This is a genomic window from Streptomyces sp. NPDC001858, assembly GCF_053594615.1.
The window spans coordinates 55624-112388 of sequence record NZ_JBSFEV010000008.1 but is presented as its reverse complement, the minus strand read 5'-3'; the positions used below and the strand labels follow the sequence as shown (position 1 = coordinate 112388).

Sequence of the window (56765 nt, the reverse complement as noted above, 5' to 3'; positions counted from 1 at the left end):
TCCCGACAGGCCCGTCATGTCCACTGGTTGAACCCGGAGCCGCGTCCGCAGTGGGGCACGGGCGACTCGGCGGCGCCCGAGTACGCCGAGCTGGTCGCGATGCACGAGTGCCGCAACGCTCACCAACTCGGCGTGCTGGTAGGAAAGTTGCTGCCGGTCTGAGCCTGCATCGACCGCCTGCCCTACGCCTTGGCGTATTCCTTCGCCATCCCGCCGGCGAAGTCGTAGACCACGCACTGCTCGTCGCCCACGACCCAGGCGTCATGTCCGGGCGAAACCACGAAGACGTCGCCGGGGCCCAGTTCGGACTCGCCGCCGTCGTCCATCCTGACGTGCATGCGTCCCTGGATGACATAGCCGTTGTGGTGGACCTCGCAGCTCGTGGTGCCCGCGATCGGCGCGACCGACTCCGACCAGCGCCAGCCGGGCTCGAACGTCGCCACGGCGAAGTCGAGTCCGCTCATGTGGACGGCTTCGAGGTGTCCCCGGGGAAAGTCCCGCCGCTCGTCCGGCTTGTCGAGCGTCTTCACTTCCAGCATGACGCTCCTCCCTTCCGGCCGCACTTCACCGCGGCCGGGGGCCCGGTCCCCCGGCGGCCCTGTACCTCACCGGTGGAGGCCGCACCCCGCATCTCCATCGTCCGCCCGGTCGACGGGGGCCGCCAATCGGGGTCCGGCAGCTCAGCCGGCGTCGCCGCACAGCTCGGCGAAGCGGGCGGTGTCGATGTTGCCGCCCGAGACGATCACGCCGACCCGCCGGGGCGGGCCGTCGAGCCGACCGGCCAGCAGAGCGGCGAGCGGAGTGGCCCCGCTCGGCTCCACGACGATCTTCAGGCGTTCGAAGGCGAACCGCATGGCCGCGCGGATCTCGTCGTCGGAGACCAGGACGATCTCGTCGACGAGTCGCCGGTTGACCGAGAAGGTCAGCTCGCCGGGTGTGTGCAGGGCCTGACCGTCGGCGATGGTGCGCGGCACCGGGATCTCGATCCGCCGGCCCGCCTCCAGCGACCGCTTGGTGTCGTCCCCGGCCTCCGGTTCGACGCCGACCACGCGGATGCCGGGCCGTAGTCCCTTGACCGCGGTGGCGCTGCCGGCGATCAGCCCGCCGCCGCCGACCGGCGTCAGCAGGGCGTCCAACTCCCCGGCTTCCTCCAGGAGTTCGAGTGCGGCGGTGCCCTGGCCGGCCATGACGTGCGGGTGCTCGTAGGGCGGGATCACGGTCAGTCCGCGCTCGGCCGCGAGGGCCTCGGTGATCGCCACCCGGTCGCCGGTGTAGCGGTCGTAGGTCACGATCTCGGCGCCGTAGCCTTCCGTCGCCGCACGCTTGGAGCGGGGCGCGTCCTCGGGCATGACGATCACCGCGGTGGCGCCGAGTTCCCGCGCGGCCAGGGCGACGGCCTGGGCGTGGTTGCCGGAGGAGTAGGCGGCAATGCCCCGGGCGAGCTGCGCGGGGGTCAGCCGGGAGGCCGCGTTGTAGGCGCCGCGGAACTTGAAGGCGCCGACGCGCTGGAAGTTCTCGCACTTCAGGAGCACCTCGGCGCCGACGATCCGGTCGAGGGTACGGGAGCGGAGCACGGGGGTGCGGTGGGCGACGCCCTTGAGCCGGGCGGCCGCGTCGCGCACGTCGTCCAGGGTGATCGGCAGCGCGGGTGTGGTCGTCACGGGTGGGCCCCCTGGTGGGTGTCGTCGGTGCCGTCGGCTGTGGTGCCGTTCGTCGTCGTGCCGTTTTCCGTCGTGCCGGCTGTGGCTGTGGCTCTGGCCTGGGAAAGGTAGCTGTAGGCGGAGGCGCGGGAGATGCCGAGCCGGGCGGCGACCTGCTCGATGGCGCGGCGCACGGCGAACACCCCGCGTTCGTCCAGGCTCCGGAAGAGCGCCAGGCGCCGTGAGCGGTCGAGGCCGGCCCAGGTCTGGTCCTGGCGCAGCAGCTGGGTGTCGAGCAGGGCGTCGACGACGGAGTCGATGTCGTCGTCGAAGGTGGTCACGGGTGCGTCGGCCCGTGCTCCCGCCGTCCCCGCGAGTGCGGCCAGCAGTCCCTGCACCCGGTCCACCTCGCCCACGTCCACGTTGACGCACAGAGCGCCGAACACGGCGTCCGTGGAGTCGCGCAGCAGCATCGTGGACGACTTCACCAGCTTTCCGGCACCGGTGCGCAGGACGTAGTTCAGCTCGTCGACGGCGGCTTCGCCGCGGGCGAGGGCCCGCATGCCGATCTCGCTCATCGCCCCGCCGACCGTCCGCCCGGTCACCGCTCCGGCGACGGCGACGACGGATCCCTCCGGCCGCCGGTAGTCGTGCAGCACCACCTCGCACACCGGCCCGAAGGTCGCCGCGATGCCGCCGACGACGGGGGTGAGCGCCCGCAGGATCGCATCCCGCTCGGATTCCTGGGATTCCATGACTTCATTAGACCATACGTCCAGCTGCTGGACCAGCAGTCCAGAACAAGGGGGCGCATTGACGCCTTCAGGGGAACCGGCGATCAAGGGGTGGTGTCGCCAATTGCCGTTTCCCTAGGATGGGTTGTCGGCCGAGCCGGTCCGAGGCACGGCAGGGAACTGGGGGAAGAGATGCAGCCTGGCAAACCGCTGTCCACGTCGATCGACGCCGGGGTCCCGACAGCCGCGCGCATGTACGACCACTATCTCGGCGGCAAGGACAACTATGCGGCCGACCGCGCCGCCTGCGAGGAACTCGACAAGGTCGTCCCGAGCACGCGCGTCCTCGCGCTGAACAACCGGCGCTTCCTGCAGCGGGTCGTGAGGACCCTCGCTCAGGAGCACGGGATCCGGCAGTTCCTCGACCACGGCTCCGGCCTGCCCACCCAGGACAACGTGCACCAGGTCGCCCAGCGCATCGACCCGAGCACGCACGTCGTCTACGTCGACAACGACCCGATGGTGCTGGTGCACGGCCGGGCGCTGCTGGAGCAGGACGAGCGGACCACCGTCATCCACGCCGACATGCGCGAAACGGACGCCATCTTCGAGCACGAGGACACCCGGCGCCTCATCGACTTCTCGCAGCCGGTGGCCGTGCTGTTCAACTCGGTCTTCCACTGCATCCCCGACAGCGACACCGACGGCCCGCAGGCCGTGGTCCGCCGGGTGTCCGAACGCCTGGCCCCCGGCAGCTGTCTGGTGATGTGTCAGCTGGTCAGCGAGGACCCCGCGGTCCGCGAGTTCGTCACCGACTTCATGGACAAGGCCACTCAGGGCCACTGGGGCCGGGTCCGCCAGGAGAAGGACGTCGCCGCGCTGTTCGAGGGCGCCGAGATCCTCGACCCGGGTCTGGTGGAGGTCTCCACCTGGCGCCCCGACACCGAGGTGGCGCCCCGCCAACTCACCCAGGAGTGGATCGAGTTCGGCGGCGTGGGTCTGCTGGGTTGAATACCGGACGGGCAGTCTGCCGTCAGGCGTAGCGCTGCCGGGCGACCGTCTCCAACAGGGCGACGGAGTCACGTGGGTTGAGGGCCTCGTCGGCGAGCCGGTCGAGTGCGACCCGATACTCCTCCGTCTCGTCCCGGTCCTCCAGGAAAGTGGCGCTCCTGATCTGCTCCAGATAGACGACGTCGGGCAGATCGGAGCCGCCGAAGCGCAGATAGGTGACCGGTATGGCCGGCGCCGAGGCGTGCGTGACGTCCAACGGGACCACCTGGACGGTGACATGGGGCAGCGCGGCCAGCTCCACGAGGTGGGCGAGCTGCTCGCGCATCACCTCACGGCTGCCCAGCACCCGCAGCAGCACCGACTCGTCGAGGATCGCCCAGACCCGCGGCGCGTCGGCTCGCCGCAGCAACTCGGTGCGCCTGGTGCGCAGTTCGACCCGGCGCTCTACCTCCCGCGGCGTCGCCGTGGGCAGTCCGCGCTCCACGACGGCGCGCGCGTACGCGGCGGTCTGCAACAGGCCCGGCACGTACTGGATCTCGAAGGTACGGATCGCGGTGGCCGCCTCCTGGAGACCGACCAGCCGGTCGAACCATTCGGGCATCAGCCGTTTGTCGTAGCGCTGCCACCAGCCCGGCTCACCCGCCTGCCGCAGCAACCGCAGCAGCACGGAGGCCTCGTGGTCGTCGGTCTCGTACAGCGTCAGCAGCGCGCGGACGTCCGCCTCGACGGGTGGCCTGCGGCCCTTGCCCGCCTCGATGCGCGACAGCTTCGCCGCGCTGAACCCGATGGCACGCGCCGCCTGGTCCTGGGAGAGGCCGAAGTCCTCCCGGATACCCGCCAGCTGAACTCCGACCAGCATTTTCAGCAAGGTCGGGGCGGGCTCCGCGCGGTTCAGATACGGTTCGAGGCGGGAGACGCGAGGCGACTCGAAAGACATCCTGACTCCCCGTGGACCGGCAGACGACAGACGGCAGTATCGCATCCGTAGCCCTCCGGCCGCACGCGGCAAGGCGATCGAGCTCCCGGCGGACGCCCGTAGGATCCCTCTCGGATCTTCACGCGCCCTCTTCACAACCCTCACGCGACCTTCACACGAGGTGGTCGAAATCCCCGTCCTTCGCCCCGGCCACGAACGCGGCCATCTCGGCCGGCGTGTACACCAGCGCCGGCCCGTCGGGGTCACGGGAGTTACGCAGCGCGACGCCTCCCCCGTCCAGGGCCGCGACCTCCACACAGTTGCCCTCGGCGTTGCTGTGACTGCTCTTGATCCAGCGGACGCCCAGCGAGCTCGCCCGCACTCCGTTCGACACTGAAGGCACCGCACCCTCCTTGCTCGTACGCGCAATTTCCCGTGAAATTGCACGGGGACACCGTCAGCGTGGATACTATCCATGTCGTCAACCGCACTTCCGGCGCCCCGTCCTGACGTCGCCTCAGGGAGCTGCCCCGTGTCATCACCTGCGCAGATCCGGAGCCACCAGTCCGCTTCGGTGCACGACTCGCCCAGAACGGCCGTGCTGCACCTCACCGGCAGCCGGGAGGGATTCACCCGGGCACGGGACTTCACCCACCGCACGCTCGACTGCTGGTCCCTGGGCCACTGCGGCGACGACGCGGTCGTCGTCGTCACCGAACTGGCCGCCAACGCGGTCCTGCACGCACTCCCGCATCCGTCGGTGGACGAGCTCCACGCACGGCTCAGACTCACGCTGCGCCGCTCGCACCTGGTGTGCGCCGTCACCGACCCCAGCGACAGCCTGCCCGTCTACCCGCACCACGCGGACGACCTGCTGGAACACGGCCGCGGACTCCAGATCGTCGAGGCCCTCTCGGAGCACTGGGGCTGGACCCGCCGCTCCCCCGTGGGCAAGACCGTCTGGGCCATGCTGCCGATCCACCGCCGACCCTGATCCCCCACACCTGATATCTGAGATGACAGCCACGAAGAGAACCGCACCGTTAGCAGCCCTGGGACACGTGCCGTGGCCCGAGATCAAGGACTCCACCGGATCCGCCGCGGCCATCCCCTCCCTGCTCACCACGGTCGCCCGCGGCGACGCCGACAGCGCCGGCTCGGCGCTCGGCCAACTGCGCCGACGCATCTGCCAGTTCGGCTTCATCGTCGACGAGGCGACGGCGGCGACGGTGCCCTTCCTCTGGGAGCTCGTGCGGCGCCCCGAGGTGACCTGTCGCCCGCAGATACTGCGGCTGCTCAAGAGCATCGCCGACACCCGGCAGTGGGAGACCACCGCCGTCGCCTACCCCAAGCTGCTGAGCCATCCCCACAACTACGTGGGCTGGGAACGGGCGGCCCGCGACGCCGTCCACGCCCAGCGCGACGTACTGCCCCAGTTGCTGGCCGAGCGGGACACCGAGATCGTGCGGGCCACGACCGAACTCGTGGCGACACTCACCCGCTGAAGCGCGCCCCCGCACCGGGGCGCTAGGTTGACCGCATGAGCAACCTTGACCGCGCCCCCGTGCCCAGCGTGTGCGGCGGCCGTGGGTTCGTCGTCGCCGAACCCGTCCGCGAGCTGCTGAGCCCCCGGCATGTGAAGCTCGGCGAGTCGACCGAGGTACGCCGACTGCTGCCGAACCTCGGCCGGCGGATGATCGGCGCCTGGGCCTTCGTCGACCACTACGGCCCCGACGACATCGCCGACGAACCCGGCATGCAGGTCCCGCCGCATCCGCACATGGGCCTGCAGACCGTCAGCTGGCTGCACGAGGGCGAGGTGCTGCACCGCGACTCGACCGGCAGCCTGCAGACCATCCGGCCCAGGGAGCTGGGGCTGATGACCTCGGGGCGGGCGATCAGCCACTCCGAGGAGAGCCCCAAGGCGCACGCCCGGTACCTGCACGGCGCCCAGCTCTGGGTCGCGCTGCCGGACGCCCACCGGCACACCGACCCGCATTTCGAGCACCACGCCGAACTGCCCACGGTCACCGCCCCCGGCCTCACCGCCACGGTGATCCTCGGCGACCTCGACGGCGCGACCTCGCCCGGCACGGCGTACACCCCCATCGTGGGCGCCGACCTGACGCTCGCCCGCGGCGCGGACCTGCGGCTGCCGCTGCTGACCGACTTCGAGTACGGCGTGCTGTCGATGTCCGGCGAGGTCGAGGTGGACGGCGTCCCCGTCCTCCCCGGCTCGATGCTCTACCTCGGCTGCGGCCGCACCGAACTGCCCCTGCGAGCCGAGTCCGACGCGTCGGTGATGCTGCTCGGCGGCGAGCCGTTCGACGAGGAGCTGATCATGTTCTGGAACTTCGTCGGCCGGTCCCAAGATGAGATCGTACAGGCTCGCGAAGACTGGATGAAGGGCGACCGTTTCGGCGAGGTACAGGGCTACGACGGCGCCCCCCTCCCCGCACCGGAACTGCCGCCGGTCCCGCTGAAGCCGCGTGGAAGGGTACGCTGACCTGGGAAAAGTCTAGGCTCCGGGCCGGAGGGTTCGGGACCACATCAGGGCCCGTCCTACTGCAGTGATCTCTGAGGACGCGCGTACCTGGATGAAACCGCTCAGGTGCCTCCGAGCGTGTCCGCGTCTCCAGGATGCGGGCATCTGCGTGCAGCTTTGGCAGGACGAATGCTGACTCAATGCTGACTTCTCTGACGGTTCGTCAGGAGGATGGCGAAGGGATCGGCCCGCAACCACGAGCCCGTATCCGGGCCGATCGACTGCATGGCGCTATCGGCTGATGCTGTCCTGGGGAGTGACCAACTCCCCAGGAACAGTCACCCCGGTCTCAGCAGTCGCGTGATGGTGGGAACCCAACAGTTTCCGACGCTGCGGGACGAACGGTCATCCCCGATGCCCCACGCATCCGGTGCGGTGATTCAGGGTCGTGACCCTCGGACGCGGGGGCGGCGCTGCGGCCGACAGCGTGGCGTGGGCGCGGTGGATGCATTCGGTGACGGCCGGCTTGTCCAGGCAGCCGCCGACGTTGTGGGGGCGCGGGGTGCCGTTGTTCACTCGGACGTCGGTGACCCGTTCGGCCGGGTCGGTGAGCCCCTTGCCGCGGGGCACCACGTCCAACAGGGCGTAGAGATTCGTCCACCGAACGCCCGTCGGCACGGTGAGCGGGCCGTCGGTCGTGTGGACCCCCTTGCGGACGGCCAGCCATCGCAGCGCTGAGCCGGAGGTCACCAGCGTGGTCACCTGCGGACTGCCGTCCGCCTTCGCGGGAACCTCGTCCCGGCTGAGCATGTCGTAGAAGCTCACGCTGCCCAGTGAATGGGCGATGACCATGGTCGCGCCGGTGTCCGTCTGGGCTTGCCGTACGGTCGCGCGCACGGTGGCGGCCGTATCGGGCTCGCGCGGGTAGGTATGGGCCTCACGGACGATCCACAGCAGCTGGCCGGTCACGCCTTTGCCTTCCACCCGGTCCACCACCTGGGCGCGCCGCTGGATACATCGGGTGAGGACGTTCGCCGAGGGTTCGCCCCGAGACGGATGCCGACCCGTTTTCAGTCTCCTGTGCCACGGCCTCCGGCGCGTAGGCGGCCAGGGCGTCCAGGGCGTCCAGGACGAAGGCTCCTCCTCCTCGCCGACCGGCTTCTCGTCCGCGTCGCCCGGGCAAAGGCGCACAAAGCGACTGAGGGTCTTCGGGAAGCCGCCCCGGTAGGCGGGGACCGTCACACCGGCAAGGGACGCGGAGGCGAGGCACGACCGCCACTCCTCACTCAACTCCTGTGCCGTCGCACCGGAATCCTGCCGGATTCCGTGCACCCCACGATGCGCAGTACACCCAATATGGTTCACTCCCGGCTGTCGGCCCTTCCCGCTCCGGCACGCTGGTAGCCCGGAAGCATGCGGTATCCGGACGGGGGCGGGCTGATCTCCGAGCAGCGCAAGCGCCGTGAAGAAGTACGGGGCGTCCGGCGGGCGGGGAGGCTTGCGTTCCCCGGGGCCCCCGGGCTACGACTGCCGGCTCGGCCCTGACCTGCAGGCCGAGCTCGCCGTCTGGGTGGAAGAAGGGCCGTCCGCACATGGGTGAAAGGACGACCAGATGTGAACCGCCGCAAGGGTGCGCACGCTGATCGGGCGGAAGTTCCACCTCTCCTATAGCTTTTCCCCTGGGCCCCGGCTGCACCGCATGGACGGCAGCGAGCAGACGCCCGCCCGGTCCGCCGAGACTCTGCTGTGCAGGCGGCTCAAAGCACTGCAGTACCAACACAGCACCCCCGGCGTCTTCCTTGCCGGGATAGGACTCGCCCGCGACAGACCCGGCTGCCCCTCAAACGCCGAAGCCAGTACGCGAACAGAAGACATCTCCTGTGAGACCCGGCAGCCGCCGTGAGCGCTGAAACGTCCCGATGTCAGTGGTGCCGTTTATCGTACTCATCAGGCGAAGCTGCGGAACAAACCGTGGGCTTCAGGGCGACGCGGGCGCCGACAGTCCGAAAGCGGGCAACACGTGACACAGAGAAGCAGCAGCCGACTGGAGTCGGACGACCTCATCCAGGACCGTGAAGTCGACAACGCCCAGGGTGACCGGCTGGCTCACAGTCACATCGCCGACCAGCTCCATGATGTGGTGCTGTCGGTCCCCACCCCGACCAACATCGCCGTGTGGGGACCCTGGGGCTCCGGCAAGTCGGGCGTTGCCAATCTCCTCCAGAGTCGGCTGGCGAAGCAACGGGACGTGAGCTTCGTACGGTTCGACGCCTTCAAGTACGCCGAAAACCCGCTGCGCAGGAACTTCATCATCGCGGTCGCCACCGCCCTCGGCATCAAGGACCAACGCTTTCACGACGAGTTGTACAACGGGCGAGTCGCCGTGAAGCTTCAGTTCGAGCACGGTGCGGTATGGCGCCTGCTGAAGACCTTCGGCCAGATGTTCGCCACCGTTGTCGCCTTCTTCGCCTTCGCCATGGCGCTTCTGGCCTGGGTACGCGGAGGCGCCTTCCGACCCGGGTTCGCCGACGTGGCATCCGACGCTCTGAAGGCGGGCATCGCGCCTGCGGCGCTGCTGACCTCTCTGGCCGTCCTGGTGTCACGCACGCTCACGCGCGAGCACAAGACAGAAGCCGCCGACAGCGACGAGCAGTTCGAGAAACTCTTCGCCGACCTCGTCACACATGCCGGCACGAAGCGCTTGGTCGTATTCGTGGACGAACTGGACCGCTGCATTCCCTCCGACGTCGTAGCGACCCTCAACGCTCTGCGCACGTTTCTGGGCGTTAACGGTTGCGTCTTCGTCGTGGCGGCCGACCAGCAGGTCCTGGAGGAGGCACTCACCCGCGCCCTGGAACAGGCCACGCCCGCCGACGTCCTCAACCCGTACTACAGCAGTGGAAGCGGCTACTTGGACAAGGTGTTCCAGTACCAGATCAGTCTCCCGCCTCTGTTGGTGCCCAAGGTGACCCGCTTCGCCGCTGAACTGGTACGCGAGCGGGGCGGTGTGTGGGCGACGTTGGACGTCAACCTCACGGTGAGTGTCCTCGTGCCCTCGCATATCCGCAGCCCTCGCCGGGTGAAGACACTGCTCAACACGTTCGTGCTGACGTACCGGCTGGCTCAGCGACGCGCCGCGGAAGGGCTGCTGGAGACCAATCCGGCGACGCGGGCACAGGAGATCGCCAAACTGGCCTGCCTGCGGGTGGAGTTCCCCCTGTTCGCGAGGGATCTACTGCTCGACCCCCGGCTGTGCGAGTACGTACTGGCACTGGACGCCAATCCCGAGGCCGAACTGGGGACCCGTGTACGGCCAGAAGTCAGGGAAGCCGCCGGCCGGTACGCGAACCTCGAAGCTGCCGTCGACCAGCACCTCAGCGAGCCCGAGGACCCCGACGAGGACGAAGGCGAGGAGGAGAAGGCTGCCGACGTCCGAAAGAGCCACGGCCAGCAGCTCGTGGCCTACCTCAAGCGGACACGGAAGGTACCGGGCCCGGGCCGTGACCTGATCTTCATGGAGACCAGCGGCAGCGTCTTCGGGCTGCCGGCCTCGCTGGCCGAGGCGCTGGAGCAGCAGGCCCAGAACGCGGAGTTGGACGCGGTGGTGGCGTCGGTCAATGAGCTGCCCCCTGGCGAGCGCCCGGCCGCGCTGGCCCTGTTGACTCAGCAGGCCCGAGACGCCATCGGCCTGGAAGAGGAGAACGTCGCACACGCCGTGCTGGCTGTCTGCGGCAACACCGACATTCCGTTGGACGGCACGGCGGACACAGCGGTCGAGATCCTCACACCGATCCTGACGAATTCCGCGCACGAGCTGCCTGTAGAAGTGCTGGCCGGATGCTGGCGACTGGCGCTGGCCAGCGATCGTCCGGCAACACTTGAGATGCGCGCGATCGTCCTACGACACCGTGCGCTCAGACAAAGCCCCTCCACGGCCGCCATGGTGGTGCGCCATGTCGAACAGGCTCTCGCCGCGGCTCCAGTCCTCGTGCAACAGATTGTGTCTCAGCATCTGCTGCTGGCCGAGGAAGAGGACATGGCGGACATGCTCGCCGAACTGCCTGCTCCGGAAGCCGCAGCGCTGATGACGCACATCGGCGCCTATGCCACGAAGGAGCTGCGGGCACTGATCGAGAAGCGCCAGGAATGGGTCGCAGGGCAAGGCAGCCCGGAGGCCGCTGCGGCGAACCCTCCACAGCAGGAACCGAGATCCCCGGACGAGGCGTTGCAGAGGCTGGAGGAGCTCCTGGAGCATTGGTGCAAGACGTGCCCCAAAGCAGCACACGTCGTGGTGGGACTGCTGCTGGCGTTGGACAGCAGTCAGGGCCGGGACATCGTGGAGCAACACGCGACAGCGATCCCCACCGTACGGGAAACGCCTTTGGCGCAGGCCGTGCTGTCGGGCGCCGGCCGCCGTGTCACCACCAGTTGGCCGGCGTGGCTGGACCTGCTGGATCCCCGGTCGTCCATCGACGACATGGCCGACGAGTTCGACAGCCTGCTGAAGAAACTGTGGGTGCTGACCAGCAAGCCTGACGACGCTCTGGCACCCACCGTGGTCGGTCGCGTCGCGGGCAGTTTCATGCGGCTCTTCGACCATCGGCCCCCGGATGAGTATCCGCACGTCACTCCTTTCGTTCTGCGATCGCTCTCCCGGCCATCGACCGATGAGGAGGCCACCGAGCAGATGCGGCTGCTCGGGGCACTTCTCCCGCTGGAGAACAGCGGCCTGCTGAGACGTACGGCATTTGTCCACCACCAGACGGAAGTGCTCACCGAAGTGCTCACCGACGGGGACAGCCTCGTCGTCGCGCAGGGCAGCACGCTCCTGACATACATCGAGTCGGTCTTGATCGACTGCCTGCGTGATCTGGACTCCCCCGTGACGGCCCCGCTGCCTCCCGAGAAGGCCCGCGCACTGGTGGGTGCACTCGACGATGCCGGCTGGCTCCCAGGACGTGAGCACACTCGTCTGCGGATCCAGGCGCACCAGCTGCTGATGACCGGCGGAGTCGACAGGGACGGTCTTGAAGCACTGCCGTCGGCCGCGGCCATGGCCGAACATGCCCGTAGCCACTCGAGCTCTGCCGGTGGGACTCTGGCCGCGTGGATCGCGCTGGAAGAGCCTTCGGTATCTGACCTGCTCGCTGCCCTGTCGTCAAGCCTGCGGCACCCGTCCGCGCTTCAGACCGACACGGTGCTGCTTCAGGCAGTGGCCTCACGGCTGGCGACTCTGCCCCCGCAGGAACAGGCCGGCTTCTGGAAGGACCTGCTGGGAGGCCCCAGCATCCACCTGCCGGAACAGACCCTGACGGCGGCCGGATGGCCGTTGCTCCCGGACGCCCTCGCCGCCGAGCTGCTGGTAGACAGATACGCCCACACGTCCAAAAATCCCGATCGCCGTGCCGTACTTGTCTTGTGGAAGGCCGCGAACATCACGCAGCTGACGGCCCGTCACGACCTAGTCCAGGCAATCCTCCTCCATATGCTCGACGCCAACCAGGGGGCCGCCGACCTCGCCCTGTCCTATCTGCCGCAGCTGATGGAATCCGTCCCCAAGGGAATGAAGAAGAACGTGCGCACGGCCGTCGAAGCCAGCGGCAAGAAGTGGAGCGGCCTCGCGCAGAGGGGCGTCAAGGCGCTCAAGGGCGTCGGCTACTCCACCGAGCGCACGGGCCTGTTGAAGCTGAGCGAACGCATCAGCCGCAGCAACGACGACTGAGGCATCGGCGGGTACTGGCCGGGCGGGCTTCGGTCGCCCGCCCGACACATCCCACAAGCAACCGGGTCCCCAGTGCGACGTCACCACGCGACAACTCCGGTTCAGGGCCTGCCCTGAGGACCGTGAGGTCCTGATGGATATCGGTGCTGTTCGCCGGCTTCGACTTCGCCGTCAGAGTCCACCCGATGGCCATGGAGCAGGTACGGAACCTCGTCAGGGTGCCCGCGCACCTGTGCGCGGCGCCACGCGGCGTCGAAGCCGAGCGGGGTCCGACTGTGGAACATCAACCGGCAGGCTTGCCAGCTCGTGTGGGGGGACAGCAGAAGGCGGAGAAGGATCAGGCGGGTCTCCCTGCCCGGCCTCACGCGGGCCGCTCCCGTTCGGTCCCGCCCTTTTCCGCAGGAAGCTGCTCCGCAAGCTCCTTCTCTCCGTACTCCAGGAACAGCAGACGCAGGGTGTGCAGGAGGTCGTTGCCGTCCTGAGCTGTCAGGTTGCCCAGGAAGGTGTGCAGCAGTTGAGCGACGACCACCCACTTCGCCTCGGGATGCCACTGCTGGACGTCCCGGACGATCTGGTCGGCGTCGACACCCGGGGGCAGGAAGCCGTGGTGTGCGGTCTGTTCCAGCATCAGGTAGAGCCGTGCCGTGGCCGGGGTGCGGAGAATCTCGTCCTGCATGAACCGGATCCGTGCCGTTGTCTGGCGGCGTGCGAGCTCCGCCAGCGTCTCTTCTCGGCGCAGCTGGGCCATGCGTTCGGCGCTGGTTCGGGTGTGTTCGTCGACGTGTAAGGAGACGCGCGCTTGCAGGATCTCGATGCCCTCGATGAGTCGCGGGAGGCGGCTTCTCAATTCATGGTTGATGTCCTGTTCCGTGGCCTCGGCCCGCAGGACGCTGCGGTCTGCGGCAAGTCTCTCCGCTATGCCTCGTACCGCCCGTCCGACGTCCTCGTAGGCAGTCGTTGTGCACGGCTCACTTTCGTGCCGCCGCCATTCGATGCGGATGACGGCGTTGAACGCGAGGCCGTGTTCGTCGCTGTCGAGGACATCCCGGAACTCCCGGATCCAGGCAGCCTGGGTGGCGTCCATACCGTTGGAGGGGTTTTTGCGCATCAGCGGACTCATACGGTCTCCGGGGCACGGCCTGCCGTCCGGGGGTGGTATTTGGCGACGGCCCTGCTCCGGTCATGGGAGAGGAGATCGGTGAGTTCGTGCCGCAGACGCACGCGGCCGGGCTCGGCGTCGGGTGCGGGGAAGGGCTGCCACGCATACAGCAGGTCATGCAGCCGGTGACGCAGTGAGCGGGCGAGGCCCGGATCCGATGCGCTGAGAGCTCCTCGGAGCACGCTGAACACCAGGGGCCGGAGCTGTGGCTGGTGGTGGGCCGTGTCCATCCACAGGTTGAGTGTGTTCGCGGGGTCTTCCCCGTTGTCGCCCGATGACAGCAGCGCGCTCCAGCCGATGGACAGGTCTTCGACAGAGGCCTGGAACATACCGTCCTCGCTCGCGCCCGGGAGCAGCACCGGTACGCCCGCACCATCGCTGTCTTCACCGGAGGCCAGGGTTGCCAGAGCGGCGAAGCAACGGCGGCCCGAGACAAGGCGCTCGGAGCCGGGCGCACACCACCGGGTGATCGAGGCGAACAGATTCTCGCGAGCGCTGGGGTCGGACCAGATGGTGCGGACCGCGGCACGCAGTGAATCCTGAACCTCGGGGTCCGCCGACCCAGCCGCGTGTCCCAGGCGTATCAGCGCCTTTCCCGTGTAACGGCGGCCGAACTCGCCGGCGCACACGTCGACTGTCAGTTTTCGCAGCGCCGGGTTGTCCTTGCTCTTCGACCAGCGCAGCAGCAGTTCGTGAATGAACCGCCCCATCGTCGGATGGAGTGCGGCGGCGGAGACCAGGTCGGTCGCCGCGTTCCACAGGTCATCGTCCTCACGCCAGGCCGAGACGATCCCCTCGAGCGGGTCCGCCTTCCGGTGGTGGGTGGCCCAGCGCACGGCGAAGGCGCCGACACGGTTCGCCAGCAGCAGTCGTTCGTCTTTCGTGAACGACTCCAGGAACTCATTGGTCTTGGTCTTGGGGGCATCCGCCATCCAGGTCAGGAAGGTCGGGCGGGCCATGGGCCGGTCGATCCAGAAGTAGCTGAGGACGGCGTCGTCCCACCCGGGTCTGCCGAAGTCGATCGTGTCGTCCGTGGGATCGAGTTCGGCTTCGATCTCCGCCACCAGCTCGACGACGCCCGGTTCCTCCTGCCCCTCCAGGGTGACGGGGTGTTTGAAGCGGCGGCAGAGCTCGGCGGTCTGTACGTACACGTGGGCGACGGTCGCGTTCCTGAACAGCGAGGCAACCAGCAGGAAGTTCCGCTCGAAGCTCGTCCTGCCGGGCTTCTTGTGCCACGTGAGGAGTTCCTCGCGCCATGCGGTGCGTGCCCTGACGACGTTCAGCACCTTGGCGTGGAACCCGTCCGGGTCCGCTTCGGACTTCTCCACAGGGGTCTTGGCTTGCTCCGCCTTGAGGATGAGACCGACGATCTGGAGGGTGACGGAGGGCGACTGGCCTTCCAAAAGGTCGCAGATACGCTCGTCGGCGAGCCAGCGCGCGACATCGAAGTCCGGTGCCTCGGCGGCAAGCCACGCCTCGGCCACCTTCACCGGCTCCGGAACACCCAGTTCGGGGACGACTCCTGGCGGGGCGTCTCCTCTGATCCGCTGCCACTGCTCCGGCGTGGTCAGCACGATCATCCGCGAGGAAGACCTCCGCAGAACCCGCTGGATGTCGTAGAGCATCGCGCCGAAATCGTCGCTGACGGCGAAGGCCTCTTCGTCGGCGGGCAGATCCAGCAAGTACCCCGCGTTCTTCTCGCGTGGCAGGTGTCGCAGTGGGAAGCGCCCGGTGCTCCCCAGGCTCAGGGGCCCGACCCTGGCTCCCGTGCGCTGGTACAGATCGGCCAGGAGGGCGTGGGCGGTGAAGGTCCGTCCTGCCCCGGGCTTTCGAGGCAGAACCAGCACCGCTCCCGGTGCCTCGAACGTCTCGTACGCTTTGGTGTAACCGTCGGGTTCGGCGAACACCGCGCGGACGGTCTCCAGGTAGCGGCTGGGGAGTTCCGAGTGCTCCAACAACTGGCCCAGGACCGCGGTGAGTTTTACCGCCGTCATCTCACCGAAGTTGAACAGGGCCTCCTGCCGCAGGTCGGCGACCGCGGCCCCGAGCACCCGCTGGGCCTCTCGAACCCTGGGATCGTCGTCCGCGTCTCCCGACGTCCCGGAACCTGGCTTGCCCACGTCCACGCCGGGCGCCTCGGCCATGGTTTCCTGTGCCGGCCGCCCGTCCCAGGCATCACCCCGACAGGAAACATCCTGCTGCGCTCCGTCATCGGCCTCAGCCCGGGCGGGTCCCGCCCCGGGCTGCTCGTTCCACGGCGGAGCCTGCCCAACAGCGGGCCTATCGCCATTGGGCACAGGCCGACCAGCGCCGATGCGTTCGAAACGATCTTCAGGCATGGCAGAGTCCACTTACGCCCCCGTCAGTAATCGTGCAGTTCGCGGTCTTCCACGCTGCTTCTACAGAAGGTCTTCGATCTCGACGCTGGTCATCTCCGCGCCGGGATGCACGACCTCCGCCGTGTGCTCGACGTCGACGTTCGCCGTGCTGGACACGCGGCGCGCCTTCAGCGCTCGCGAGACACCGTGAACGTCTGCCGCCCTGCTGACGATGCGTATCCCGCTCGCGGGCCGGTCCTCGCCGATGAAGGTGATGCGCCGGCCGTACACCTCTTCGAGGAGGGCGCGGAGCCTGCCGAGCGAGCGCCGCAGCCGTTCGTCCTGGCCATCGACGAGGTGTTCGTGCTGGGCGTACAGCCCGAGCACCTCCATCAGGGATTCGAGTCGCTCGGCCCGCTCCTCGGTCAGGTTGCGCGGCTCGAAGTCCAACGCGTGGCCGGGGTCTCCGACGACCACCTCGGGAACCTCCTCCGGCGGACGAGGTTCGGGTGAACTCCTGCTCGCCGCACGGCGGTCGAGGACGGTCTCAGCGCGTCGGTAGAGGAACGCAATGGCCTGCGTAAGAGCCGAGGCAGCCAGCACCGGAAAACCCAACACGTCAGTCACTGCAGTCCCCCTTGTGGCCTCTTCTCATACCGAACATCACGGCATGAAGGTGCATACGCACACGATGCAGCATGATCGGATGACAAACTGCGCTATCGGCAAGAGATGACCTGAAAGGTGTACTCAGCGTGAAACCCGGAGCCAACTATTCGACGCATCCCCGTAAGCGCCAGTCACCTGCCCTCTGAACTGGCCCTTCACTCCGTACAAGACACCCTGGAGGCTCGCCCCGACCCCAGCCAGATGCGACCGAAACGGGACCGTTCACAGGCCTCTGTTCGCAGGTGAACGGGGTTCCGTGCTACGTCTCTCCGTGCGCGCGAACCCGGATGGTGTATATGGCCCGGCGTGGTGGTTCTGAAGGTGCCAGCGAAATCGCCGTCGGGCTGCGAGAACGGGCCCTCGGACAACGGAGCGCTCGACCGGCCGGCCGAAAAGCACTGGGTACCCCTCCCCCCTCCGCGCACCAGCCGTTACGCGACCGATTCCCACGCCCAGGGACGTGATCCGCGACGTCCACGGACGCAGTCCACGCGGTAGCGCGCCTGGCTCAGCACACGGCGGTTCTGATCGGCCGTCTGCAGGGCAAAGGTCGTCAGTCTCAGCTCACGGATGCCACGCAGTGTCGGATACCCCGGCCAACGCATCACGTCGTATCCGTACAGTTCGCAGTACCTTCGATACTCCTCCTGCGGCAGCTTGCCGAAGGTGTCGCATGCGACCGCTCCCCTTACTGCCGTTTCCCCCCACTGCTGTCCCACCTCTGCCCAGCTGTTCCGGAATATCTCCGGACCAGATCCGGGATAAGCCGTCCCCATCCAGCACCGTTGGCTCCTCCCAACGGTTCATGGAGTTCTTGATGAGCTGATTGGCATGATCCCGCGTTCCGGCAAGGAACTTCGCGTAGTAGCGGAACAGGACCTGGATGCTCTGCCCCGCCCTGCGCGCGCACTCAGCCGGATCCACGCCCGAGGCTAGCCAGAACGAGATCCCGGCATGCCGTAGGTCGTACGGCCGCTTCGCGAGGTTCAGCGCGTGTTCGTCCACCGTGAATACAGCCTCCCTCGCGCGCCCCCAGGTGATCGTGTAGGCGGAGCAATCGATGTAGTTGCCCGCCGCGTTCTGGAAGATCCTGCCGTCGGCGGTGACACCGAAGAGGGCAACGTGATCGAGGAGCATCCGCACCAGCACCGGTGGAATCGGCACCGGACGAGTTGCCGTCGCTGCCCGACGCTTCAGTGAGTGCGCCTCGTGGGGAGTGCCGTCGTCCGTCCATTCCTTTCCCGAAGCGACGATGCCGCCCTTGAGGTTCAGCAGTCCCCAGCCGGTCCGGGGAAGACGGCACTGCGACTTCCTGAGGTTGATCGCCTCCGCCGGACGCATGCCGGCGAAGTACATGCAGCCGAAGAAGGCATACAGATGAGGGCCACGCCCTGGAAGCCGACGTACTGCCTCAAGCAACCGCCTGACTTGGATGGGATTTGGCACGCAGTCGGGGTCGACTTCGTCATCCACCTCGGGAGCTGTCCACCGTAGGCCAATGAGCGGATTGTGGGTGAAGTAGCCGCGCTCTATCGCGTCTCCGAAGACCTCGTTGAGCGCGGCTCTCTTGCGCTTCGTCGTCTTGGGTGCGGCGACGGTCCCGTCAAGTTTCCGGCACAGTGCATCGAGCCCACGACGCAACACCACTGGGTCGTCGAGTTCCGCGACAGGAAGAGAGTTGCGCTCCAACCAGTCCAGCGCAGCCCGCCATTCCTCACGGGGCTCCTTCACCCAGGCCTTCTTGTTGAACCCCCACGAGTAAACCGCCCTGCGCAGCACTCGAGCATCGCGGTAGACAGCCCCCTGGTCCACGAAGGCGACGGTGATCGTGGCGAGCGCCTCGGCGATGGTGCGCCGAGTGTTTCCGGGGGTGCGGTCCCAGCGCGCGTCCATGTACTCCCGGGCCACGGCATACCAGGTGGTCCGCTGCCGTAGCTCGCGCAGCTCGGATGCAGGCAGTCCCGTCTTGGGATCGAACGGCTCACCGTCGCGTGCGGCTGTGATGAGCTTTGCCTTGCGGCTCTCCGCAAGACCCTTGGTCAGGAACGATTCGGACTTCTCGCGACCGTTGACCGTCCACCGCACATCAAACGCCTTGGCACGGCCCGTTCGCTCCCGTATCTCCCAGAACCTGACCTTGTAGCTCAATACCATGCAGGCGTTTCCCTTTCGCACGCTTCCCACCAGGCGTCCAAGTCGGCGCGGCGGCAGCGTAGTTCGCCATTCGGAAGCTTGATCATTCTCGGCGCCTGGCCGCGGGCTCGCAGCCGGTAGAACGCCGATGGACTCATACGGATCTCCGCCAAGACCTCAGTTAGTTTGAGAGCGGGTGGACGGGGCAATGGGCATTCCTTGGGTCCGAGACAAGTGCCGCATTCATCCGATTCATCACCCGGGCCTCGGACAACCGAGGCAAGGTGACCGGCGAACCTTTGAAGGCAATGACTCCCACCGCGAGGGGCAGCCGAATGCGGGCACCTTCAACGGTCCGCAGAATCGCCGGTTTGGCCAACCGGCGATCGTCGTCTATGTTCCGCTCACAACCGGCGGCAGTCCTCCCCGTCCAACGGCCAAGACCTCCAGCGGCGTGCCCGTCGCGCTTTCGGTATCCCTCCGCTTCCCTCACGCACCCAGTCATCGTGCGGTGTAGTACGTTGACATAGCCTTGGACTGGATTCCAGTCTTCCAAAAGGCTTTGCCGTCTGCCGTGAGCAAATGCCCGTTGTCATCCAGTCGAGGCGCTTGACGGCGAACCCAGTCGTTTCGGCTTCTCTGACAGTGAGCCTTTCCCAGTAACGGATCATGACGTTGTGATCGTTCAGATGGCGCGGTCGTATTCGAGCTGGAGCAGTACGAGGGCTGCGGCGGCGATCTTCGTGATGCGGCTGGGGTCGAGGCTGACCCTGCGCAGGGCCTTGAAGGTGGTCTTGAGCAGGGAGTTGGCCTGCTCGCAGACGCCGTGGATGCCGCGGATGACCTTGTTGTAGGTCTGCTGGGCCTCGGTCAGTTCGCCTCCGGCGGGCTTCTTGTGGGGGTGACGGAAGCCGTCGCCGGCGTTCTCGTAGCCGAGGTCGACCAGCGTCGGCATGTCCAGCTCGGCCGCGACGCGGTTGAGTGCCTCGACCAGGCCCTGGTGGCGGGCACAGGTGGTGTCGTGCTCCCGGCCCGGAAACGGACCGGCGCGCCGCTCTGCGCCCGTAACACCTTGACCCGCAGATGAGATCTAGCTCCTGGGCGACCGGGGGCAGGGCAAGCACCCGGCTCGGTAGAGTCGCTCTACCCGAGCTGGAGGTAGTTGTATGGCCAACGATGTTGTGATCGCGCAGACGACCAGCGACAACGAGGACCAGGCGAAGGCGCTGGCCTGGGGCGCTGTCGAAGGCAAACTGGCAGCGGGCGTCCACATCGATGCTCCGGTCACCGCTTTCTACTGGTGGAATAATCAGGTTGAAACGGCGCAGGAGTGGCGAATCTCGTACATGACTACGACGGACCGCCTCCCGGCACTGGAAGCGTGGCTGCACGAGAAGCACCCGTACGACATCCCCCAGTGGATCACTCTGCCAGTGACCGGTGGGTCGGAGGCGTATTTGTCCTGGGTTGTTGAGGAGACGGCACAGGGCTGAGGAGCGACGGGACTACGACGGCGTTCGCGTGCTGAGTTTGGCCCTGTACCGGCGCAAGGAGTTCAGGAGGCGAACTGCCGCAGGTAGACGGCAAGATCCCGTTCTCTGTCGGGAAGCGACGCTGCGATAGTCGATGCGCGCTCCTTGCCCATCGTGTTGGGCTTGGCTTGTGCCGCTGCCGTGAACTGGCGTGACACGTAGACCCCTTGATCGACGTTACCTCCACACAGCAGGGCCGAAGCGAGTTCACCGAGAACCACGACGCCTCCGTCCGGGAGCTCGTCTCCGAGGCGGTCGACTGCGGTGTCTGCTGCAGCGGTGAGTTCAGGACGCCCCAACTGCGCATACACAGAGAGGGCCAACGAGTCCATGCGGTACGGGGTCACGAACCGGACCCACGCCTGCTCGCTGGTGTGATCTGCGAAGTCGTAGGCGAAGCGCGCTCGCTCCAACGCCCGGAGCGCCCCCATTTCGTCGCCGGCCGCCGCAGCCTCCTCCGCGTGCCTGCCGAGGACCCAGGCGGCAGCAGTAGCGTTGCCGGGGCCTCGCACGTCGCTGGCCGCTTGGGCGAGGAACTCCAACTTCGCCTTCGGTGTTGAGGTGCCGTAGCTGCTGTAGGTCAGGGCCAGGGCTCGGAGCGGAGGGTGCCCTGCGGTCGTGGCGCACTGCGACGTGACCTTGTAGTAGGCGTCGGCTTTGTCGTGCTCACCCAGGTCCCAGGCCACCCAACCGGCGAGGGCGGCGGTTTCTCCGGCGGCAATCGTGAGAGCCCGCTCGTGCTCGCCGGCACGAGGCAGAGCCGCGGTGATCGCGTCAAGATGCGACTCGACTGTGCTTTGTAGCCGCCGGGCGCTGAGATTGAGTTCCTGGACGTGCAGTTCAGCGGTCCGGTCGATGAGCGCGACGGCGGAGGGCGAATCGATCTTGGCCCCCTTGCTGATGGCGAAGGCGAGGCGCCCCCAGGGCTCGGCGGCCGTGCTCACGCCGACAGCGGCTCCACCCAGCAGCGTGCGACGCTTCACGGCGTCCTCGTCCTCCTCTGCATCGGCATGCCCCTTCCTCTTCCGAGCGCGGGCAGCCTTGGCCTCCCGCTGTAGCTCCTCGAAGGGCACACCGCAGGCCGCGGCGATGTGGGCGATTGTGTGATTGGTAGGGATGTTCTCGAAGTTCTCATAGCGGCTGATCTCTCGGCGCGTCATGGTGTCCCGGCCGGAGACAGCGTTGATCGCGTCTGCCTGCTCCTCCTGCGTCCTGCCCGCGTCCTGCCGGAGTCGGAGGAGCAGGTCGGCGAACGGATCTGGCATGAGTGCGACCTCTGTCGGTGGGCGGAATCCCATCATGGCCTCAATTCCCCATCCAGATTTCCCCCTTGACAGATTTTTCCCCCTCTGGATTCCCCTGGTCGACGGCGTCGTCACGCGGTGCGATAGCCCTCATGACCAGGCTCCAAGAGGAGGCCCCGCCCGGCGGGGCCGTCCGTAGCTTTGCCGCCACAACTGGTGTGTCATGCGCGAGGTCGGTTCGCGAAGACCGACCAAACACATCGGCGAGGGCAGGCATACCGGCGGCATCCCATGGCTGTCAGGCGGCCTTTCTCCCTGATCTCGAGAAGGTTGGGGAGATGCGGCAGACAACCAGGGCGTTCCTGCGGCGGTGCCGTGTTTCGGAGCCGGTGGCGGGCGTCGTCGCACTTGCCGTCTCGGAGCTGATCACCAACTCCGTGGTTCACGGTGAGGGGGAAGTCGTGCTCCGGATCTCGGTGGCCGTCGACGTGGTGCGCGTCTCGGTCACCGATCACAATCCGGCCCCAGCTGTACTCAAGGAAGCCGGACCCGACGGCGAGTCCGGTCGCGGGATCCGGCTTGTCGATGCGATCTCAGACGCGTGGGAGAGCAGCGGCAAGGAGACGTGGTGTGAGTTCCGGTACGCGAGGGCTGTGGCTTGAGCCTGACTGCCAACTGGTTCCCGACCATTCGAATGACGAGTCGGGCAGCTCAGCCTTTGCCCCTACAAGGGACGCTGCGAGGGCCGTTCGCTTGCTTTCGCCCAGTAGTTCGGTTCGAGCATCTCGCCAGGCCATGCGGGCTGACGGATCGGACCTTGAGGCCCCATCTGTTCGAAGTACGGTGCCAGGTCGATCACGGGCGTCCCGTCGACGGCGTCGAGATCGGTGACCAGGAGGTCCCTGCCTTCGACCTTGAGCAACCGCGGGTAGCTGATCGCCAGTTGGTTGGGGCGCCGATGGTTGCGGTGGACGAACGTACCGGTCGCTGGCCAGTTCTGGTTTCCCCTTGGACTGCGTGCGTGGAGCTGGACGTCTTCGGGCCGGGCGAGATGGAAGCGCCAGGTCACGGTGAGGTGAGAGAACTCCTCGATTCCTTGCAGCGTTTCGAGGGGGTACGCGTTGTCGAGCCTGATGATCGATTCGACCCCGCCTTGGTAGTCGTCCTGCACGCGGGTGTGGCCGCCGACGACCGTTGCGATCGACTTGACCTCGTAGGTCGACATCAGCGCTCGTTCCTCTCCCTGGACGTAGCGTGTGCGGCGGCCTCCGGTCGGCACCGCGCATCTGTTCTGTGGTCAGCCTATGGCGCGCAGCATGCCGCGCGCGCGACGGTCCAGTTCGGCGATGTGGCGACCGCCGCGTTGCCGGACGGGCGAGAGATCGCTCTGCATGCGGACGATGACGTCGCGGGCGCGGCCGGACTGGACGCCGGCCATGGCGTCGAGGGCTTGGTTCCAGGTGGCGCACGCCTCGTCGAGGCGTCCCTGCTGGACCTGGACGGCGCCCAGGTAGCCGAGGGTCACGCTGTGGGTGCGGGCGTACTGCTGGCGGCGGCGGGTGGCGACGCTGCGCTGGAAGTGGATCTCCGCGTCCAGCGGCTGACCCATGTCGCGCAGGGCGCAGGCGGTCTCGTGGGCCAGGGAGGCTTCCTGGAAGAAGCCCACGCGGCTTGGGGCGCCGTTGTTCCCGGCGCGGGAGAGGTCCCGCTCTGCGCGGCTGATGGCCGCGAGGGTGCCGACGCGGTCGCCGTCCGCCGCGAGGGCTCGGGCGTGCACGATTGCGAGCAGAGCCTTCTCGCGATGGCTGGCCTGGCCGTAGCGGTCGCGGGACATCGAGGCGTCCGCCAGGGCGAGCGCTCGGCGAGGATGTCCGAGGTCCACCGCTTGATGCGCGAGGGCGCGCAGGATGTGGCCGCCGAGCGGCCCGTCGCCCGCTTCGACTGCGATGCGGGCGGCAAGGGTGAGGTAGCGCTGGGCGGTTCGGTGCTCGGAGGCGTCGAAGGCCATCCAGCCGGCGAGGTAGGTCATCTCCGCCACGGCCGAGTATGTGTCGCGGCGGAGCTGCTCCGTGCGGAACCTGCTGCCGAGCAGTGGCACAGCTTCGTCGCGAAGGTGGCCGGCGAGCGCCGAGCGGCCGGAGGCTCCACCGCGCTGCTGGTCGCGCGCGGAGTAGAACGTCGTCAGGTTACGGACATCGTCGATATCGGCCTGCGTCACCAGCCTAGGGGAAACTGCTGGGCGCTTCGCCGCCTCGGCCGGAGCTGCTGCCCACCACGAGGCGGCGGGCAAGACGAGGCCGGCGGCCGAGTACGCGGTGTTAGCCAACATCTTGCGTCGGTGCATATCGAGGTCGTCGCTTCCCAACTCGGCCAGCACGGTCAGAGGGTCGACGCTCCAGTCGGAACCGCTGTCGGTTTGGCCTGCGGCTTCACCGTCCAGCCCAAGGTCGGCCAGGGTGAGGCGGCGGCCGAGCCTGCGGGACAGCGTCTCGCGAAGGATATGAGGCGCCTGACCGCTCGGCTGCGTGCCCTGCACCCACATGGCGATGTGCGAGCGGGAGATGGCCTCCAGCTCACGCACCCCGCTCTCCGCGGCTACCCGGGCGACCGCTGCGGCTGCTTGTGGCTGGGACCAGCCTGCTTCGCGCAGGAGCGCGGCGAGGGCGACGTTTCGTTCACGGGCCATGGGCTGCCCCTCGGTTCCGAAATGATCTTTGACGCCTTTGACGGCCTCGGGGACCGCGCAGGCATACCCCTCAGACGGGATTCACGGTTCGCTCAACGTAGCTGCCAGATCACTCACTTCGCACGCCAGCCGTCGGTGCGAACCGGCGATTTTGGCTCACTTTGGCTTGATCCGAACAGGAGTTGTGTCATGCGCCTTTCGCTGGTCCCTCGCGGAGGAAACATCCAGGGCGGGAGCGGAGGGCGAGGGTCCGTCACCGTGGAGCGGGCGCCGCAGCGTGATCACGTGGTGGCCGCGTCGGAGACGATCTCGCTCGTGCTGGGCGAGGATGCGCCGCTGCCCGAGAGTGCTGCTGATGTGGAGTACCTCGTTCGCCTTCTGCGCGGTCACGTTGCCCAGTTGGGAGCACGGACCGCTTCGGGTACCCCTGTCCTGCTGCGCGCGCAGCGGCTCTGCTCTGACAGCCTCCCCGAGGGCTACATGCCAAGCCGCGTGTACCTGGTCAAGCTCGCCGAAGCCACCCAGGAACTGATCGCACACGTGGAACGCGTCGGTCCCGGCCCGATTGGCGAGAAGCCCAGGCTGCGTTGGCGGAAGCCGAAGATCAACGTGCTGCGCGGGGCGGTCTTCGCCGTCGCCCTCGCCTGTCTGGTCTTCGCCGCTTCGGCGCCGCGCACATGACGGTGACCGGGGCCGCCGTCATCGGGCTGGTCCTCGGGCCGATGACATGGCTGGTTCTCCGCGGCGAGCGCGCGGCCGGCTCTGCTGCAGCCGACGAGGACTCCCCGCCGCCCCGGAACGTCCCTCCCTCACCCCGGTGACCACCGGTGTCCCTCCTTCCACCGTTCCCGGCCGCTGCAGCGGCCCCGATACCACCCCGGACCTGCGGGGCTAACGGAGATCCACACGATGAAACGTCTTCCGCGCATCGAGCAGTACGGCCTGATCGGCGATATGCAGACCAGCGCCCACGTCTGCTATGACGGTTCGATCGACTGGCTGTGTCTGCCCCGCTTCGACTCGGCGGCCCCGTTCGCCGCCCTGCTCGGTTCGGAGAAGCACGGTGCGTGGCGCATTGCCCCGGCCGCTGCGTACCGGGAGGGAGCCGGGGCGACTGCCGTACGGCGCTACGTCGGCCAGTCCCTCGTGCTGAAGACGGTGTGGACGACGCCTTCGGGCAGCGTGACCGTCACCGACTTCATGCCGCCGCGGGACGGAGCACCGCAGGTGATCCGGATCGTGGAGGGCACGGTCGGCCAAGTCTCCATGGTGTCCACGCTGCGCGCCCGCCCCGGCTACGGGCGCATCAGTCCGTGGGTCCACGAGGTGGGCGGGCGCATGGTGGCCGAGGGCGGCGAGGACGCGCTGTGGCTGGACACGGCCACCGAGCAGCGTGAGAAGGACGGGGCGATCGTCAGCTCCTTCACGATCGCCGCCGGCGGGAGCGTGGCTTTCGTGCTGAGCTGGGGATCGTCCCACGGTGCCGCGCCCGAGATCCCGGAGCCCGAGGCGGCGCTGGAGGCGACCCTGGCGTTCTGGGAGAGCTGGACGAGCCAGTGCACCTACAACGGGCCGTTCCGCGACGCCGTCGTCCGATCGCTCATCACGCTGAAAGCGATGACGTACGCGCCCAGCGGGGGAATCGTCGCCGCGCCGACCACGTCGCTGCCCGAGGAACTCGGTGGCGGACGGAACTGGGACTACCGCTACACGTGGCTGCGCGATGCCTCCACCACCCTGGCCGCGCTGCTCGGGTCGGGGTTCCGGCAGGAGGCGGACGCCTTCCGCCGGTGGCTGCTGCGGGCCGTGGCCGGCGACCCGGAGAACCTGCAGATCATGTACGGCATCACCGGTCAACGGGACCTGCCGGAGCGGGAGCTGGGGTGGCTGCCCGGCTATGAGAACTCCGCTCCGGTCCGGATCGGCAACGGGGCGGCCGACCAGCTGCAGCTCGATGTCTACGGCTACGTGATCGAGACCCTCTACCTCGCGCACGAGAGCGGGGTCGCCCCATGCGGGGACACCGCGGTCCTCCAGCAGCGGCTCGTCGGGCATCTGGCCGAGCGGTGGCAGATGCCCGACGAAGGAATCTGGGAAGTCCGCGGGGAGCGGCGGCACTTCGTCCACTCCAAGATCATGACCTGGGTGGCCGTCGACCGCACCATCCGGCTGGTCGAGGCCGGCGCTCTGGACGCCGACCTGTTCGCTCTGATCGAGCTGCGCGAGGCCATCCACCACGACGTGTGCACGCGGGGCTTCGACGCGGCCCGCAACACCTTCACCCAGTCCTACGGATCGCAGGAGGTCGATGCCGCCCTCCTGCTGATCCCCCGGGTGGGCTTCCTGCCTGCGGACGATCCCCGCGTGCTCGGGACGGTGAAGGCGGTGCGCCGACAGCTGTCCACCCCGGAGGGCTTCGTGCGCCGGTACCGGACCGCCGGCGAGCGCACTGGGCTCGACGGCCTGGCCGGTGACGAGGGAGCCTTCCTGCTCTGCTCGTTCTGGATGGTCGACGCTCTCGCCCTGACCGGCCGCCTGGACGAAGCGCACGCCCTGTTCGGCCGGCTCCTGGCCCTGCGCACCGACCTCGGCCTGCTCGCCGAGGAATACGACCCCGTCAGCGGACGGCAACTGGGCAACTTTCCGCAGGCGTACAGCCACATCGGGGTCATCGGGTCCGCGCTCCTGCTGCAGCAGCTCGGCGCGGGTGCGTCGGCGGCCGATGCGGACGTCCTCATGGCGGCGGGTGCCTGATGAACACCCTCGCCATCACCACGATCGTCCTGCTCGCCCTCGCGGCCGTCGTCGCCGCAGCGGCGGCCTGGGCCACCCACCGCCGCTGGATGGCAGCACGACAGCAGGCGCATCTCCTGGCCCGTGAACAGCAGGCCACCGAGCAGGCCCTGCACCGACTGGCCCACGAGGTGCTGCCGCAGATCCACAAGGCGGGCGGCCGGGTCGCTGCGCCTGTCCTCTCGCCGGAACTGGTCGGCACCGCGGTCGGCGAGCGGCTCGACCACGTGGCCAAGGCGACGGCCGGCCTCGTCCAGGCCGTGGTCCGTGACATCCAGTTCGCGGCAGACCAGGAGATGGAGCAGGTCAAGACGCGCGGGGCGGAGGAGCTGCGCCGTTCGCACACCGACGCGCAGGAAGAGATCGCCCGCGTGCAGGCGAACGCCGTGCGGTCGACCGAGGCCGCGGTGCGCAGCGTGTCCTCGGCGCTGGTGGGTATGGCCGCCAGGACCAGCCACAGGGTCAGCGAGGGTGTCCGCACGCACCAGGACGACGACGCCTACGAGACGCTGACCGGGATCGACCGCACCGTACAGCAGACGCTGCTGGTCGCTCAGGGCTGGACCGTCCTGGCCGGCGGCAAGCTGACCCGGCACTGGAACACCACGACCCTGACCGACGCGGTGCGGGCCGCGATGGGCTACGTCGAGGACTACCAGCGCGTGGCACCGCAGGAACTGACCGTTGCGGTCAAGACCCGTGTCGTCGGACCCGTGGTGCACACCCTCGCTCTCCTGCTGGACAACGCGCTGCGTTTCTCCCCGCCGCTGTCCCGCGTCCATGTCTCCTTCGAGCAGGGCCACCACGGGGTCACCGTCATCGTGGACGACAGCGGCCTGCAGATGACGCCGGAGCAGCTCGACGAGGCGCGGGACATCCTCACCTGCCAACGCACCGACGACATCACGCAGCTCGGCGCCCTCCCCAAGACGGGGTTCCGGGTCGCCGCCGCTCTCGCGCACGCCTACGGATTCCGGGTCGACGTGCAGGCGCCCAACGCGCTGCTGGGCACCCGCGCGCTCCTCACCCTTCCCCAAGACCTCCTCACCACCGTGGCCGAGGCTGCGCACGTCCCCTCGCGGGCGGCGCAAGGTGTCCTGCAGGGCGCGCTCGCGCCCGTCCCGGAGAGCCGTCTGGCACTCGCCACGGCCGTGTCAAGGCCGCAACCCGCCCCCGTCCCGGCATCCCCGCTGGCCGAGCCCCTCGGCGCACAAGCCGCTCCCGGCACGACGGCCAGCGGGCTGACGAGGCGCCACCGGCGCGGTGCTCCCCTCTCCGCTCCCGCCCGCCGCCCGGTCAACGCGGAGCCGGGACGCGCGAGCGTGATCGCCTCCTGGGCCCGCGGCACCCAGGCGGCACGCGCCGAACAGAACGCCGCCCTCCCCCCGACCGACGACGAGCAAGGACACGAGGCATGAGCGAGAAGAACATCGGCTGGCTCCTGGAGCGCCTGGAGGAGACCGACGGCGTGGAGTACGCCGTGCTGGTCGCAGCCGACGGCATGAGCCCGGACTACACGCCCCGCCTCCCGCGCGAGCAGGCGGAGAAAATCGCGGCCATCACCTCGACGCTGTGGGCGGCGTCGCGGGCCTACGACCACGAGACGGACGGCGGGGGCGTGCGCCAGCTCGTCATGGAGTCGGTCGGCCACATCTCCCTGCTCATCCCGGCCGGGGAAAACACAATGCTCGCCGTCCGCACCAGCAGCCCCCACGCCGACATCGGTGTGATCAGCGAGGCCGCCCTGCGGCTGGCCACGAGCGTCGGCGAGCAGCTGGGGGTCAAAACCCGGGTGGCCAGCGGAGCGGAAGCACCGTCGGCATGAGCAGGCCGCGGCAGGATCCCGACCTGGTCAGGCCCTATGTCCGCACGGGCGGACGTACCCGCCCCAGCACGGATGTGCGCCTGGAGAGCGTGGTCTTCGCCGCAACCGGCACCCTTCCCGCACTCAACGCGGACGCACGCCGGCTGCTCACTCTGTTCGCCAGCGCGCAGGGCGGAGGTCTGGCCGTCGCCGAGATCGCCTCCGCACTCGCCCTGCCGCCCTCGACCACCCGCATCCTCGTCGCCGACCTCATCGGACTCGGACTGATGACCCTCGCGCAGAGTCACGACGCCGAACGCCCTCCCCTCACACTCATCGAAAGGGTCCTTCATGGCCTCCGCGCTCACGCCTGACCGGTTCGTCGCACCGACGGTGACGGCTACCGCGAAGATCGTGGTCGCCGGAGCCTTCGGCGTGGGCAAGACCACCTTCGTCGGCAGCGTCTCCGAAGTGCCCCCCGTGCACATGGAAGAGACCATCACCCGGGCCAGCGCCCTGGTCGACGACCTGGCCCGCACGCCGGAGAAGTCCACCACCACCGTCGGCGTCGACTTCGGACGCAAGCACCTCGGCGACGACCTGGTGCTGTACCTGTTCGGCACCCCGGGCCAGGCCCGGTTCAGGTTCCTGTGGGAGGAGCTGATCGCCGGCGCCCTCGGCGCCCTGGTCCTCGTCGACCCCCGCGACCTGGACGCCTCCCACGAGATCCTCGGCCTGCTCGAAGACAACTGCGTTCCGTACGCGGTCGCGGTCAACCAGTTCGACGGCGCACCCCGCTACCCGCTCCACGAGATCCACGAGGCGCTCGCCCTGGAGGGACACACCCCGCTGACCATGTGCGACGCCCGCGAGCGAGCGTCCTGCATGCAGGCCCTGATCCAGCTCACCGAATACCTCGCCCGTCTGGAGCCCTGACCGTGAGCACCGCGACCCACCGCATCCCCCTGTACGAGCCGGACTTCGCCCAAGACCCGCACACCTCCTACCAGCGCATGCGCGAGCAGTTCGGGCCCCTGGTCCCGGTGGATCTGGCCCCCGGCGTGCCCGCCACGCTGGTCGTCGGCTACGAGGAGGCCCGCCGCATTCTCGGCGACCCGCAGCGCTTCCCCGCCGACCCACGCCGGTGGCAGACCACCGTCCCGGACACCTGCCCCATCCGCCCGATGATGGAGTGGCGCCCCAACGCCCTGCGCTCCGCCGGCGCCGAGCACGCCCGCTACCGGGCCGCGAACACCTCCGCGCTCCAGGCCGTCGACCAGCACGCGCTGCGCGACCACGTCGAGAAGGTCGCCGACCAGACCATCACCGCCTTCAAGGCCGGCGGCAAGGCCGACCTGCTGTCCCAGTACGCCTGGCCGCTCGCCTTCCAGACGCTCAACCACCTGCTCGGCTGCCCCGACGAAGTCGGCCAAAGGATCGCGGACGGCATGTCCAAGATCTTCGACGGGGTCAACGCCTCCATCGGCAACCAGATCCTCGCCCAGGCCGTCACCGACCTCGTCGCCCTGCGCCGCGCGCATCCCGGCGACGACGTGACCAGCCGGCTCCTCGTCCACGTCGCCCAGCTCAACGACACCGAGCTGGGCCAGCAGCTCATCACCCTTTACGGCGCCGGCATCGAACCGCTGACCAACCTGATCACCAACACGCTCCTGGAGATGCTCACCAACCCCGACTTCTCCGGGGACCTGCACGCCGGAGACGCCTCCGTCCGCGACGCCCTGGACACGGTCCTCTACCGCGACCCTCCGCTCGCGAACTTCTCCATGAGCTACCCGCCCCGGCCGTCGGACGTCGGCGGCTACCTGCTCCCGGCCGACGAGCCGGTGGTCATCAGCTACGCCGCCTGCAACAACGACCCCGGCCTGGGAGCCCGCACGCCGCTGGGTAACCGCGCCCATCTTGCCTGGGGCGCCGGCCCTCACAGCTGCCCTGCCAGCTCACACGCCTACCTCATCGCCGAAGCCGCCATCCTCCACATCCTCGACGCCCTGCCCGAGATGGACCTCGACGCCCGCCGCGAGGACCTCGCCTGGCGCCCCGGCCCCTTCCACCGTTCCCTGGTGACCCTGCCGGTCACCTTCCCCACCAGCTGAAAGAGACCCTGACGTGTCCGAGCAGCAGATACTCGTCCTCGACCCCACCGGCAGCGACCCGGACGCCGAACACCAGGCACTGCGCGAGCGCGGCCCTGCCACGCTGGTGGACATCCTCGGCGTGCGCGCCTGGTCCGTCTCCGACCCGGCCCTCCTCAAGCGGCTGCTCACCAGCAAGGACGTATCCAAGGACGGCCGCGCCCACTGGCCGGCCTTCGCCGAGACCGTCCCCAGCTGGCCTCTCGCGCTGTGGGTTGCGGTGGAGAACATGTTCACCGCCTACGGCACGGACCACAGCCGCCTGCGCCGCATGGTCGCCCCCGCCCTCTCTGCCCGCCGCACCGCCGCCCTCCAAGCAGACATCGAGACCCTGGTCACCGGCATCCTCGACGACCTCGACACGCTCCCGGCCGACGAGAGCGTCGACCTGCGCGAACACCTCGCCTACCCGCTGCCGATCGCCGTCATCGGACAGCTCATGGGCGTCCCCGCCGACCAGCGCGCCGAGTTGCGCACCGTGGTCGACAACGTGTTCGCCACCCACCTCACCGCTGAGGAACAGGCCGCCAACACGACCGCCCTCTACGGCCTGCTGGACGCCCTCATCGACACCAAGCGCACCGAGCCCGGTGAGGACATGACCTCGCTGCTGATCGCCACCCGCGACGAAGAGGGCGACGGCTCCGCCCTCAGCGACGCCGAGCTGCGCGACACGCTCCTGCTGATGATCAGCGCCGGGTACGAGACCACCGTCAACGTCATCGACCAGGCCGTCACCACTCTGCTGTCCGACCCGCAGCAGCTCGCCCACGTCCGGTACGGACGGTGCACCTGGCAGGACATCGTGGAGGAGACCCTGCGGCACGAGCCCGCGGTCAAGCACCTGCCCCTGCGCTACGCCCTCACCGACATCCCGCTCCCCGACGGGCAGACCATCCGGTCCGGAGACGCCATCCTCGCCTCCTACGCCGCCGCCAACCGACACCCCGCCCTGCACCAGGACGGCGACCGGTTCGACGCCACCCGCCCCAGCAAGGAGCATCTCGCCTTCGGGCACGGCGTCCACTTCTGCCTCGGTGCCCCGCTGGCCCGTCTCGAAGTCTCCACGGCCCTGCGCCTGTTCTTCGAACGCTTCCCCGACGCCCAACTCGCCACCGAACACCACACGCTGCAGCGCCTGCCGAGCCTGATCAGCAACGGACACACCACCGTCCCCGTCCGCCTGCGCCCGACCAGCTGACCGACCTCAACGAGGAAACCTGCCATGACCACCCTCGCCCCAACACAGCGCCTCACCCCGTCCGAACTGCGGCTCGCCCAACACGTGGTGGAGGGCCTGAGCGCTCGCGAGATCGCAGCCGCAACCCAGCTCAAGCCGGGCACCGTCCACTCCACGCTGCGCACCGTGCGCTGGAAGATGCGCTGCCCCGAACGCTGCTCCCTCACCGTCGTCGCGCACCACCTCCTCAACGCCGGGGAGATCACCGCCCCTGCGGCGGAGCGGCCCGTTCCCGACATCAGCGCCGAGCAGATCAGTCTGCTCAAGGCCGTCACCGAACACAGCCTGCCCCGCGACATCGCGCGCGCCGCCGACCTCGCACCGGCCGACCTACGCGCCACGCTCGACGAGCTCCTCACCGACACAGGAGCGAAGGACACCACCCGGTTGGTGGTCCTGGCACACAGCTGGAAGCTGCTGCCGGCCGAGCAGGCCCCCGCGACGTCCCGCGGAGCATGCAAGTGACCCGGCCCACGACCCGATCTCAGCCGGGCGGGAAGCCGACCCGGATGACCCCGCCGCAATGTCCTCGCCGCGCGGTGGTGTCGGCGTTTCGGCCATTTGCGGCCCGGAGCCGTTCCCTGCCAGACCAGGGGTCCCGGATCCGCAGGTCCCCTCGCCCTGGGAATTGCGGGCTGCCCAGCACGACCGAATGACGTGTGTTCGATATCGCAGCCGTGTCGTTAGACCTCGCGACTCTGCCGCAGCGACCGTCCCAGGGGGAACGATGACCTCGGCCATTACGCAGGATCAGCCACCACAACCACCGGAGGGAACCTCTCAGGATGACCAACTGCAGGAGGCCAGTGTTCGAGAGGAGGAATTTCTCTATCGCGACGAGTCGCGGCTCCAAGCCGGATCTCTGCTGACCTTCCGCACCATGGCGCGGCGCCTTCCCTCGCTCGTACGGCGCTCTGTGCAGATGGCCTGGCGGGTGGACCGCGGCGCGACCATCGGACTGCTGGTGTGCCAGATCGGTACGGGCGTTCTCGCGGCTCTTGGCCTTCTGGCCGTCACGGGCACGATCACCGCGCTGATCTCTTCGGGCGATATCACCGAGCGGCTGTGGGACGCCGCTCCGCAGCTGGCCGTCATCGCCGCCGCCACGGGCCTGCGCGCGCTGCTGGGCATCATCGTCGTCTGGCTGACCGGCCGTCTGCGACCCGTTCTCGGCAGGGCTGCGGAGCTGACGATGATCGAGGCCGCGCTCGGCGCGGAACTGGCCGCCAACAACAAGCCCGGCTACAACGACGCCTACGACATCGCCGACCGCGGCGCACAAGTCACCCCCGACCTCGTCGAAGAGGCACAGGACGTCCTCGCGGCGACCGCGACGCTCACGGCCGGCGCAGCCGTGCTGACCGTCCTGGACCCGCTGCTCCTTCCCCTTCTTTTCCTCGCGTGCCTGCCGCAGGCCGCCGCCTACGTCCGGTCTGCGCGGGTGGTCTACCTCGCCGGGCTGGAGACCTCCGGGCGGCGCCGGATGCTGGGCAAGCTGCGTTGGCACATGGCCTACATGGAGTCCAGCGAGGAGATGCGCGCCTGCCTGGCCGGCCCCTTCCTGATCGGCCGGTACCGGAAGCTGGCCGCCTCGGTCAACGCGGCCGAACGCAAGGCCGCGAACACGGGCGCCTGGATGGGACTGGCCGGCGCGGTCGCCGGCGGGATCGCCTCGACCGCGGTGTGGGCGGCGCTGCTGTGGCTCCTGGCGTCCGGGCGGATGAGCCTGGCGGCCGGCGGCGGCGCCGTCTTCGCCCTGCAGACGGCCACCGGCTCGGTGCGCGGCATCATCAACGGCGGGGCCCGTCTGGTGCGCACCGGCTGGTACGTACAGGACTGGCAGAACTTCCTCGACAACGCTCACGGCCAGGCCATGGCCGACTCCCGCGGCACCGCGTCCCTGCCCGCCGCCCCGGAGCGCTTCGAGGTCCGCAACGTGACCTACCGCTATGACGGCGCCCCGAAGGACAGCCTCAGCGGCGTCTCACTCCACGTGCGGCGCGGCGAGATCGTGGCGCTGGTCGGGGAGAACGGCTCCGGCAAGACGACCCTCTCGCGCCTGCTGTGCGGGCTGCTGCTGCCCACCGGTGGCGACGTGGCCTGGGATCACGCCTCCACAGCGGCCCTGGACCCGTGGGGGTTGTGGGAGCACGTCGCTCTGGTCCCGCAGAAGTTCACGTATCTGCCGCTGACGATGCGCGACAACATCACCTTCGGGCAGGGCGACACCAGTGACGCGGCCCTGCTTGCCGCGTGCGAGGCGTCCGGCGCCGCGGAGATGCTGCCCCACCTCCGTTCCGGCCTGAACACCCTTCTGACCAGCGAGTGGTTCGGCGGACAGCAGCTCTCCGGCGGGCAGTGGCAGCGCTTGGTCCTCACCCGCGCCTTCCACCGGCAGGCGGCGCTGCTGGTGATGGATGAACCCACGGCCGCCCTCGATGCGCGAGCTGAGCACCGGATTTTCTCCGGCCTACGCGAACTGGCCAAGGACCGCGCCGTCCTGCTGATCACGCACCGGCTCACCAATGTGGCCGTCGCCGACCGGATTGTGGTCCTGGACGAGGGTCGGATCGTGCAGGAGGGCACGTACGCCCAGCTCACCCAGGAGCCGGGGCTCTTCCAGTCCTTGTGGGAGCTGCAGCGCCGAATGAGCGGCGACAACTCCTGATCACCGCTCGCCGTTACGCGCCGTACACACGCCCGCCCACCGTTGCGAAAGGCAGAGCCACGTGACTTCTCCTGTCTCACCCTCGGATGACGTCGCACCGCGTACCGCCCCGTCCGCAGCGCCGTATGCATCGTCCCGGCACGCGGTGTGGGTCGGCGCCGCCGCAATCATCACTGACCAGGTCGGCCGCGTCCTGCTGGTTCACCCCACCTACCGCGAGGACGACCGGTGGCTGTTGCCTGGAGGAGTCGTCGAACCCGGCGAACACCCGCACGACACCTGCCGGCGCGAGATCACCGAGGAACTGGGCCTGGCGGACCTGCCCCTGTGGGACGTGCTCGCCGTCCACTCCCTCTCGCCGCGCCACCCCGCCATCCGGCCCGGCACGCCGTGTCCCGGAGAGATCCGGTACGTCTTCGACGGCGGAACCCTCTCCCCCGACCAGGTGGAGGCGATCCGTCTGCCCCGCGAGGAGCTGTCCGAGTTCGCCTTCCTGGAGACCCGGGACGCGGTAGAGCGGCTGCGACCCGTAGACGGGCAGATCATGCTCGCCGCGTACCGTGCCCGGCTGGGGAACACCGCCACCGCGCACCTCGCCGACGGCCGGCACATCCTCGACGTCCCGGCGCTGGATCGCCATGACGTGCACGTCCGCTACCGGCCCCTGTGGGACAGCCCGCTCAACCGCGGCCCCGTCCCCGAGCGGCTCCCCGTGCAGCAAGCCTGGGCGTGGTGCTTCGTCCCCGACGGCCGGGTCGTCCTCGTTGCCGACCCCGGCCCCCGGGGCGCGCTGCCGATGCTGCCCGGCGGCACCGTGGAGAAGACCGACTCGACGGCCGAGGACACCCTCCACCGGGAAGCCGCCGAGGAGGCCCGCCTCACTCTGACCGACCCGGTGCGACTGGGCTGGGTGCTGGACGAGACCGGCGAGGTCTACGGCGGAGTGGGGCCCAACGCCCGGCTCCGCCTGGCCGCCCGGGTCACCGGCGTCGGGCCGGCGGCCGTCGACCCCGCCACCGGCCACCCTTTCGCACGCCTGCTCGCCGCCCCCGTCCAGGCAGCCGCCCTGCTGGGGTGGGGGCCGCCGGGAGCGCGGCAAGCCGGACTCGCTGCGGAGACAGCTCGGGAGCGCTGGGGCCTGCCTACTGCTTCCCCCGCCGCGATCGAGGAAGTCCCTGCGGAGGGGATGCGGCTGAGCTGACACGAACTACTCCCCCCCCCGCCTCGACTCGTCCCGCTCTGCCCTCTGAGGTGGCCCTATGCCGCTGTCGCACGACCACATCCGCACAAAGACCAGTTGGAGTCCTTCATGCCGCATCTCTCCATGAGCCGGGCCATATCCTCGGACGGCACCGTCGGCACCGAACGCCTGCATCATCTGGAACGGGCTGCCTTGAGCCACGGGGTGCCCGTCGAGGACGTGCTGCTGATCGCCGTCAACCTGTTCGGGATCACCTCCGACCAGGACCGTCATCGGGCCCGGGTCAACCTTCGTCTCGTGCGCCGCCCCGACGTCCCCTGGCAGATCATCGTTCCGCTGAACCGGCCAGCCAGCCCGTTTCGGCTGCGGGGCGACGAGTTGTCGCTGAACGGCGAGGTGGTCGCGCACGTCGAACGCATCGACGCCGACGAGGCGGTCGGGGGGTACTTCCGCAATGACGGCCGTGCCGCGACGCTCAACCCCAACGCCCGCAGCAGGTGCGTCGGATGCGGTTGGTGCCCCAACACCTTGGAGGCCGCCGCCGACCCGAGGCTGCAGGAGGAGCAGGGACTCGACGACCTGCTGCGCGCCCTCGGCCAGCAGCACCCCCGCCGCACCCTGACCGAGCTGACCGAGGTCACCGTCTCCACCGGCTGCTTCGAGCGGGAGGAGGCCGCCGTCGCTCACCTGACCGCCCTGCGGCCTGCCCTGGCGCGGGCCGGCGTCACGGCCCGGATCGGCTTCCTCACCTCCGTGCTGCGCAGCGACGAGGCGTTCCAGACCATCGCCTCGCAGGTGTCCCCGTTCGTGCTCAGGCTGACGGCCGAGCACTTCACCCGGCGAGCGGCCCTGATGAAGTCCACCAAGGCCGACCTGCGCCCGGAGCAGATGCCGGGCCTGCTGGCGCGGGCGAGGGCGGCGGGGCTGGACACCTCGTACACGTACATCGTCGGGCTGGACCCGATGGAGAACCTCGTGCGGGGCGTAAAGGCACTGGCAGGCGTGGTCAACGCGTTCCCGAACTTCCAGGTCTTCCAGGCGCACACGGTGATGATGCAGGGCATGCGGACGCCGGGCGCGGAGAGCCTGGAGTACTACCTCCAGGCGCGTACGGCCATCGAGCGGGCAATGGTGCCGACCGGGCTGAGGCCGGTGGGCTGGGAGTGCTATCGGCCGCTGTGGTACTTCACCTACGCGGGAGAGGACCTCGTCGATGGACCTCGCTGACGCGGTCATCGAGCGGGTGCGGGTCGAGCGCCTCGACAAGCGCGTGGCGGGTCCGTGGGAGGCGGGCGACAGCCGGTTCGCGGTGGTGGTCGAGGCCCGCGGGGTGGCCGGGGTGTTCGCTCCGGTCGACGAACTGCCCGCCGCACTCGTCGCCACTCGGCTCGGGCAGCTCGCGCTACGGCACGCGGTGACCGACCACAGGGGGCTGCTGCACAGGCTGCTGGCCGAACTCGGCCCGCACGCGGCAGGGCTTGGCCGCTGGGCGGTCGGGGCGCTGGACTGTGCGGTGTGGGACCTGCACGGCCGTCTCGCCGACCTCCCGGTCGCGGCCCTGCTCAGCGACCGGCCCGCGCGGCGGGTGCCGGTCTACGCCTCCTGGCTCTCCCTGGACCTGGCCTCCGCGTCGGCCGCCGAGTCGGTCAAGGCCACCGCCGGCGAGGGGTTCGCCTTCACCAAGTGGGCGTTGCGCGACGCGGAAGCCAGCGAAGTGGCGCTGCTGGCCGAACGGGCGGCGGCATGGGCGGGGCAGAGCGTGGCGGTGGACGCCCTGGGCACATGGGGCCACCTGCGGACCACGGAGGTCGCGCCGCTCCTCGCACCGGAGGCGGTGCGCTGGGTGGAGGACCCGCTCGCGCGGACCGACCGGGCCGCGTACACGCATCTGCGCAGGCAGGCGGAAGGTCTGCGGGTCGCGTTCGGGGAGCGACTGGCCCATGTGGAAGACGCCCGGGCCCTGCTGGAGCACTGTCGGCCAGAGGCGTTCACGTTCGACGCGGTGTGGTGCGGCGGCATCACGGAAGCGCGGGACTGGCTGGGCGTAGCCCACGACGTGACCGTCCCCGTCCATCTGCACGGCCGGGCGTTCCTGCCCGCCGTGCACCTGGCTGCCGCGTTCCCCCGTGCGGCAGGCGCGGTGGAGTACCAGGTGGTGTGGGAGCCGCGACGCCAGCGGGCGCTGTACGGCACTCTCCCGCCGGACGGCGGGTCCGTCGCGCTCCCCGATCGCCCCGGTCTCGGGATGGAGGTGCGCCGGTAATGCCCATGCACACCGGCGAGCTGGCGGTCCACGGCCGCCTGGAGCCGCGTGAGGAGAAGGTACTGCTCGTGGTGCACGAGCGGCTGAGCGGATTCGACACCTTCCTGTCCGCGACCCTGCGTCTCGACCGGCCGGTGGCGCTGCCGCAACTCCCAATCCGCATCCTCACGTTCGACGACGTCACCGTCCTTTCGCCTCTCGGCCCGGCTCTGCCGCAGGCACAGGCCGACGAGGCGTGGAGCGGCACGCTGCTGATACCGCACAGCTCGCGCCCGCCGACGATTCCCGAGGATCTCGCCCAGGCGGCTGCCGAGGCCGGTGTCGACACCGGCGGCTGGACGCCGACGGAGGCCCGGCAACTTCTGACCTTCCTCGGCGAAGCCGGCCCCGGTCCCGTGCGTACCGAGCGGATCAGCATGATCGTCGCGACCCTGGCGGATCGCCCGTGAGCCCGGCGACCGGCGTGCGGCTGGTGAGCCTCGACGTCGGATACACCCTGGGAGAGCCGTCGGGGACGACGCTGACGCAGCGCCTGGTGGAGCTTTCCCCGCTCCCGGTCCGGCAGGCGAAGCAGGTCGCCCAGCAGATCCTGCACGCCATGGACCCGCGCAGCGACGCGACGGGGCCGCAGACGGTGTGCGCCGCCCTGGGCCTCGCGCCGTCCGCGTTCCCCCACGACCACCGTCCGCCCGGATTCGCCCTGTGGCCCGGTGCGGTGGCGGCGGTGGCACGGATCGCCCGGGTCGCGCCGGTGGTCACCCTGTCGAACGTAAGTCACTGGGACGAACAGGAGACCAGCATCGCCGCCCTCCTCGCCCCCTACCTCCGGGCCCATCACCCGTCGTGGCAGATCGGGTTCGCCAAGCCCGACCCGCGCGCCGTGCAGACTGTCGCTCGGCTGCACGGCCGTGATCCCGCGGAGGTGCTGCACGCCGGCGACAGTTTCGACTACGACGTGCGCGGCGCACTGGCCGCCGGCGCCCGCGCTGTGTGGATCACCTCGCGCCCGCCGTCGGCCGAGGAACTCCGGCTGCTGGCCGAGCACCCCGGCCGGGTCACGGTCGTGCCGGACCTCGCCCGCGCGGTCCGGCACATCGAGCAGACCGTCCTTCCGTCAACCTCTTCCACCAGGAGCGCTACCCCGTGAGTCAGTTCGACACCACCGCCCCGTTCTACGCCACCTACCGGCCCGGCATCCCGAAGGAGGCCGTCGAGCTGCTCGCACAGCGGGTGGCCGGCAAGGAGAACCGGGTCCTGCTCGACCTCGGATCCGGCACCGGACAGGTCCCCCTGGCCCTGGCCGGGAAGATGACGGAAATCGACGTCGTCGAGCAGGACGCGGGCATGCTCGGCGAGGCCGACAAGGCGCTCGCCGGGCTGCCGGTCGCGGTCCGCCTGCACAACGCGTCGGCCGAGGAGTTCACCCCGCCCGCCTCCTACCAGGCCGATCTCGTCACGGTCTGCCGCGCCTTCCACTGGATGAACCAGGACGTGGTGCTGTCTCGCCTGGAGGGCATGACCGCGCCGGACGCGACCGTCGCGGTCATGGGCGACGGCAGCCTGTGGACCGCGCGCACCGGGTGGACCGACGCCCTGCGGGCTCTGATCCAGGAGTACCTGGGCGAGGAGCGGCGGGCAGGAGTGGGCAAGAAGTACGCGGCGCACAACCGGCCGTACCGCGAGATCCTCGCCGAGTCCGCGTTCGGTCAGGTCGAGGAGCGCACCATCGGCGTCGAGCGGAAGTGGAGCACCGAGACGGTGATCGGCTACCTGTACTCGACCTCCTTCGCCGCCCGGCCGCTGTTCGGCGAACGGGTCGACGACTTCGAGCGGCGCGCCCGCGCGCTGCTCGACGAGCACGCCGTCGCCGGCGGCCTGATCGAGCACGCCTCGTTCCAGGTCGTCCTCGGCCGGCGCGGCTGATCCGCCCCTCCCTCTTCGCCGGGGCGGCCCCCTTCCCGCCCCGGCCCTGTGTCCTTCCGGAAGGAGATCCACCATGCCCCGATCCGTGACGTGGAGCGACGACGAGCAGCGCCGGTTCGTCGACGACGGCGTGCTCATACGCCGTGGCCTGGTCCAAGGCGCCGTGCTGTCCCGGGCCCGCGACCTCGTCGGCGGCTGGCTGAACGAGCAGTACGACCCCGCGCGGCTCATCGCCTACACCGAACGCAGCTTCGCTCCCGAGCTGGAAGAACACCCTGATGTCGTCGCCCTCTACCAGCGAAGCGGCCTGGCGGAGCTGGCCGACGATCTGCTGCGGCCCGCGACGACCGCCCCGATCACCCAGGCACAGATCCAGATCCGGCTGCCGCACGCCGAGCAGCAGCCGGTGAAGGCGATGCACGTCGACGGCGTCTCCTGCCCGCACCTGGAGCCCCGCGACCTGCGCACGTTCACCTTCATCGTCGGCGTCGTCCTGGACGGCAGCGCCACCGCGGACGCCGGCGCTCTGCACTACGTGCCCGGCGGGCACCACCGGATGGCCAGCTACTTCGCCACGGACTGGGTCCTGGGGCAGCCGGCCCAGACCCCCGACGACATCGCCGCCCAAGACGGCACCGCCCTCACCGCCGAGCCCGGCGACGTGATCGTCATGCACCACCTCGTCCCGCACCGGGTCGGCATCAACACCAGCAGCACGCCCAGGGTGATGGCGTACTTCCGCGTCAGCCACGCCCAGCACCCCGGCCTCGCCCTCCGCGCTCTGTCGGACCCGTGGCTGGAGTACCCGACGCTCGCCGCCCTCGCCCGCCCCGGAACCGCGTGAAAGGGGAGAGCGCCGTGGACGTCCTCACCCCCGCCCAGCTCCCCGACGCGGCCCGGCTCCTGGCCGCCGGACAGATGGTCGCTGTGCCCACGCCCCGCTGGTACATGCTGTGTGCCCGCGCCGCCGACCCCGCCGCGACGAGCGCGGTCTTCCGCACCAAGCGGCGCCCCGGCACCAAGCCGCTGCTGTTCCTGCTCGACTCCCCGGCCACGGCCGACGCCCTGTTCGACCTGAGCGACGACGCCCGCCTGCTGACCGGCGGCCTGTGGCCGGGGGACCTCGCGCTGCGTCTTCCGTGGAGACCGGGCGTGGAGCCCGTCACGGCGGTCGGCTCCCCAGCGCTCGTCGGATGCCCCGACGGGGTCCTGGGTCAGCTGGTCGCCCTGGTCGGCGAGCCGCTGGCCGCCGCCGTGTGCGGCATCTCCACCCCCGCCGCCGGCGACGAGGACCACCCGGCGCTAACGGCCGACCAGGTCGTCGCATTCGACCGGACCACGGGAGCCGGTGTCGCCGCGGTCGTCGACGGCGGGATCTGCCCGCACGGCCGGCACATGACCATCGTCGACTGCCCCGCGGGCGCCGCAGCCCGCCTGCACCGGGAAGGCACCGTCCACCCCCGCGCCATCGAAGCCGCTCTCGCCCGGACAGGAGGACCGGATGTGGGCTGACCTCGCCCGCCGAACGAACCGCCTGGTGCCCGACGCATCGGTGGCCGCCGTCACCGACGCCCTCGACTACCTCTGTCTCGCCCAGCTCTACCTGCGCGACAACCCGCTCCTAGCCCGGCCCCTGACCCCGGCCGACGTCAAGACGCGACCGGCCGGCCACTGGGGGGTGTGCCCGCCCGTCAACCAGATGCTCGCCGCCCTGGGCCCGCTCCAGACCGCCACACCCGACGGCTACGAGCTGCACGTCCTGCACGGCGCCGGGCACGCCGGGCCCTCCGCCCTCGCCCACGCCTACCTCACCGGCCGACTCGGCCACGCCCACCCCGACCTGCGCCAGGACGCGGAAGGGCTGCGCGAACTCGTCGCGGGCTTCCCCCGGGCCGACATCGGCGGGGAGATCACCCCGATGATCCCCGGCCACCTGCACACCGGAGGCCAGCTCGGCCCCGCCCTCGCGATCGGGCAGGGCACCGTCCTCGACGCGCCCCACCGGCTGTCCGTGGTCCTGATCGGCGACGGGGAGTGCGAGACCGGGACGACCGCCGCCTCCTGGCTCGCCACCCGCGCACTGCACGGTACGGGCGAGCACGGCACCGTCCTTCCCGTCGTCCTGCTCAACGGGATGCGCATGGGCGGGCCGAGCGTGCTGTCCACCATGAGCCGCGCCGAACTCACCGCGTACTTCACCGGCCTTGGCCACCGGCCCGTCTACAGCGACGGCCGCGACTTCGGCCGGCTGCGCCAGGCGGTGGCCGAAGCGCTCGGCGCCGCCCAGCCCCTGGGCGTTCCGGGACCGTCGAGCGTCCTGGTGCTCACCCTGGACAAGGGCCACGGCGCACCCGCTCACCTCGCCGGCACCCCGGCGGTCCACAAGACGCCGCTGCGCGATCCGGCCGGTGTGCCCGCCGAGTTCGACGCGCTCGCCGACTGGCTGGCCTCCTACCAGCCCACGCAGCTCCTGACCTCCATCGGCCGGCCCCGGCCGCACTTGCTGCCCGCGCTCCCTCTTCCCCGGCCCGAGCCCGACGCTCTCCCGGCGCCGCGCGGCTGCGTCGCCGCGTCCGCCCAGGTCGCCGGTCACGCCGTCGGCCGCCCGTTCACGCAGGTGGTCCCCGAGGTCCTGCGGGGCTTCGCGGAGCGGGGCCCGTTCCGCGTGTTCAGCCCTGACGAGCTGGCCTCCAACCGCCTCGACCTCACCGACGAGCACGGGCGCCCGGTGCCGTGGGCGGTGGAAGTGCTCAGTGAGGAGCTGTGCCACGCCTGGGCCCAGGGCTACACGGAGACCGGCCGGCACGCCCTCGTCGCCACCTACGAGGCGTTCGCACCGATCACGCTCAGCCTCGTCCAGCAGCAGCTCAAGCACCGTGCCGTGCGCCGGCATGCCGGGCTCGCCCCGCTGCCGAGCCTGGTCTACCTCCTGACCAGCCTGGGCTGGCACAACACCCTCACCCATCAAAACCCCAGCCTCACCTCGGCGCTCCTGGCCGGTGGCGATCCCACGCTGCATGTACTCACCCCGGCCGACCCCGCGCGCACCGCCGCCGCGCTCACCTTCGCCCTGCGCAAGCTCGACCGGTGCACGCTCGTCGTCGCCGACAAGCACACGGCCGCCCACCACCCGCTGGAGACCCTCGATGAGGAGCTGCGGAACGGCATCGCGATCTGGCCCCACCTGACCCATCCCGGCGCCGACGAGCCCGACCTGATCCTCGCCTCCGCCGGCGACCTGCCCGCCGAGGCTCTCACTGCCCTCGCCCAGCGGCTACGCGCCGCACACCCAGACCTGCGCCTGCGGTACGTCCACGTCCACGACCTCACCGCTCTCGCCGAAGAAGGCGCCCACCCCCTCGCCCTCGCCCCGGACGCGTTCGCCCGCCACTTCGGCACCCGAGCGCCGCTCGTCCTGGCCACCAGCGGACACCCGGCCGACATCCATGCCCTCCTCGGCCGCCGCCACCCCGGCCCCCGGCTCACCGTCCTCGGCTACCGCGACCCCGGCCGCCCCGTCTCCCAGGAGGGCCTTCGCCGGCTCTGCGGCCTCGACAACGCCGGCCTGTGGCACCTCGCCACCACCCTCACCGACGCCCCGAAGGAGATACCGGCATGAGCACCCCGCTCCCACCCATCGCCCTCCACGCCGGCACCATCGACGCCTTCGAACGCGACGGGTACGCGGTCATCCACAACGCGATCACCCCGGAACTGCGCGACCAGCTCCTGACCGCCTCCGAGAAGCTCCTGGCCAGCAATATCACCCAGGGCCGCGACCGAGGAGGCGACGGCAAAGACGGCTTCCGCGAATGCCTCAACCTCGACCGCACCTTCCTCCCCCTCCTCGCCAACCCCGCCGTCCTGCCCACCGTCGTCCAACTCCTCAGCCCGAACATCCACGTGCTGTCGGCCCATCTCATCGCCCTGCCCAGCGGCCCGCCCCGCACCATCCGCATCCCCGAGCGCCACGGCTGGCACCGCGACATGTACGGCGTCACCGCCGACCTCGGCTTCCCCCACACCCCCCGCATGGCCATCAAGGCCGCCCACTACCTCACCCCCGTCACCCCCGACTGCGGGCTGACCATGTTCCTCCCCGGCAGCCACCGCCTCACCGAAGAACCCGTCGTCCCCACCGGAACCATCGACCCACCCGGCGCCATCACCCCCGACATCACCGGAACCGACGCAGTCCTCTTCGAGAACCGGACCTGGCACACCGGAGGCATCAACCTCTCCGGCCGCCCCCGCATCGCCCTGATGCTCCAGTACGGATACCGCTGGCTCCACCCTGTTGACGGCCCCGCCACCGAACTCCGGAAAGACCCCGCTCTCACCCCGATCGAACAGCAGCTCCTGGGACTGCCCGACCGCCGCCCGGACGGATCACTTGCCAAGGGCAGCGGAGCCGCCCCCATCCGCTCATGGTGGGAAACCAGCCCGTGGACTTCCGTGTCGGCCCAGACGCGCTAGCCGAGCGTTGGAGGATCCATCGACCAACCACCGCCCAAGATGATCGCCGTCGCCGAAGAAGCCGGACAATCCGTCCTCGGCGGGCTCACGCTCGACCGGATCGCCGCCGGCGGCGCCATCACCTGGCCGCCGGACACCGGCCTCGACGCCACGCATCCCTCAGCGGCCACCTCACCCAGCAGCTCCTTCACGGCACCCCCGCAGGATCACCCTCACTCGGCACGTCACCGTCGCTGCCGGCTAGCACCGCGCACCCGCATGACCCCGGCCGCCTGGCGTGCGTCCATCACTGAACGGCCTCGTCACGCACGCCGGATCCGTCGGACTCATTGCGGGCGCGTTGCTGCTCGTGATCGGCATCAACTGGGTCGGCGCCCTGCGAGGGTGCCTGCGCGCGGTCTGGGAGAAGGAGCAGGACCCGGGAAATCCGATCCTGCTCAGGCTCAAGGACACAGGTGTGCTGGTCGGTCTCGGCGTGTGCCGTGGACGAGGACGCGATGATCCCAGCAACATCCGCCGTAGCTGCTGAGCGGACTCGGAACAGGTACTGCCGGGCCGACGCCGAGAATTCCGAATGCGCTCCAGCGCCTGGGACCCTGAGCCGTTCGGGTCCGTTCCCGGCATTTCGCCACGTCGGATCCGTTCTCTCGCGGTTTGCTGTCGCGGTGAGGGGAATTCCGACGCCGGTGCTCACAGCCCGCCTGTGTGCGCGGTCGCACTGTCGAGGAGATCGCCGAGGACAGTCGAGAAAGGGGCGGCCCAGGATGCATCGCGACAAGCTCGGGATCTACCTGAATGACCACTTGGACGGTGCCACCTTCGGTATCGGACTCGCGCAGCGCATCGCTCACCAGCACCGCCACTCGGCGCGCAGCGCCGACCTGCAGCGCATCTCGGACGAGATCGCCCAGGACCGGCAGATCCTGCTCGAAATCATGGACTCGCTCGGCGTCCCCGCACGCCGCTACAAGGTCTACGGGGGTTGGGCGGCCGAGAGGCTGGGGCGCCTGAAGCCAAACGGCGTCCTGTACCGGCGCTCCGGGCTGAGCACGTTGATCGAGCTTGAGACCCTGCGGCTGGGAGTCGAGGGGAAGACCTTGATCTGGCGCACGCTGCTCGTCGTGGCCGCGGGGAAGCCCCGTCTGGATGAATCTCAGCTGCAAGGTCTGCTGGACCGGGCGCGGGGCCAGATCGACACGCTGGAGACGCTGCGCCTCACAGCAGCGGCGGCGGTCTTCTCCCCCCGGACTGCGCACCGTGACTCTGACAGCCCGTGAAACTGCGGTGACGTCGTCGAACGGGTAGCCGAGGCATGCCGATGAAGCCTTCCGATGCCGCAGGCCGTTCCCCTCTATTCGGACGGCTGCGCCGGGTGATCCGGCATTCGCCGGTCGGGGGCGGATGGAGACGGGGCCGGGAGCTGGAGCGAGCGAGCGTCAACTTGAGTGCAACATAGGCAGATTGATGACGGGGCCGATACTTGCGACGGGCCATGAAGCCGGAGTTCCGCACCGCCTGGGCCAAGCACAACGTGCGCCTGCACCACACCGGCCGCAAGTCCTTCCACCACCCCGCCATCGGCGTCCTCACCCTCGACTTCGACGCGATGGAACTGCCTGCGCAGCCCGGCCTCACCCTCACCGCCTACAGCGCCGCTCCCGGCACCCCCGAGTACAACGCCCTACGGCTCCTCGCCAGCTGGGCCGCCACCGAGATCACCTCACCCTCGTGGACGACCGATCGCGAGAGTTCCGCGAGGGGCTCGGAGCACGATCACGAAGACGCAGGTCGGCGCTCGCGGGAGTCCTCTTGAAGCCGGCGAGGCGTCCTTGTCTGCGTGCGGGCGGTACGGGCACAGCCCGGCAGGAACGCCGTCTGCTGGAAGGGTCCAGGCGGATCGCTCAAATTTCGTCGACGGTCGGGACCGCCGACTGCTGATGGTGGGTGGCCGCCCAGGTCGCGAGCAGGCGCAGGCCGTCCTCGGAGGCGGTGCCGGGTTCGGCGCCGAAGGCGAGGAGTGTCAGGTCCTCGTCGGCGACGAGGGCCATCGCCTCGAAGGTGAGGTGGAGGGTGCCGATGGCGGGGTGGTGGAGGTGTTTGAAGCCGGTGGTGTGGCGGCGTACGTCGTGGCGGGCCCAGCGGGTGCGGAAGTCCGTACTGCGGGTGGACAGTTCGCCGATCAGGGCGGTCAGGTCCTGGTCGAAGGGGTTCCGGCCGGCGTGGGCGTGGAGCAGGGCCACGGCGTCGTCCGCGGCGTGGTCCCAGTCCTCCCAGAAGTCGCGTGAGCGGGCATCGAGGTAGACGAACCGGGCGTGGTTGGGAGGCTGCGTCGTGATGTCGTGCAGCGGTGCGAACAGGGCCCGACCGAGTGCGTTGCTCGCCAGGACGTCCGTGCGGCCGTTGATGACGGCCGCCGGGGTGTCGGTCATCGTGTCGAGGAGGCGCTGGACGTTGGGGCGCACACCCTTCGGAGCCGCCGGTTTGCGGCGCCGGCGCGGGCTTGTTCCGGCGGCACGGGCCAGGTCGTAGAGGTGAGACCGCTCCGCGTCGTCCAGATGTAGGGCGCGGGCGAGGGCGTCCAGGACGGTGTCGGACACCCCGGCGAGGTTCCCCCGCTCCAGGCGTGCGTAGTACTCGGGGCTGACCCCGGCGAGTTGCGCGGCCTCGGCGCGGCGCAGGCCGGGCACCCGGCGGGCGCCGTAGCTGGGCAGCCCCACCTGGTCGGGGGTGATCCTGGCCCGGCGGGAGGTCAGGAACTCGCGGATCTCACTGCGGTGGTCCATGCCCTCCAGGCTAGGCAGCCGCGGAGCCTGGTGGGGTGCCCTGCCATTACACCTTTCGGCGGTGACTCCCTCGTTCGGCGATACGGCGGTTGCATGGTTGCCGACTCGCCCAGTGAACGGCTTCGCACCGGCTCTGCGGCCCCTCTCCCGAACAGATCAGCAAAGGACACCACCGTGCAGAACGTCACCTTCGACAACGCCGGTATCCCCATGGCCGGGAACCTCTACCTCCCGGACGGCTTCTCCGAGGACCGGTCGTACCCGGCGGTCGTCTCCGTCCACCCCGGCGGCGGCGTCAAGGAGCAGACGTCCGGTCTCTACGCCGAGCAGCTCGCCCGCGCGGGCTTCGTCACTCTCGCCTTCGACGCCTCCCACCAGGGTGCCAGCGGCGGCGAGCCCCGTCACCTCGAAGACCCCGCCTCCCGCGTCGAGGACGTGCGGGCCGCCGTGGACCACCTGTCCACGCTCGGCTACGTCGACGCCGACCGTGTCGGTGTGCTGGGCATCTGCGCAGGTGCGGGCTACGCCGTCAACGCCACGATGACGGACCGCCGTATCAAGGCCGTCGGCACCGTCAGCCCGATCGACATCGGCGCCGCCTACCGCCTGGGCTGGGACGGCTCCGAGCCTGTGGCCACGCAGCTCGCGACCCTGGACGCGGTGGCGCAGCAGCGGGCGGCCGAGGCCGGGGGCGCCGACGCCACCGTGGTGCCGTACGTGCCCGAGACGGTGGACGAGACCACCATGCCCGACATGGCCGAGGCCCACGACTACTACCGCACGCCGCGCGCCCAGCACCCGAACGCCGACAACTGCATGCTGTTCACCAGCGTCGCGAACGTCTATGCCTTCGACGCGTTCCACCAGGTCGAGACGCTGCTCACCCGGCCGTTGCTCATGGTCGCCGGCAGCAGGGCGGGCTCCCTGTGGCAGGCCGAGCAGCTACTGCCGCGGGTGAACAGCCCCAAGGAGCTGGCTGTCATCGACGGCGCCGGACACGTCTCCCTCTACGACGTCCCCGAGTACGTCGAGCAGGTGACGGCCCGCCTGACGCCGTTCTTCACGAAGTACCTCTGAGACCCGGCATCCGGCAGTAACCCGCCGGTCGGGGCGCACGGATCCGACCGTGGGCGCCACTCATCCCTCTCACGAAAGAAGGAGCCGAAGAAAATGAAGACGAACGTCACCTTCCCCAGCAACGGGCTGAACCTCGCCGGGCACCTCTACACCCCCGACGGTCACGACGGTGGCCGCCTGCCCGCCGTGGTCGTCGGCCACCCCTTCACCGGGGTAAAGGAGCAGACCGCCGGCCTGTACGCCCAGCGGCTGGCCGAGCAGGGCTTCGTCGCCCTGGCCTTCGACGCCGCGTACGGAGGTGAGAGCGAGGGCGAGCCGCGCGGCCTGGAGAACCCCTTCCAGCGGGCCGAGGACGTCAAGGCGGCCGTCTCCTATCTGAGCACCCGCGACGACGTCGACGCCGAGCGCATCGGTGCCCTGGGCGTCTGCGCCTCCGGCGGCTACGTCCCCTTCGCCGCGCAGAGCGAACACCGCATCAAGGCGGTCGCCACCGTCAGCGCCGTGGACGTCACGAGCCTGTTGCGTGACGGCGTGGGGCACACGGACGACGGGAGCGCCTTCCGCGGCATGGTCGAGAAGGCCGGGGCGCTGCGCACCGAGGAAGCACTAGGCAAGCCGGCGGTCCTGGCGAGCGCACTGCCGGACGCCGTGGAGGCGTCGGTGCCTGTGCTGTACCAGGAGTGCTTCGACTACTACCGCACCTCTCGCGGCCGGCACCCGCGCTCCACGAATCAGTGGGTGATGCGCAGCGTGGACCAGATGGCGGTGTACGACTCGTACGCCATGATCGACGCGATCTCCCCGCGGCCGCTGCTGATGATCGCCGGCTCGGAGGCGGACACCGCCCACGTCAGCCGTGAGGCCATCGCAAAGGCGGGCGACCCGAAGGAGTTCTTCGTCATCGACGGTGCCACCCACGTCGACCTGTACGACCAGGACAAGTACGTCACCCCGGCCGTCGCCAAGCTCGCCGACTTCTTCGGCAAGCACCTGTCCGCCTGACCGCCGGTTCACCGGTGCCGACGCAATCGCGTCGGTGGTGCACGTCAACGAGCACTGCTCGCACCCGCAGCTGTGCACCATTGATCTTCATGGGCCTGGTGAACCACGCGACGGGCAGACCGCCACTACCGCCGCCCCGGCAGCCAGAAGCGCATTCCCACGGACTCATGCCGCCAGAGCACGGCGCCTGCCGTACCCGCATTCGCTTTCGGCGACCGCCCCGTGGGCCGTTGGCCAGCGTGCGATGCGTGGGCCTATCCGCGTACCGCTGGGAAACGGCGTCAAAGGATGACTCCCTCGTGCATCTCTCCGAGCAGCGACGCCAAGTGCTCAGCCGTTGCGAGCAGGATCCGGTCCGAGTACGCCGGCCCCACGAGCTGAACGCCGATCGGGAGGCCGTCCGCGCTTCGCGCGACGGGCACGACGAGACTGGGCAGGCCGACGTGGCTGGTGAGGTTGGCCCAGCCGGTCTGGTCGAAGAAGCTCCGCTCTGCTCCGTCGACCGTGAGAGAGCGTGCGCCGGCCGGGATCGCCGCTGTGGGAGCGGCGGGGGTGATGAGGACGTCGTGCTGAGCGTGGGCGAAGAAGTGGTGCCACGTCTCCCGGAGCCGGAGGCGCTCCTCGTTGGCGCGGAGCCAGGTGCGGTGTGTCTGCGTTCGGTGTCGGAGGACGGCGGCCCGTGGGCTCGCGTCTTCCGTGTGCAGGTCACGGGCCGCCGCGAGTTCGGCCGCGCCGGCCTCGTCGTCGGTGGCGGCCGTCGTGGTGGCGTGGAGGAGCTGCTCGAAGAGGCGGAGAGAGTCAGTGAAGCCGACCGGTCCCGCGGCGCGGCGGATGCTCGCGCCGGCGGAGGCCAGTGTCCGTTCGACGGTGGCGAGGGCGTTGGCGGTGTCGCGGTCGACGGGGCAGCTCGGTTCGTCGGCCCATACCGCCACGCGGAGCTGGCCTGCCGTGCGCCGCGCCGTGGGCAGGGTGACGCTCCAGGGGTTGTCTTCGTCGGGCGAAGGTGTGGTCAGCGCGGTGAGGAGCAGGTCGAGGTCGCGGGGGTGGCGGGCCAGGGGGCCTGGGGTGACCATGTCGCTGCTGGTGATCCACCCCGGTGGGCGGGGGATGTGGCCGCGGGCCGGAATGAGTCCGTGCGTGGGGCGCAGGCCGTAGACGCCGCAGTAGTGAGCGGGGAGTCGCAGGGAGCCGGCGAGGTCGCTGCCGAGGTCAGCGGGGGTCAGGTGGGCGGCGACTGCTGCGGCGGGGCCGCCGGAGGAGCCGCCGGTGGTGCGCTTGGGGTCGTGCGGGTTGAGTGTGGGGCCGAACAGGGCGTTGTCGGTGTGCAGGTCCTGGCAGTACGCCGGGGTGTTGGTCTTGCCCATGATGACGGCGCCCTGGTGGCGGAGCCGGGCGACGGCGACGGCGTCGAGTGCGGGTACGTGATCGGCGAGGTCTTCGGCGCCGCTGGTGGTGCGCAGGCCGGCCGTCTCGAAGCTGTCCTTGATGGTGAGGGGAAGGCCGTCGAGGGCCCCGTTGCTCTCGTTGCGGGCGCGGCGTTCGTCGGCCGCGTGCGCGGCGGCTCGGGCCGCGCTGTCGTCTCGGGTGACGACGGCGTTGATGTGGCTGGCGTCTATCCGGGCGAGGTGGAGGTCGAGCAGTTCGCGGCTGGAGATCTCGCGGCGGTCGAGGGTCTGGAGCTGGACGTGGGCGGGCTGGTGGGTGAGGTCGGTCGTCATGCGGAGACTCGCTCAAGGTGGGGCGCTCGCGCGGGCTGGCGGGGCAGGTGGCGAGCGACGTCGAGGAGAGCGCCGATGTCGTCCATGGGCCGGCTGGTCTGGCGTTCGGAGTCCGCGAACTCGGTGAGCCGGTCGGGGGCCGGGCGGGTGCCTTCGGCTCGGGCAGCGATTCCGGCGAGGATCTGGTCGGCAGTGACGGCTGCGGACAGTTCTTGGCCGTGAAGCCCTCGGGCCCGGTGATGGGTTTCGCTGGCCTCGCGGACTGCGGCGTCGAGGTATTGGCGGATCACAAAGCGGCCGTCCCGTATTTCGACCGTGCGGCGGTAGAGCCGGATCGAGATGCTGCGGAAGCGGCGCCTCTGGGCCGGGTCGACTCGGTCGATCGGCAGCTCGATCTCGGGCGCTTCGCTGTAGAACGCCAGCCACAGGGGGCGCAGGCCGTAGTAGCTGCGGTACTGCTTGATCCGGTGCTGGACGCTCTGTGCCTGCTCTCTGATGGTGGGCACGAGCCAGCCGATGAGCGTGAGCATGGCTCCGACATCGCCGCAGGTCCAGGCGAAGTCTTCCCATTCTGCGAGGGACGTGTTGAAGGCGCCGGCGATGACGTTGCCGATGCGGACGGCGCTGTATCCGAGGGTGACGGTCGCGCCGACGGCGACGATGCGCAGGCCGAGGCGGACGGACCCACGGGCGCTGCAGCGGGCAAGGCGCCAGCAAGCGCGGGCGAGGAACAGCTCTCCGAGGGTGTAGGCCGTGACATACAGGGTGAGGTAGGCGGCGTACCAGTCGTCGTGCGCGTAGTACAGCGTGAAGTCGATCGGTCGCGGCGCGCTGGGCGTCAGCAGGGCGAACAGCACCAGCAGCCCGGCGATCACGGCGGAGCCGGCCCAGAGCCAGCGGCGACTGCGCCGGCGGGCGACCTCGGGCGGGGATCCCCAGTAGGTGAGGACCACCTGCTGGCAGGCCAGCAGCGCGACCACGCAGCCCTGCGCGAGGGGCACGGAGATGTTGACAGTGCCGAGCACGCGGTCGAGGTAGTTCCACACCGGCGTGAGGGAGAACAGGAACGACAGCCCTGACAGCAGGAAGACGGCGGCCATCGCGGTGGAGGCGGGGTCCCGGCGCCGGGTGGGCACGTCCCGCAGCAGGCAGAGGAAGCCGAGCGTCGCGACGACGAGGCTGATCGGGTGGAGCAGATCCTTCACGGCCGGGCCTCCCGTCGGCGCAGCAGCGTGTGCGTGACGCGGTCCTGGACCTCGTCCCCGGAGGATTCGTCGCTGCGCCGCCACCGGTCGATGATGCGGCGCTGGAGCAGCGACGCGAGGAGTTCGGTGTCCCGCTCCTCGTCTTCGTCGTACTTGGTGCGGCCCAGCATCATCTGCACGGTGGCCGGGTCCACGCTGGTGATGAAGGACGGAGCCAGCGCGGACACCGGCCGGCTCTCGTGATGGCCCAGCAGGAGGTGGCTGAACTCGTGGGCGATGATGTGGTCCTGGTGCAGGGAGCTGGTCCGCGGGTCGTAGAACACGTGGACGGCACTCTCCGTGACGGCGCACGCCCCGCACACCGAGGGCGCCTGTTCCCGGGGCGTTAGGACCACCGTTCTTCCCGTGCGGCGAGATATCTCGTCGCTGAGGTCGCGGATGTTGGTGACGTGCGGGAGCTCCAGCTCGGCCAAGAGGTCAGGCCGGCGCACCCTGCGTGTAGACCACATTAAGTTTCCTTGATCATGTACTGAACTCTGGCCGTTTACGCGCTAGTTGAGGGCGGCAACCCCTCGGATTCTCTTACGCTCTCGACGATTCCCAGGACGGCATCCATTCCGTCCGATGAGACATCGGATAGGCGAAGAAGAACGTTTTTGATCTTTGCGTCGCGAAGCAGTACGAGCAACTCAAGTTCCTGCACTGTCTTTTCGGCGACCGCATCATCGAACCAGTAAGCGGGGTCCACGCCGAAGAACCCTGCGAGCGCTTCGAGATGACGCTTCGTCGGGTTATCACGCTGCCCGGTCCGCAAGAGCCACAGGTACTGCGCCGACAGCTTGCCCAGCCCTCGATTCTCCATCATCTCGGCCACTTCAGCGTTGCTGAAGGGGCCGCGATCGGGCGGGTGCACCGTGTCGAACAGGCGGTTTAGGCGATCCATGAGCCCCTTAGGGTTCACCTGGCCTCGGGTCGACTCTTCCATGATCCTTTCCTGGGTGGACTTCGTGGTCACTTCAAGCACCCTACCCCGCCATAAACACCAGTTGACGGCAAGATCCTCCGTATGGAAAGTTCTTCCCCATCAGCACGTTTTCCGTGTGGCGCGCACCGCCTTTTTAGGTCGGCCTGTCCGTTTCTACCGGCAGGAGCGCACCGGGCGACGTGGCGCGAGCCACATTCACCCAACGGCATACGTCACCTCTGGCATGCAGAGATTTGATCTTCGACTGGAAAGTGCGGTGGCGACAGTGGAAACACCTCATCCACATCGCATTTCCGCAGCGAGAGACAGCAGACACCCGCTCCAATTCGGACACAATGATGCGCTCTCGACATTCAGGGCAACCGCGGCAACGGCGGCCCTCTATGCCGGGAGGCGGCGGGCTGCATCCCGTCGCGCAGGCGACTTCGACAGCAGGCCGAATGGTCACACTCTGCAACTAGTACAGAGTTTAAGAACCAAGTCTGGATCTTGACACGGGTCCGTGCGTATGTTTCTCGTCCCCGGGCAGCCTGCCCGCCACGACGGACGTGAGGAGACCACGAGCACGGACCGGACCTCGAAGGTCCACAACGAGCGACGGCGTCCGAGAGCGGTAACTCACGGACGCCGAACGCTAAGCGGCATACCCGCCCCGGCAAGGGCGGAGATTGCCCACCATCACCACGCTGAGTCCTTCCGAAGGGCGCTTCAGCGTGGCAACACTGCAAAGGGGATTCTCGCATGCCTCCTGCCCTGCGCAAAAGGCCCTTCCGCCTGGCCTGCGCGGCAGCCACCCCCGCCTCGGCGTCATCGTGCCCCGAGCCGGAGCGCACCATCCCGGCCCCGCCGAGCGGCCAGCCCTGCACCGTGACCGGGAGCGGCCGATGAGCAGCGATGCCCGCGAGTGGGTGTGGGAGCACAGCTCCAGCCGGGGAACCGCGCGTCTGGTCCTGCTGTCGATCGCCGACCGGGTGGCGGACGAGCAGTGCGTCTCCTGGGCCTCGCTGTCGAGCCTCGCCAAGCGCACGCGTGCCTCGGTCTCCACGGTGCGCGAGGCCATCGACCGCCTGGTCGGTGCCGGTGAGCTGGAGCAGCTCGACGATCTCACCGGCCCCCAGCGCAGCACGGTCTACCGCCTCCCCCTCGCCGCCAAGGCCATGGCAGAGACTGCGGAGGACGAGGACGCCAGCCAAGGGCAGGCGGAGGAGCACAAGGCCACCCCGGTGCTGAGGATCTCAGCCCTGCGGCGGTGCGGAATCCGCCCGCGTGAGGTGCCGGAATCCCCCGCGAGGGTCCGGGAACCGGCAGTACCGGAAACCGGCAGGTCCCGGCGGAAACCGGCACCTCGACGTACCGGAAACCGGCACAGCGATGTACCGGAAACCGGCACACAGAACCGTAGTGAACCTGATTTGAACCGGAAGTACAGCAGTAGTGGTGGTGCCGCCGTCACCTCGGCTGCCGAGTGGCAGGTCGACCCAGCCACCCACACCTGGGCCCGCCGACAGGGACACCTCGACCGCCTCGGCGAGCATGGCCTGCAGGCCGCCGACGCGAAGTGGCGTGCCCACCGGGCCGCCCTCAAGCCGAGGCCGACGGAAGCGTGGGCTGCCGACTGGCGCTCCTGGGTCGCCCGAGAACACGCCCCCAGCCGCCCGAACCTCTACGCCGTGCCCGGCAAGAACACCGCCGTCCCGGGGGGCATGACGCGGGCCGAGGCCCACACCGCCGCCCTTCTCGCCGCCCTCGACGAGCCGACCGGAACGGAGGGCTGAGCGTGGACCGCCGCGAAACCGCCGCCCTGCTGGCCTACATCGGCCGCCTCGACCCCCGCACCATCCGCACCGATCAGGGCGAGGCCCGCGACCAGCTCGCCCAGTGGCACGAGCTGCTCGGCGACGTGCCGCTGGCCACCGCGCACGGCTGGGACGCCCGCGTCGCCGCCCGCCGGCACATCGGCATCTCGCCGTACCAGATCCTGCCCGCGGACATCGGCCGCCCGTGGGCGAGCTACCGGCGCGACCGCCTCTCCCGGCACTGCGACCCGACTCCGTCCGTCGACCCCGACGACCAAAGGGCCTGGACCGCGGAGCTGGCCGGCACCCGCCGCGCCGTCGCCTCCGGCAGCACCCAGCCCGCGCAGGCCCGGGCCATCACGAGCGGCCGGCACGGGATCGACCCGAGGCTGCAGGCTCGGCTGGACCAGATCGGCTCCTGCATACCGCCCGCCGCCCGAGCAGCCCTCGCCCCCTACCGGCCCGCCCGGGCAGCACGCGAGGCAGCCGTCGCACAGGGACTGCCCGACGCGCTCGGCGTCCGCTGCGAGTGGTGCCAGGCCCAACCCGGCGAGCCGTGCCGCCGCCGCAGGATCGGCCCCGACGACGGGGTGCGCGCAACCGCCCCGCGCGCGACGCCGCACCCCGGCCGCCTCGATCTCGCCGCCGCCCGGCAGACCGGGCAGGTCCAGCAGCCCGCGATGGCCTGACCGGCGTGCAAGGCCGGTGCACCCCGTCCGGTGCACCCGCCACCCCACCACCGTCCCGCACCGGCTGCGGCGCCCGCCCTCGCGCCGCAGCCGACACCCGACGTCGCGTCCCCCCGAACACCGGCCCCGACCGGCCGACGCGGCAGGACATCGGAGACCCCCCTTGCGCCACATCACCACCCACGCCACGCCGGCCACCGGCCTGCGCGGCATCGGCGACACCGACTGGCACACCCGCGGTGCGTGCCACGGCATGGACGTCGAGGACGCCGACGCGGTGTTCTTCCCCGGGCCCCGGGACCACGAGGAGATCGCGGAGGCGAAGGAGCTGTGCGGCTGGTGCCCGGTACGACGCGACTGCCTTAACTTCGCCCTGGAGAACGTCCTCAAGGAGGGCGTCTGGGGCGGCCTCACCGAAGCCGAGCGACGTCCCCTGCACGGCGGCCTGCCCCAGCGCCTCGACTACAGCCGGGTGATCGCCTTCTTCAACGGACGCGACGTGCATCTCACCGAGCCCGAGCGGCAGGCCGTCGTCGACCACGCCTACGTGCGCGGCTGGCGGCCCGACCGGCTCGCCGCCGCCCTGCAGATCAGCCACAAGCACGCCCGTGACCTGCTGCGGCAGGCCGCCAACAAGGTCTTCGACCGCGACAACACCCTCGGCGTGCCGCCGAACCCGTACAAGCAAAACAAGAAGACCAAGAAGAAGGCCACGCAAAGAGCCGGCCGGCCCACGT

54 protein-coding genes and 3 pseudogenes (2 of these 57 only partly in view) are annotated in these 56765 nt (G+C 69.6%); 37 read left to right on the top strand and 20 right to left on the bottom strand.

All coding sequences use genetic code 11. The features are described 5' to 3' along the window. A protein-coding gene (locus ACWCPF_RS14180) for a VWA domain-containing protein (RefSeq protein WP_451045281.1) crosses the window boundary here: on the top strand, positions 1–162 show its final stretch. Its footprint begins 1191 nt before the window's first position; 162 of the gene's 1353 nt are visible here — the last part of the coding sequence; its start codon lies off the left edge, out of view; the stop codon is at positions 160–162. 20 nt (positions 163–182) lie between these two features. Here ACWCPF_RS14180 and ACWCPF_RS14175 read toward each other — a convergent pair whose 3' ends face one another. The 3 genes from ACWCPF_RS14175 to ACWCPF_RS14165 form a co-directional block, all read right to left on the bottom strand. Beyond that, positions 183–539, bottom strand: coding sequence for a cupin domain-containing protein (locus tag ACWCPF_RS14175; protein ID WP_451045280.1), 357 nt, complete (start codon positions 537–539; stop codon positions 183–185). A 141-nt stretch (positions 540–680) separates the two neighbouring features. Next, positions 681–1661 carry a threo-3-hydroxy-L-aspartate ammonia-lyase gene (locus tag ACWCPF_RS14170; RefSeq protein ID WP_451045279.1) on the bottom strand — a complete coding sequence of 327 codons (981 nt, stop codon included), beginning with the start codon at positions 1659–1661 and terminating at the stop codon, positions 681–683. After that, on the bottom strand, positions 1658–2395 hold the full coding sequence (locus ACWCPF_RS14165; RefSeq protein WP_451045278.1) for a helix-turn-helix transcriptional regulator: 738 nt from the start codon (positions 2393–2395) through the stop codon (positions 1658–1660). The genes ACWCPF_RS14170 and ACWCPF_RS14165 overlap by 4 nt, the downstream gene beginning before the upstream one ends. 171 nt (positions 2396–2566) lie before the next feature. Here ACWCPF_RS14165 and ACWCPF_RS14160 point away from each other — a divergent pair, with 171 nt between their 5' ends. Then, positions 2567–3385: an SAM-dependent methyltransferase gene (locus tag ACWCPF_RS14160; protein WP_451045277.1), complete on the top strand. Its 819-nt coding sequence runs from the start codon at positions 2567–2569 to the stop codon at positions 3383–3385. 22 nt (positions 3386–3407) lie between these two features. Here ACWCPF_RS14160 and ACWCPF_RS14155 read toward each other — a convergent pair whose 3' ends face one another. Together ACWCPF_RS14155 and ACWCPF_RS14150 are read right to left on the bottom strand one after the other, a co-directional pair. Then, on the bottom strand, positions 3408–4322 hold the full coding sequence (locus ACWCPF_RS14155; protein WP_451045276.1) for a helix-turn-helix domain-containing protein: 915 nt from the start codon (positions 4320–4322) through the stop codon (positions 3408–3410). A 151-nt stretch (positions 4323–4473) separates the two neighbouring features. Then, positions 4474–4704 carry a DUF397 domain-containing protein gene (locus tag ACWCPF_RS14150; protein ID WP_451045275.1) on the bottom strand — a complete coding sequence of 77 codons (231 nt, stop codon included), beginning with the start codon at positions 4702–4704 and terminating at the stop codon, positions 4474–4476. Positions 4705–4833: 129 nt separating this feature from the next. Here ACWCPF_RS14150 and ACWCPF_RS14145 point away from each other — a divergent pair, with 129 nt between their 5' ends. The 3 genes from ACWCPF_RS14145 (at position 4834) to ACWCPF_RS14135 (ending at position 6807) form a co-directional block, all read left to right on the top strand. Beyond that, positions 4834–5295 (top strand): ATP-binding protein, encoded by a 462-nt coding sequence (locus ACWCPF_RS14145; RefSeq protein ID WP_451045274.1) that lies wholly within the window; start codon positions 4834–4836, stop codon positions 5293–5295. A gap of 67 nt (positions 5296–5362) precedes the next feature. Further along, on the top strand, positions 5363–5806 hold the full coding sequence (locus tag ACWCPF_RS14140; protein WP_451045273.1) for a hypothetical protein: 444 nt from the start codon (positions 5363–5365) through the stop codon (positions 5804–5806). A 35-nt stretch (positions 5807–5841) separates the two neighbouring features. Further along, complete coding sequence (locus tag ACWCPF_RS14135) at positions 5842–6807, top strand: pirin family protein (RefSeq protein WP_451045272.1); 966 nt, start codon at positions 5842–5844, stop codon at positions 6805–6807. 384 nt (positions 6808–7191) lie between these two features. Here ACWCPF_RS14135 and ACWCPF_RS14130 read toward each other — a convergent pair whose 3' ends face one another. After that, entirely contained in the window at positions 7192–7755 is a 564-nt protein-coding gene (locus tag ACWCPF_RS14130) for a hypothetical protein (RefSeq protein ID WP_451045271.1), read from the bottom strand. Between the two features lie 444 nt (positions 7756–8199). On the opposite strand from ACWCPF_RS14130, the pseudogene ACWCPF_RS14125 reads away from it, so the two are divergent. Then, positions 8200–8521: pseudogene (locus tag ACWCPF_RS14125) on the top strand (IS630 family transposase); the annotation flags it as partial. Between the two features lie 285 nt (positions 8522–8806). After that, complete coding sequence (locus ACWCPF_RS14120; protein ID WP_451045270.1) at positions 8807–12508, top strand: KAP family P-loop NTPase fold protein; 3702 nt, start codon at positions 8807–8809, stop codon at positions 12506–12508. A gap of 361 nt (positions 12509–12869) precedes the next feature. On the opposite strand, the gene ACWCPF_RS14115 is transcribed toward ACWCPF_RS14120, so the two are convergent. From ACWCPF_RS14115 to ACWCPF_RS14090, 6 genes and pseudogenes are all read right to left on the bottom strand, one after another. Then, positions 12870–13616: a hypothetical protein gene (locus tag ACWCPF_RS14115; protein WP_451045269.1), complete on the bottom strand. Its 747-nt coding sequence runs from the start codon at positions 13614–13616 to the stop codon at positions 12870–12872. Between the two features lie 8 nt (positions 13617–13624). Continuing rightward, positions 13625–16018 (bottom strand): hypothetical protein, encoded by a 2394-nt coding sequence (locus ACWCPF_RS14110; RefSeq protein ID WP_451045268.1) that lies wholly within the window; start codon positions 16016–16018, stop codon positions 13625–13627. Between the two features lie 48 nt (positions 16019–16066). After that, positions 16067–16612, bottom strand: coding sequence for a hypothetical protein (locus tag ACWCPF_RS14105; protein ID WP_451045267.1), 546 nt, complete (start codon positions 16610–16612; stop codon positions 16067–16069). Positions 16613–17218: 606 nt separating this feature from the next. Continuing rightward, the gene (locus ACWCPF_RS14100; RefSeq protein ID WP_451045266.1) at positions 17219–18808 is read right to left on the bottom strand and encodes a tyrosine-type recombinase/integrase; all 1590 of its coding nucleotides are present in this window, start codon (positions 18806–18808) and stop codon (positions 17219–17221) included. After that, a complete protein-coding gene (locus ACWCPF_RS14095) occupies positions 18799–18996 on the bottom strand; it encodes a helix-turn-helix transcriptional regulator (RefSeq protein ID WP_451045265.1) in 198 nt (65 codons plus the stop codon). The genes ACWCPF_RS14100 and ACWCPF_RS14095 overlap by 10 nt, the downstream gene beginning before the upstream one ends. A 476-nt stretch (positions 18997–19472) precedes the next feature. Further along, positions 19473–19823: pseudogene (locus ACWCPF_RS14090) on the bottom strand (transposase family protein); the annotation flags it as partial. Positions 19824–19953: 130 nt separating this feature from the next. Here ACWCPF_RS14090 and cutA point away from each other — a divergent pair. Next, the gene (cutA, locus tag ACWCPF_RS14085; RefSeq protein WP_451045264.1) at positions 19954–20280 is read left to right on the top strand and encodes a divalent-cation tolerance protein CutA; all 327 of its coding nucleotides are present in this window, start codon (positions 19954–19956) and stop codon (positions 20278–20280) included. A 62-nt stretch (positions 20281–20342) separates the two neighbouring features. Here the strand turns inward: cutA and ACWCPF_RS14080 are convergent, their stop codons facing one another. Then, positions 20343–21584: a helix-turn-helix transcriptional regulator gene (locus ACWCPF_RS14080; RefSeq protein ID WP_451045263.1), complete on the bottom strand. Its 1242-nt coding sequence runs from the start codon at positions 21582–21584 to the stop codon at positions 20343–20345. Positions 21585–21838: 254 nt separating this feature from the next. Between ACWCPF_RS14080 and ACWCPF_RS14075 the strand changes: the two genes are divergently transcribed. Next, the gene (locus ACWCPF_RS14075) at positions 21839–22225 is read left to right on the top strand and encodes an ATP-binding protein (protein ID WP_451045447.1); all 387 of its coding nucleotides are present in this window, start codon (positions 21839–21841) and stop codon (positions 22223–22225) included. A gap of 62 nt (positions 22226–22287) precedes the next feature. On the opposite strand, the gene ACWCPF_RS14070 is transcribed toward ACWCPF_RS14075, so the two are convergent. Next, positions 22288–22788, bottom strand: coding sequence for an SAM-dependent methyltransferase (locus tag ACWCPF_RS14070; protein WP_451045262.1), 501 nt, complete (start codon positions 22786–22788; stop codon positions 22288–22290). Between the two features lie 72 nt (positions 22789–22860). Next, positions 22861–24249: a Tat pathway signal protein gene (locus ACWCPF_RS14065; RefSeq protein WP_451045261.1), complete on the bottom strand. Its 1389-nt coding sequence runs from the start codon at positions 24247–24249 to the stop codon at positions 22861–22863. Between the two features lie 189 nt (positions 24250–24438). Here ACWCPF_RS14065 and ACWCPF_RS14060 point away from each other — a divergent pair, with 189 nt between their 5' ends. The 23 genes and pseudogenes from ACWCPF_RS14060 to ACWCPF_RS13950 all read left to right on the top strand — a co-directional run. Continuing rightward, entirely contained in the window at positions 24439–24930 is a 492-nt protein-coding gene (locus ACWCPF_RS14060) for a DUF6415 family natural product biosynthesis protein (protein WP_451045260.1), read from the top strand. Positions 24931–25158: 228 nt separating this feature from the next. After that, positions 25159–27003: a glycoside hydrolase family 15 protein gene (locus tag ACWCPF_RS14055; RefSeq protein WP_451045259.1), complete on the top strand. Its 1845-nt coding sequence runs from the start codon at positions 25159–25161 to the stop codon at positions 27001–27003. Then, positions 27003–28460: an ATP-binding protein gene (locus ACWCPF_RS14050; RefSeq protein ID WP_451045258.1), complete on the top strand. Its 1458-nt coding sequence runs from the start codon at positions 27003–27005 to the stop codon at positions 28458–28460. The genes ACWCPF_RS14055 and ACWCPF_RS14050 overlap by 1 nt, the downstream gene beginning before the upstream one ends. Next, on the top strand, positions 28457–28867 hold the full coding sequence (locus ACWCPF_RS14045; protein WP_451045257.1) for a roadblock/LC7 domain-containing protein: 411 nt from the start codon (positions 28457–28459) through the stop codon (positions 28865–28867). Before ACWCPF_RS14050 ends, ACWCPF_RS14045 begins: the two co-directional genes overlap by 4 nt. After that, positions 28864–29220 (top strand): DUF742 domain-containing protein, encoded by a 357-nt coding sequence (locus ACWCPF_RS14040; protein WP_451045256.1) that lies wholly within the window; start codon positions 28864–28866, stop codon positions 29218–29220. Before ACWCPF_RS14045 ends, ACWCPF_RS14040 begins: the two co-directional genes overlap by 4 nt. Further along, positions 29198–29782 carry a GTP-binding protein gene (locus ACWCPF_RS14035; RefSeq protein ID WP_451045255.1) on the top strand — a complete coding sequence of 195 codons (585 nt, stop codon included), beginning with the start codon at positions 29198–29200 and terminating at the stop codon, positions 29780–29782. Before ACWCPF_RS14040 ends, ACWCPF_RS14035 begins: the two co-directional genes overlap by 23 nt. Before the next feature lie 2 nt (positions 29783–29784). Beyond that, complete coding sequence (locus ACWCPF_RS14030) at positions 29785–30963, top strand: cytochrome P450 (protein ID WP_451045254.1); 1179 nt, start codon at positions 29785–29787, stop codon at positions 30961–30963. 13 nt (positions 30964–30976) lie between these two features. Continuing rightward, positions 30977–32203: a cytochrome P450 family protein gene (locus tag ACWCPF_RS14025; protein WP_451045253.1), complete on the top strand. Its 1227-nt coding sequence runs from the start codon at positions 30977–30979 to the stop codon at positions 32201–32203. A 24-nt stretch (positions 32204–32227) separates the two neighbouring features. Further along, complete coding sequence (locus tag ACWCPF_RS14020; RefSeq protein ID WP_451045252.1) at positions 32228–32707, top strand: LuxR C-terminal-related transcriptional regulator; 480 nt, start codon at positions 32228–32230, stop codon at positions 32705–32707. Positions 32708–32969: 262 nt separating this feature from the next. Next, positions 32970–34910, top strand: a complete 1941-nt coding sequence (locus ACWCPF_RS14015; RefSeq protein WP_451045251.1) for an ATP-binding cassette domain-containing protein — start codon at positions 32970–32972, stop codon at positions 34908–34910. A 61-nt stretch (positions 34911–34971) separates the two neighbouring features. Further along, entirely contained in the window at positions 34972–36111 is a 1140-nt protein-coding gene (locus ACWCPF_RS14010; RefSeq protein ID WP_451045250.1) for an NUDIX hydrolase, read from the top strand. 108 nt (positions 36112–36219) lie between these two features. Continuing rightward, positions 36220–37338: a hypothetical protein gene (locus ACWCPF_RS14005; protein ID WP_451045249.1), complete on the top strand. Its 1119-nt coding sequence runs from the start codon at positions 36220–36222 to the stop codon at positions 37336–37338. Further along, a complete protein-coding gene (locus ACWCPF_RS14000; RefSeq protein WP_451045248.1) occupies positions 37325–38374 on the top strand; it encodes an enolase C-terminal domain-like protein in 1050 nt (349 codons plus the stop codon). The genes ACWCPF_RS14005 and ACWCPF_RS14000 overlap by 14 nt, the downstream gene beginning before the upstream one ends. Then, positions 38374–38823, top strand: coding sequence for a hypothetical protein (locus ACWCPF_RS13995; protein WP_451045247.1), 450 nt, complete (start codon positions 38374–38376; stop codon positions 38821–38823). The genes ACWCPF_RS14000 and ACWCPF_RS13995 overlap by 1 nt, the downstream gene beginning before the upstream one ends. Continuing rightward, a complete protein-coding gene (locus ACWCPF_RS13990) occupies positions 38820–39521 on the top strand; it encodes an HAD hydrolase-like protein (protein ID WP_451045246.1) in 702 nt (233 codons plus the stop codon). The genes ACWCPF_RS13995 and ACWCPF_RS13990 overlap by 4 nt, the downstream gene beginning before the upstream one ends. Further along, the gene (locus tag ACWCPF_RS13985; protein WP_451045245.1) at positions 39518–40297 is read left to right on the top strand and encodes a class I SAM-dependent methyltransferase; all 780 of its coding nucleotides are present in this window, start codon (positions 39518–39520) and stop codon (positions 40295–40297) included. The genes ACWCPF_RS13990 and ACWCPF_RS13985 overlap by 4 nt, the downstream gene beginning before the upstream one ends. 73 nt (positions 40298–40370) lie before the next feature. Continuing rightward, on the top strand, positions 40371–41141 hold the full coding sequence (locus ACWCPF_RS13980) for a phytanoyl-CoA dioxygenase family protein (RefSeq protein WP_451045244.1): 771 nt from the start codon (positions 40371–40373) through the stop codon (positions 41139–41141). A 14-nt stretch (positions 41142–41155) separates the two neighbouring features. Beyond that, positions 41156–41809 (top strand): L-threonylcarbamoyladenylate synthase, encoded by a 654-nt coding sequence (locus tag ACWCPF_RS13975; protein WP_451045243.1) that lies wholly within the window; start codon positions 41156–41158, stop codon positions 41807–41809. After that, entirely contained in the window at positions 41799–43916 is a 2118-nt protein-coding gene (locus ACWCPF_RS13970; RefSeq protein WP_451045242.1) for a phosphoketolase family protein, read from the top strand. The genes ACWCPF_RS13975 and ACWCPF_RS13970 overlap by 11 nt, the downstream gene beginning before the upstream one ends. Next, complete coding sequence (locus ACWCPF_RS13965) at positions 43913–44773, top strand: phytanoyl-CoA dioxygenase family protein (protein WP_451045241.1); 861 nt, start codon at positions 43913–43915, stop codon at positions 44771–44773. The genes ACWCPF_RS13970 and ACWCPF_RS13965 overlap by 4 nt, the downstream gene beginning before the upstream one ends. A 277-nt stretch (positions 44774–45050) precedes the next feature. Continuing rightward, positions 45051–45302, top strand: a complete 252-nt coding sequence (locus ACWCPF_RS13960; protein ID WP_451045240.1) for a hypothetical protein — start codon at positions 45051–45053, stop codon at positions 45300–45302. Between the two features lie 235 nt (positions 45303–45537). Continuing rightward, positions 45538–46050 (top strand): hypothetical protein, encoded by a 513-nt coding sequence (locus ACWCPF_RS13955; protein ID WP_451045239.1) that lies wholly within the window; start codon positions 45538–45540, stop codon positions 46048–46050. 224 nt (positions 46051–46274) lie between these two features. Continuing rightward, positions 46275–46586: pseudogene (locus ACWCPF_RS13950) on the top strand (MmyB family transcriptional regulator); the annotation flags it as partial. A gap of 88 nt (positions 46587–46674) precedes the next feature. Here ACWCPF_RS13950 and ACWCPF_RS13945 read toward each other — a convergent pair. Continuing rightward, positions 46675–47556: a helix-turn-helix transcriptional regulator gene (locus ACWCPF_RS13945; protein WP_451045238.1), complete on the bottom strand. Its 882-nt coding sequence runs from the start codon at positions 47554–47556 to the stop codon at positions 46675–46677. Positions 47557–47730: 174 nt separating this feature from the next. On the opposite strand from ACWCPF_RS13945, the gene ACWCPF_RS13940 reads away from it, so the two are divergent. Beyond that, positions 47731–48633, top strand: coding sequence for an alpha/beta hydrolase (locus tag ACWCPF_RS13940; protein WP_451045237.1), 903 nt, complete (start codon positions 47731–47733; stop codon positions 48631–48633). A 93-nt stretch (positions 48634–48726) separates the two neighbouring features. Then, positions 48727–49635, top strand: coding sequence for an alpha/beta hydrolase (locus ACWCPF_RS13935; protein ID WP_451045236.1), 909 nt, complete (start codon positions 48727–48729; stop codon positions 49633–49635). 281 nt (positions 49636–49916) lie between these two features. On the opposite strand, the gene ACWCPF_RS13930 is transcribed toward ACWCPF_RS13935, so the two are convergent. The 4 genes from ACWCPF_RS13930 to ACWCPF_RS13915 all read right to left on the bottom strand — a co-directional run bounded on the left by ACWCPF_RS13930 (position 49917) and on the right by ACWCPF_RS13915 (position 53573). After that, positions 49917–51353: an amidase family protein gene (locus tag ACWCPF_RS13930; RefSeq protein ID WP_451045235.1), complete on the bottom strand. Its 1437-nt coding sequence runs from the start codon at positions 51351–51353 to the stop codon at positions 49917–49919. Continuing rightward, positions 51350–52558 (bottom strand): MAB_1171c family putative transporter, encoded by a 1209-nt coding sequence (locus tag ACWCPF_RS13925; protein WP_451045234.1) that lies wholly within the window; start codon positions 52556–52558, stop codon positions 51350–51352. Before ACWCPF_RS13925 ends, ACWCPF_RS13930 begins: the two co-directional genes overlap by 4 nt. Next, complete coding sequence (locus ACWCPF_RS13920) at positions 52555–53031, bottom strand: ParH-like protein (RefSeq protein ID WP_451045233.1); 477 nt, start codon at positions 53029–53031, stop codon at positions 52555–52557. The genes ACWCPF_RS13925 and ACWCPF_RS13920 overlap by 4 nt, the downstream gene beginning before the upstream one ends. A 71-nt stretch (positions 53032–53102) precedes the next feature. Beyond that, positions 53103–53573, bottom strand: a complete 471-nt coding sequence (locus ACWCPF_RS13915) for a helix-turn-helix domain-containing protein (protein ID WP_451045232.1) — start codon at positions 53571–53573, stop codon at positions 53103–53105. 854 nt (positions 53574–54427) lie between these two features. Between ACWCPF_RS13915 and ACWCPF_RS13910 the strand changes: the two genes are divergently transcribed. The 3 genes from ACWCPF_RS13910 to ACWCPF_RS13900 all read left to right on the top strand — a co-directional run. Continuing rightward, positions 54428–55318: a helix-turn-helix domain-containing protein gene (locus ACWCPF_RS13910; RefSeq protein WP_451045231.1), complete on the top strand. Its 891-nt coding sequence runs from the start codon at positions 54428–54430 to the stop codon at positions 55316–55318. Positions 55319–55320: 2 nt separating this feature from the next. Next, the gene (locus ACWCPF_RS13905) at positions 55321–56028 is read left to right on the top strand and encodes a zinc finger domain-containing protein (RefSeq protein ID WP_451045230.1); all 708 of its coding nucleotides are present in this window, start codon (positions 55321–55323) and stop codon (positions 56026–56028) included. 163 nt (positions 56029–56191) lie between these two features. After that, a protein-coding gene (locus ACWCPF_RS13900; RefSeq protein WP_451045229.1) for a WhiB family transcriptional regulator crosses the window boundary here: on the top strand, positions 56192–56765 show its 5' portion. 83 nt of this gene lie beyond the right edge of the window; 574 of the gene's 657 nt are visible here — the first part of the coding sequence; it begins with the start codon at positions 56192–56194; the stop codon falls past the right edge of the window.

Bases quoted from the DNA above. Each gene is read 5' to 3' on its own strand.
- ACWCPF_RS14165 (WP_451045278.1), bottom strand. From the start codon at position 2,395: ATGGAATCCCAGGAATCCGAGCGGGATGCGATCCTGCGGGCGCTCACC.
- ACWCPF_RS14175 (WP_451045280.1), bottom strand. From the start codon at position 539: ATGCTGGAAGTGAAGACGCTCGACAAGCCGGACGAGCGGCGGGACTTT.
- ACWCPF_RS13945 (WP_451045238.1), bottom strand. From the start codon at position 47,556: ATGGACCACCGCAGTGAGATCCGCGAGTTCCTGACCTCCCGCCGGGCC.
- ACWCPF_RS14115 (WP_451045269.1), bottom strand. From the start codon at position 13,616: ATGCGCAAAAACCCCTCCAACGGTATGGACGCCACCCAGGCTGCCTGG.
- ACWCPF_RS14035 (WP_451045255.1), top strand. From the start codon at position 29,198: ATGGCCTCCGCGCTCACGCCTGACCGGTTCGTCGCACCGACGGTGACG.
- ACWCPF_RS14055 (WP_451045259.1), top strand. From the start codon at position 25,159: ATGAAACGTCTTCCGCGCATCGAGCAGTACGGCCTGATCGGCGATATG.
- ACWCPF_RS14005 (WP_451045249.1), top strand. From the start codon at position 36,220: ATGCCGCATCTCTCCATGAGCCGGGCCATATCCTCGGACGGCACCGTC.
- ACWCPF_RS14000 (WP_451045248.1), top strand. From the start codon at position 37,325: ATGGACCTCGCTGACGCGGTCATCGAGCGGGTGCGGGTCGAGCGCCTC.
- ACWCPF_RS14050 (WP_451045258.1), top strand. From the start codon at position 27,003: ATGAACACCCTCGCCATCACCACGATCGTCCTGCTCGCCCTCGCGGCC.
- ACWCPF_RS14155 (WP_451045276.1), bottom strand. From the start codon at position 4,322: ATGTCTTTCGAGTCGCCTCGCGTCTCCCGCCTCGAACCGTATCTGAAC.
- ACWCPF_RS13935 (WP_451045236.1), top strand. From the start codon at position 48,727: ATGAAGACGAACGTCACCTTCCCCAGCAACGGGCTGAACCTCGCCGGG.
- ACWCPF_RS14015 (WP_451045251.1), top strand. From the start codon at position 32,970: ATGACCTCGGCCATTACGCAGGATCAGCCACCACAACCACCGGAGGGA.
- ACWCPF_RS14070 (WP_451045262.1), bottom strand. From the start codon at position 22,788: ATGTCGACCTACGAGGTCAAGTCGATCGCAACGGTCGTCGGCGGCCAC.
- ACWCPF_RS13980 (WP_451045244.1), top strand. From the start codon at position 40,371: ATGCCCCGATCCGTGACGTGGAGCGACGACGAGCAGCGCCGGTTCGTC.
- ACWCPF_RS14060 (WP_451045260.1), top strand. From the start codon at position 24,439: ATGCGCCTTTCGCTGGTCCCTCGCGGAGGAAACATCCAGGGCGGGAGC.
- ACWCPF_RS13910 (WP_451045231.1), top strand. From the start codon at position 54,428: ATGAGCAGCGATGCCCGCGAGTGGGTGTGGGAGCACAGCTCCAGCCGG.
- ACWCPF_RS14160 (WP_451045277.1), top strand. From the start codon at position 2,567: ATGCAGCCTGGCAAACCGCTGTCCACGTCGATCGACGCCGGGGTCCCG.
- ACWCPF_RS13965 (WP_451045241.1), top strand. From the start codon at position 43,913: ATGAGCACCCCGCTCCCACCCATCGCCCTCCACGCCGGCACCATCGAC.
- ACWCPF_RS13930 (WP_451045235.1), bottom strand. From the start codon at position 51,353: ATGACGACCGACCTCACCCACCAGCCCGCCCACGTCCAGCTCCAGACC.
- ACWCPF_RS14045 (WP_451045257.1), top strand. From the start codon at position 28,457: ATGAGCGAGAAGAACATCGGCTGGCTCCTGGAGCGCCTGGAGGAGACC.
- cutA (WP_451045264.1), top strand. From the start codon at position 19,954: ATGGCCAACGATGTTGTGATCGCGCAGACGACCAGCGACAACGAGGAC.
- ACWCPF_RS14040 (WP_451045256.1), top strand. From the start codon at position 28,864: ATGAGCAGGCCGCGGCAGGATCCCGACCTGGTCAGGCCCTATGTCCGC.
- ACWCPF_RS13995 (WP_451045247.1), top strand. From the start codon at position 38,374: ATGCCCATGCACACCGGCGAGCTGGCGGTCCACGGCCGCCTGGAGCCG.
- ACWCPF_RS14065 (WP_451045261.1), bottom strand. From the start codon at position 24,249: ATGGCCCGTGAACGAAACGTCGCCCTCGCCGCGCTCCTGCGCGAAGCA.
- ACWCPF_RS14080 (WP_451045263.1), bottom strand. From the start codon at position 21,584: ATGCCAGATCCGTTCGCCGACCTGCTCCTCCGACTCCGGCAGGACGCG.
- ACWCPF_RS14020 (WP_451045252.1), top strand. From the start codon at position 32,228: ATGACCACCCTCGCCCCAACACAGCGCCTCACCCCGTCCGAACTGCGG.
- ACWCPF_RS13955 (WP_451045239.1), top strand. From the start codon at position 45,538: ATGCATCGCGACAAGCTCGGGATCTACCTGAATGACCACTTGGACGGT.
- ACWCPF_RS14100 (WP_451045266.1), bottom strand. From the start codon at position 18,808: ATGGTATTGAGCTACAAGGTCAGGTTCTGGGAGATACGGGAGCGAACG.
- ACWCPF_RS13970 (WP_451045242.1), top strand. From the start codon at position 41,799: ATGTGGGCTGACCTCGCCCGCCGAACGAACCGCCTGGTGCCCGACGCA.
- ACWCPF_RS14135 (WP_451045272.1), top strand. From the start codon at position 5,842: ATGAGCAACCTTGACCGCGCCCCCGTGCCCAGCGTGTGCGGCGGCCGT.